At 68.4% G+C, this 54,798-nt stretch carries 55 protein-coding genes, 1 tRNA gene and 1 riboswitch (2 of these 57 running past the window's edge); of the genes, 27 read left to right on the top strand and 29 right to left on the bottom strand.

Annotated elements, in window-relative coordinates; translation table 11 throughout:
* From I0K15_RS07295 to I0K15_RS07270, 6 genes are all read left to right on the top strand, one after another.
* Positions 1-664 carry the 3' portion of a hypothetical protein gene (locus I0K15_RS07295; protein WP_196104756.1) on the top strand. It extends 101 nt beyond the left edge of the window, so 664 of the gene's 765 nt are visible here — the last part of the coding sequence; the start codon falls outside the window, past its left edge; its stop codon occupies positions 662-664.
* A complete protein-coding gene (locus I0K15_RS07290; protein WP_196104754.1) occupies positions 661-1,455 on the top strand; it encodes a crotonase/enoyl-CoA hydratase family protein in 795 nt (264 codons plus the stop codon). Before I0K15_RS07295 ends, I0K15_RS07290 begins: the two co-directional genes overlap by 4 nt.
* 99 nt (positions 1,456-1,554) lie before the next feature.
* Positions 1,555-2,439 (top strand): NAD(P)/FAD-dependent oxidoreductase, encoded by an 885-nt coding sequence (locus I0K15_RS07285; protein ID WP_196104753.1) that lies wholly within the window; start codon positions 1,555-1,557, stop codon positions 2,437-2,439.
* Positions 2,436-2,756, top strand: a complete 321-nt coding sequence (locus tag I0K15_RS07280) for a hypothetical protein (protein ID WP_230374328.1) — start codon at positions 2,436-2,438, stop codon at positions 2,754-2,756. Before I0K15_RS07285 ends, I0K15_RS07280 begins: the two co-directional genes overlap by 4 nt.
* Before the next feature lie 48 nt (positions 2,757-2,804).
* Positions 2,805-3,293 (top strand): hypothetical protein, encoded by a 489-nt coding sequence (locus tag I0K15_RS07275; RefSeq protein WP_196104752.1) that lies wholly within the window; start codon positions 2,805-2,807, stop codon positions 3,291-3,293.
* A gap of 62 nt (positions 3,294-3,355) precedes the next feature.
* Positions 3,356-3,432: transfer RNA gene (locus I0K15_RS07270), tRNA-Met, on the top strand.
* A 10-nt stretch (positions 3,433-3,442) separates the two neighbouring features.
* Here the strand turns inward: I0K15_RS07270 and I0K15_RS07265 are convergent.
* A complete protein-coding gene (locus I0K15_RS07265; protein WP_230374327.1) occupies positions 3,443-4,324 on the bottom strand; it encodes a helix-turn-helix domain-containing protein in 882 nt (293 codons plus the stop codon).
* A 33-nt stretch (positions 4,325-4,357) separates the two neighbouring features.
* Between I0K15_RS07265 and pobA the strand changes: the two genes are divergently transcribed.
* The 3 genes from pobA (at position 4,358) to I0K15_RS07250 (ending at position 6,261) form a co-directional block, all read left to right on the top strand.
* The gene (gene pobA / locus I0K15_RS07260; RefSeq protein WP_196104750.1) at positions 4,358-5,506 is read left to right on the top strand and encodes a 4-hydroxybenzoate 3-monooxygenase; all 1,149 of its coding nucleotides are present in this window, start codon (positions 4,358-4,360) and stop codon (positions 5,504-5,506) included.
* 64 nt (positions 5,507-5,570) lie between these two features.
* A complete protein-coding gene (locus I0K15_RS07255; RefSeq protein WP_196104748.1) occupies positions 5,571-5,909 on the top strand; it encodes an ElaB/YgaM/YqjD family protein in 339 nt (112 codons plus the stop codon).
* A 1-nt stretch (position 5,910) separates the two neighbouring features.
* Positions 5,911-6,261 (top strand): hypothetical protein, encoded by a 351-nt coding sequence (locus I0K15_RS07250; RefSeq protein ID WP_196104747.1) that lies wholly within the window; start codon positions 5,911-5,913, stop codon positions 6,259-6,261.
* On the opposite strand, the gene I0K15_RS07245 is transcribed toward I0K15_RS07250, so the two are convergent.
* Complete coding sequence (locus tag I0K15_RS07245; protein WP_196104745.1) at positions 6,258-7,364, bottom strand: AI-2E family transporter; 1,107 nt, start codon at positions 7,362-7,364, stop codon at positions 6,258-6,260. The genes I0K15_RS07250 and I0K15_RS07245 overlap by 4 nt on opposite strands.
* A gap of 65 nt (positions 7,365-7,429) precedes the next feature.
* Here I0K15_RS07245 and I0K15_RS07240 point away from each other — a divergent pair, with 65 nt between their 5' ends.
* Together I0K15_RS07240 and I0K15_RS07235 are read left to right on the top strand one after the other, a co-directional pair.
* Entirely contained in the window at positions 7,430-7,777 is a 348-nt protein-coding gene (locus I0K15_RS07240) for a hypothetical protein (protein ID WP_196104743.1), read from the top strand.
* 37 nt (positions 7,778-7,814) lie between these two features.
* Positions 7,815-8,369, top strand: a complete 555-nt coding sequence (locus I0K15_RS07235; RefSeq protein WP_196104742.1) for a copper chaperone PCu(A)C — start codon at positions 7,815-7,817, stop codon at positions 8,367-8,369.
* A gap of 73 nt (positions 8,370-8,442) precedes the next feature.
* On the opposite strand, the gene I0K15_RS07230 is transcribed toward I0K15_RS07235, so the two are convergent.
* From I0K15_RS07230 to gcvT, 4 genes are all read right to left on the bottom strand, one after another.
* Positions 8,443-8,913 carry a Dps family protein gene (locus tag I0K15_RS07230; protein ID WP_196104740.1) on the bottom strand — a complete coding sequence of 157 codons (471 nt, stop codon included), beginning with the start codon at positions 8,911-8,913 and terminating at the stop codon, positions 8,443-8,445.
* A 91-nt stretch (positions 8,914-9,004) separates the two neighbouring features.
* Entirely contained in the window at positions 9,005-11,842 is a 2,838-nt protein-coding gene (gene gcvP, locus I0K15_RS07225; RefSeq protein WP_230374326.1) for an aminomethyl-transferring glycine dehydrogenase, read from the bottom strand.
* A gap of 94 nt (positions 11,843-11,936) precedes the next feature.
* Positions 11,937-12,296, bottom strand: a complete 360-nt coding sequence (gcvH, locus tag I0K15_RS07220; RefSeq protein ID WP_196105398.1) for a glycine cleavage system protein GcvH — start codon at positions 12,294-12,296, stop codon at positions 11,937-11,939.
* A 9-nt stretch (positions 12,297-12,305) separates the two neighbouring features.
* A complete protein-coding gene (gene gcvT / locus I0K15_RS07215; RefSeq protein WP_196104736.1) occupies positions 12,306-13,391 on the bottom strand; it encodes a glycine cleavage system aminomethyltransferase GcvT in 1,086 nt (361 codons plus the stop codon).
* Positions 13,392-13,619: 228 nt separating this feature from the next.
* A riboswitch (glycine riboswitch) is annotated at positions 13,620-13,707 on the bottom strand.
* A gap of 76 nt (positions 13,708-13,783) precedes the next feature.
* On the opposite strand from gcvT, the gene I0K15_RS07210 reads away from it, so the two are divergent.
* The gene (locus I0K15_RS07210) at positions 13,784-15,007 is read left to right on the top strand and encodes a class I SAM-dependent RNA methyltransferase (protein ID WP_196104735.1); all 1,224 of its coding nucleotides are present in this window, start codon (positions 13,784-13,786) and stop codon (positions 15,005-15,007) included.
* On the opposite strand, the gene I0K15_RS07205 is transcribed toward I0K15_RS07210, so the two are convergent.
* The 3 genes from I0K15_RS07205 to I0K15_RS07195 are packed head-to-tail and all read right to left on the bottom strand — an operon-like array spanning position 14,997 to position 17,379.
* Positions 14,997-15,908, bottom strand: coding sequence for an aminotransferase class IV (locus I0K15_RS07205; protein ID WP_196104733.1), 912 nt, complete (start codon positions 15,906-15,908; stop codon positions 14,997-14,999). The genes I0K15_RS07210 and I0K15_RS07205 overlap by 11 nt on opposite strands.
* Positions 15,905-16,603, bottom strand: coding sequence for a haloacid dehalogenase type II (locus I0K15_RS07200; RefSeq protein ID WP_196104731.1), 699 nt, complete (start codon positions 16,601-16,603; stop codon positions 15,905-15,907). The genes I0K15_RS07205 and I0K15_RS07200 overlap by 4 nt, the downstream gene beginning before the upstream one ends.
* Positions 16,600-17,379, bottom strand: a complete 780-nt coding sequence (locus I0K15_RS07195) for a mechanosensitive ion channel family protein (protein ID WP_196104724.1) — start codon at positions 17,377-17,379, stop codon at positions 16,600-16,602. Before I0K15_RS07195 ends, I0K15_RS07200 begins: the two co-directional genes overlap by 4 nt.
* A 96-nt stretch (positions 17,380-17,475) precedes the next feature.
* On the opposite strand from I0K15_RS07195, the gene I0K15_RS07190 reads away from it, so the two are divergent.
* The 6 genes from I0K15_RS07190 to I0K15_RS07165 all read left to right on the top strand — a co-directional run bounded on the left by I0K15_RS07190 (position 17,476) and on the right by I0K15_RS07165 (position 24,648).
* Positions 17,476-19,104: a saccharopine dehydrogenase family protein gene (locus I0K15_RS07190; RefSeq protein WP_196104723.1), complete on the top strand. Its 1,629-nt coding sequence runs from the start codon at positions 17,476-17,478 to the stop codon at positions 19,102-19,104.
* Positions 19,105-19,114: 10 nt separating this feature from the next.
* Entirely contained in the window at positions 19,115-21,166 is a 2,052-nt protein-coding gene (gene recQ, locus I0K15_RS07185) for a DNA helicase RecQ (protein WP_196104721.1), read from the top strand.
* A gap of 107 nt (positions 21,167-21,273) precedes the next feature.
* Positions 21,274-21,681, top strand: coding sequence for a DUF4864 domain-containing protein (locus I0K15_RS07180; protein ID WP_196104719.1), 408 nt, complete (start codon positions 21,274-21,276; stop codon positions 21,679-21,681).
* A gap of 189 nt (positions 21,682-21,870) precedes the next feature.
* Complete coding sequence (locus I0K15_RS07175) at positions 21,871-22,497, top strand: hypothetical protein (RefSeq protein WP_196104718.1); 627 nt, start codon at positions 21,871-21,873, stop codon at positions 22,495-22,497.
* 30 nt (positions 22,498-22,527) lie between these two features.
* Positions 22,528-24,153 carry a right-handed parallel beta-helix repeat-containing protein gene (locus I0K15_RS07170; RefSeq protein ID WP_196104716.1) on the top strand — a complete coding sequence of 542 codons (1,626 nt, stop codon included), beginning with the start codon at positions 22,528-22,530 and terminating at the stop codon, positions 24,151-24,153.
* A gap of 24 nt (positions 24,154-24,177) precedes the next feature.
* A complete protein-coding gene (locus I0K15_RS07165) occupies positions 24,178-24,648 on the top strand; it encodes a DUF427 domain-containing protein (protein ID WP_196104715.1) in 471 nt (156 codons plus the stop codon).
* Positions 24,649-24,817: 169 nt separating this feature from the next.
* Here the strand turns inward: I0K15_RS07165 and I0K15_RS07160 are convergent, their stop codons facing one another.
* Genes I0K15_RS07160 through I0K15_RS07140 form a run of 5 tightly spaced genes read right to left on the bottom strand, consistent with a single transcriptional unit; the run spans position 24,818 to position 28,590 of the window.
* Positions 24,818-25,444: a CoA transferase subunit B gene (locus I0K15_RS07160; RefSeq protein ID WP_196104713.1), complete on the bottom strand. Its 627-nt coding sequence runs from the start codon at positions 25,442-25,444 to the stop codon at positions 24,818-24,820.
* A 3-nt stretch (positions 25,445-25,447) separates the two neighbouring features.
* A complete protein-coding gene (locus I0K15_RS07155; protein ID WP_196104711.1) occupies positions 25,448-26,155 on the bottom strand; it encodes a CoA transferase subunit A in 708 nt (235 codons plus the stop codon).
* Between the two features lie 55 nt (positions 26,156-26,210).
* Positions 26,211-26,885, bottom strand: a complete 675-nt coding sequence (locus I0K15_RS07150) for an alpha/beta fold hydrolase (RefSeq protein WP_196104709.1) — start codon at positions 26,883-26,885, stop codon at positions 26,211-26,213.
* Positions 26,882-27,505 (bottom strand): GNAT family N-acetyltransferase, encoded by a 624-nt coding sequence (locus I0K15_RS07145; protein ID WP_196104707.1) that lies wholly within the window; start codon positions 27,503-27,505, stop codon positions 26,882-26,884. The genes I0K15_RS07150 and I0K15_RS07145 overlap by 4 nt, the downstream gene beginning before the upstream one ends.
* On the bottom strand, positions 27,502-28,590 hold the full coding sequence (locus I0K15_RS07140; RefSeq protein ID WP_196104706.1) for a class II histone deacetylase: 1,089 nt from the start codon (positions 28,588-28,590) through the stop codon (positions 27,502-27,504). The genes I0K15_RS07145 and I0K15_RS07140 overlap by 4 nt, the downstream gene beginning before the upstream one ends.
* A 138-nt stretch (positions 28,591-28,728) precedes the next feature.
* Between I0K15_RS07140 and I0K15_RS07135 the strand changes: the two genes are divergently transcribed.
* Positions 28,729-29,250: a L,D-transpeptidase gene (locus tag I0K15_RS07135; protein ID WP_196104704.1), complete on the top strand. Its 522-nt coding sequence runs from the start codon at positions 28,729-28,731 to the stop codon at positions 29,248-29,250.
* 112 nt (positions 29,251-29,362) lie between these two features.
* Here the strand turns inward: I0K15_RS07135 and I0K15_RS07130 are convergent, their stop codons facing one another.
* The 9 genes from I0K15_RS07130 to I0K15_RS07090 form a co-directional block, all read right to left on the bottom strand.
* Positions 29,363-29,971 (bottom strand): ParA family protein, encoded by a 609-nt coding sequence (locus tag I0K15_RS07130; RefSeq protein ID WP_196104702.1) that lies wholly within the window; start codon positions 29,969-29,971, stop codon positions 29,363-29,365.
* 69 nt (positions 29,972-30,040) lie between these two features.
* On the bottom strand, positions 30,041-31,180 hold the full coding sequence (locus tag I0K15_RS07125) for an acetate/propionate family kinase (RefSeq protein ID WP_196104700.1): 1,140 nt from the start codon (positions 31,178-31,180) through the stop codon (positions 30,041-30,043).
* Positions 31,177-32,559: a bifunctional enoyl-CoA hydratase/phosphate acetyltransferase gene (locus I0K15_RS07120; protein WP_196104699.1), complete on the bottom strand. Its 1,383-nt coding sequence runs from the start codon at positions 32,557-32,559 to the stop codon at positions 31,177-31,179. Before I0K15_RS07120 ends, I0K15_RS07125 begins: the two co-directional genes overlap by 4 nt.
* Entirely contained in the window at positions 32,556-34,847 is a 2,292-nt protein-coding gene (locus I0K15_RS07115; protein ID WP_196104698.1) for a DUF3141 domain-containing protein, read from the bottom strand. The genes I0K15_RS07120 and I0K15_RS07115 overlap by 4 nt, the downstream gene beginning before the upstream one ends.
* A gap of 16 nt (positions 34,848-34,863) precedes the next feature.
* Positions 34,864-35,646 (bottom strand): enoyl-ACP reductase FabI, encoded by a 783-nt coding sequence (gene fabI, locus I0K15_RS07110; protein WP_230374325.1) that lies wholly within the window; start codon positions 35,644-35,646, stop codon positions 34,864-34,866.
* A 57-nt stretch (positions 35,647-35,703) separates the two neighbouring features.
* Positions 35,704-36,375: a response regulator transcription factor gene (locus I0K15_RS07105; protein ID WP_196104696.1), complete on the bottom strand. Its 672-nt coding sequence runs from the start codon at positions 36,373-36,375 to the stop codon at positions 35,704-35,706.
* A 184-nt stretch (positions 36,376-36,559) separates the two neighbouring features.
* Entirely contained in the window at positions 36,560-38,143 is a 1,584-nt protein-coding gene (locus tag I0K15_RS07100; RefSeq protein WP_196104695.1) for a sensor histidine kinase, read from the bottom strand.
* Between the two features lie 9 nt (positions 38,144-38,152).
* Positions 38,153-39,739 carry an ABC transporter ATP-binding protein gene (locus I0K15_RS07095; RefSeq protein WP_196104694.1) on the bottom strand — a complete coding sequence of 529 codons (1,587 nt, stop codon included), beginning with the start codon at positions 39,737-39,739 and terminating at the stop codon, positions 38,153-38,155.
* Positions 39,736-40,803: a DUF1611 domain-containing protein gene (locus I0K15_RS07090; RefSeq protein WP_196104693.1), complete on the bottom strand. Its 1,068-nt coding sequence runs from the start codon at positions 40,801-40,803 to the stop codon at positions 39,736-39,738. Before I0K15_RS07090 ends, I0K15_RS07095 begins: the two co-directional genes overlap by 4 nt.
* 251 nt (positions 40,804-41,054) lie before the next feature.
* On the opposite strand from I0K15_RS07090, the gene I0K15_RS07085 reads away from it, so the two are divergent.
* Positions 41,055-42,140, top strand: coding sequence for an agmatine deiminase family protein (locus tag I0K15_RS07085; protein ID WP_196104692.1), 1,086 nt, complete (start codon positions 41,055-41,057; stop codon positions 42,138-42,140).
* A gap of 73 nt (positions 42,141-42,213) precedes the next feature.
* The gene (locus I0K15_RS07080) at positions 42,214-43,677 is read left to right on the top strand and encodes a flavin-containing monooxygenase (protein WP_196104691.1); all 1,464 of its coding nucleotides are present in this window, start codon (positions 42,214-42,216) and stop codon (positions 43,675-43,677) included.
* Positions 43,678-43,913: 236 nt separating this feature from the next.
* Here the strand turns inward: I0K15_RS07080 and I0K15_RS07075 are convergent, their stop codons facing one another.
* Positions 43,914-45,497, bottom strand: coding sequence for a lysine--tRNA ligase (locus I0K15_RS07075; RefSeq protein ID WP_196104690.1), 1,584 nt, complete (start codon positions 45,495-45,497; stop codon positions 43,914-43,916).
* A 96-nt stretch (positions 45,498-45,593) separates the two neighbouring features.
* On the opposite strand from I0K15_RS07075, the gene I0K15_RS07070 reads away from it, so the two are divergent.
* On the top strand, positions 45,594-46,013 hold the full coding sequence (locus I0K15_RS07070; protein WP_196104689.1) for a tellurite resistance TerB family protein: 420 nt from the start codon (positions 45,594-45,596) through the stop codon (positions 46,011-46,013).
* A 9-nt stretch (positions 46,014-46,022) separates the two neighbouring features.
* On the opposite strand, the gene I0K15_RS07065 is transcribed toward I0K15_RS07070, so the two are convergent.
* Entirely contained in the window at positions 46,023-46,295 is a 273-nt protein-coding gene (locus I0K15_RS07065; protein WP_196104688.1) for a DUF4242 domain-containing protein, read from the bottom strand.
* Between the two features lie 103 nt (positions 46,296-46,398).
* Between I0K15_RS07065 and I0K15_RS07060 the strand changes: the two genes are divergently transcribed.
* Positions 46,399-46,800, top strand: a complete 402-nt coding sequence (locus tag I0K15_RS07060) for a (R)-mandelonitrile lyase (protein WP_196104687.1) — start codon at positions 46,399-46,401, stop codon at positions 46,798-46,800.
* A 200-nt stretch (positions 46,801-47,000) separates the two neighbouring features.
* Here the strand turns inward: I0K15_RS07060 and I0K15_RS07055 are convergent, their stop codons facing one another.
* A complete protein-coding gene (locus I0K15_RS07055) occupies positions 47,001-47,603 on the bottom strand; it encodes a nicotinate-nucleotide adenylyltransferase (RefSeq protein WP_196104686.1) in 603 nt (200 codons plus the stop codon).
* Positions 47,604-47,666: 63 nt separating this feature from the next.
* A complete protein-coding gene (locus I0K15_RS07050; RefSeq protein ID WP_196104685.1) occupies positions 47,667-48,512 on the bottom strand; it encodes an NAD(P)-dependent oxidoreductase in 846 nt (281 codons plus the stop codon).
* Between the two features lie 91 nt (positions 48,513-48,603).
* Here I0K15_RS07050 and I0K15_RS07045 point away from each other — a divergent pair, with 91 nt between their 5' ends.
* From I0K15_RS07045 to ettA, 3 genes are all read left to right on the top strand, one after another.
* Positions 48,604-49,506, top strand: coding sequence for a LysR family transcriptional regulator (locus I0K15_RS07045; RefSeq protein WP_196104684.1), 903 nt, complete (start codon positions 48,604-48,606; stop codon positions 49,504-49,506).
* A 192-nt stretch (positions 49,507-49,698) separates the two neighbouring features.
* Positions 49,699-50,517, top strand: coding sequence for a hypothetical protein (locus I0K15_RS07040; protein WP_196104683.1), 819 nt, complete (start codon positions 49,699-49,701; stop codon positions 50,515-50,517).
* 68 nt (positions 50,518-50,585) lie between these two features.
* On the top strand, positions 50,586-52,241 hold the full coding sequence (gene ettA, locus I0K15_RS07035) for an energy-dependent translational throttle protein EttA (protein WP_196104682.1): 1,656 nt from the start codon (positions 50,586-50,588) through the stop codon (positions 52,239-52,241).
* Between the two features lie 195 nt (positions 52,242-52,436).
* Here ettA and I0K15_RS07030 read toward each other — a convergent pair whose 3' ends face one another.
* The gene (locus I0K15_RS07030; protein WP_230374324.1) at positions 52,437-53,294 is read right to left on the bottom strand and encodes a hypothetical protein; all 858 of its coding nucleotides are present in this window, start codon (positions 53,292-53,294) and stop codon (positions 52,437-52,439) included.
* Between the two features lie 191 nt (positions 53,295-53,485).
* Positions 53,486-53,824, bottom strand: a complete 339-nt coding sequence (locus I0K15_RS07025; protein WP_196104680.1) for a BrnA antitoxin family protein — start codon at positions 53,822-53,824, stop codon at positions 53,486-53,488.
* Between the two features lie 207 nt (positions 53,825-54,031).
* Here I0K15_RS07025 and I0K15_RS07020 point away from each other — a divergent pair, with 207 nt between their 5' ends.
* Positions 54,032-54,798, top strand: the 5' portion of a protein-coding gene (locus tag I0K15_RS07020) for a glycosyltransferase (protein ID WP_196104679.1). It continues 52 nt past the right edge of the window; 767 of the gene's 819 nt are visible here — the first part of the coding sequence; its start codon is at positions 54,032-54,034; its stop codon lies beyond the right edge, outside the window.

Raw genomic sequence — 54,798 nt, 5'->3', positions numbered from 1 at the left:
GCTCGACGACCGGGACGCCGACGCGCTGCCGCGCCTCTCCACCCTCGCGGGGGAGGGCAACACCGCGGCGCAGCTCCTCCTCGGCACGGTCGAGCATATGGGCGAGCTCCAGACCGTCTTTACCCTCAACCGCAGCCGCGAGGAGCGCGACGCGGTCTACCGCAGCCCCGATGGGCGGAGCTGGCTGGCAGAGGTCGACCAGCCGCTCGCCGACCTGATGCGGCAGATGGACGATGTCGGCATGGCGCCGCAGACCGTGCTCGACCTCCACGCCCGCGGCGAGCATCGGCTGGCGCGCGAGGCGATCCGCCTCCTCGCCCGGCGGGAGCGGTTCAGCGCCGTGCGCACGGTGCTTCAGGACCTGCCCGAGCTCGCGCCGGTCGTGGCCGACGTACCCGGTGTCGAAGCCGCCCCGCCCGACCGCCCGCCGCTCATCGACGCCTATTGCGCGGCGAACTGCCCGGCCGCGCCGGATAATTGCGCAACGCTTGGTGCCGAGGTGATCGGCGACAGTGGCCTGCACATCCTCGGCTCCCCGCTCACCGCCCTGATCTCCGAAGACATGTGGCGCGCCAGCGAGAAGGGCCAGCAGAGCGTCCCGCGCCTCGCTGCCCTGCAGGACGGCCGCGTTCGTGCCCCGACCCTTTGCGAGGCCGCGCAATGAGCGATTATCAGACCATCCGCCTGACCACCGACGACCGCAGCGTCGCCACGCTGACGCTTGCTCGGGCCGAGAAGCACAACGCGATGTCGGCGGAGATGATCTCGGAACTCACCGAAGCCGCCGCCCATATCGCAAAGAACGAAGCCATCCGCGCCGTGATCCTGACCGGCGAGGGCAAGAGCTTCTGCGCCGGTGGCGATCTCGCCTGGATGCAGGCGCAGTTCGACGCGACGCGGGAGCAGCGGATGGCCGAGGCCCGGCGGCTCGCCGACATGCTCGGCGCGCTCAACACGCTGCCGAAGCCCCTGATCGGGCGCATCAACGGGCAGGCTTTCGGCGGCGGCGTCGGCATGATGTCGGTTTGCGATGTCGCCGTAGCCGCCGACACCGCCCGCTTCGGCCTGACGGAGACGCGGCTCGGTCTGATCCCGGCGACGATCTCACCTTATGTGCTCGCCCGCATGGGAGAGGGGCGCGCGCGTCGCGTCTTCATGTCCGCCCGGCTCTTCGACGCGGCGGAGGCGGTGGAGCTTGGCCTTGCCGCCCGTGCCGTCGCCCCGGACGCGCTCGACGCGGCGGTGGAGGCCGAGGTCGCGCCCTACCTCGCCGCCGCACCCGGCGCCGTCGCCGCCTCGAAGGCGCTCGCCCGCGCCCTCGGCCCCCGCATCGACGACGCGGTCATCGAGGATACGGTGCGCCGCCTCGCCGATACGTGGGAGAGCCCGGAGGCCCGGGAAGGCGTCTCCGCCTTCTTCGAGCGCCGACCCCCTGCATGGAATCGGCCCGGCTGAAAACCATTTCATTTCAAATAGTTTAATGAAAATTCGGCTGAACTTGTGGCCGAATTGGCTTATGTACTGCCCCAACAAGCCGTGAGCAGGGGTACATTCATGGACGTTGCGGTGATCGGGGCCGGCCTTGCCGGCCTGACCTGTGCGCGTGCGCTGGTGGATGCGGGTCTCGTGGTCGAGGTTTTCGACAAGGGACGCGGCCCCGGCGGGCGCATCGCGACCCGGCGCAGCGATTTCGGCGCCTATGATCACGGTGCTCCCGTGCTCCACGACCTGCCGGAGTGCATGGCGGCTAGCGCGGATCGCGTGCTTGCGCCATGGGAGGACGGCCATATCGGCGTGCCCTCCATGAGCCGCCTCCCGCGGCACCTGTCCACCGGTCTCACCGTCCATCAGGGTGAGAAGTTGGACGCGCTGACACCGGGCGAGGGTCGCTGGAGCCTCGCCTTCGACGGCGCGCGCGGCCTGATCCGGGCGCGCACAGTGCTCCTGTGCCTGCCAGCGCCCCAGGCGCAGGCCCTCCTGCCGGGCACCCTGCTGCCCGAGGTCGCGCAGGCGCGCATGAGCCCGCTCTGGACCCTGATGGCCGCCTTCGATCAGCGCGTCGAGGCGGCCGACCGGCTCGAATTCGACGCGGGCCACGTTGCCCTGCGCCAGTCCGCCCGGCCGGAGCGGGAGAACGCCGCCGATCTCTGGGTGATCCATGGCGGCGCGGAATGGTCCCGCGGCACCGTCGACCGCCCGCGGGAGGAGGTGCAGGGCGCGCTGCTCGACGCCTTCCTCGCCCTCACCGGCGCCGTTCTGCCGGTCGAGACCATGATCCACCGCTGGCTCTATGCCCGGACGCGCACGGCGGCGGGCCTGCCCTGCCTCTACGACGCGGACCATCGGATCGGTGCGGCGGGCGACTGGTGCCTCGGCCCCAACGCGGGCGACGCGGTGCGGAGCGGGGCTGCCCTGGCCGACGCGGTGCTCGCCTCGTGAACCCACTCGACGACCCGCGGGAAGAGGACGACGCGCTGCGCCGCCGATGGCGCGAACTGGTCGGCGAACGCCTGCCCCGCGCCGCCCGCACCCGCGACTGGCCGGTGCACGAGGATCACTGCTTCGCCCGCATCCTGCTCGACGCCACGATGGAGCGGCCCTGGCGCGAGGTCGTCGAGCCCCCCGCCTGGGCCAACACCCCGCCCGACCGGCTGGCGCATGCCATCGCCCTGGGCGAGGCGGTGCTGGAGGGGACGGCGGACCTTCACGCGCTCAACCGGCTGTCGCTGAAGCTCCGGGGCAAGCTGCGCAGTTGACCCGCCGCCGGGATTCGGCGGAGCCTTTCGGACGACCGGAGGTGTCCCATGCGTATCCCGATCCTCGTCCTCTCCCTCCTGCCGACCGCTGCGCTGGCGGAGGTCCACGTCTTCTTTCGGGAGGGCGCACCCCGCGACCGCATCGTGATCGAGAATGCCGGGGCGTGTCCGCTCGGCGCGCTCAGCTTCACGCTCGACTTCACCACCTCGCTCGGCGGCGTCCATTTCGACATGCCGCGGAACGCACGCGGGCCGGAGGACGCGCTGCGCGTCATCCGCGGTGCGGAATTCGTGGAGGAGATGCCGCAGCCGCTTCGCGGCGCCACCGATCTCAGCTTCTCGCTCAACAGCCTGCCGGCGGAGGAGGGCGTCGCCTTCAACTTCGACGTGGACGACCGGATGGAGGTCGGGGCGGGCGCGCTCTACACCATTCGCGGGCCGGAGATCGAGGGTGCCGCAATCTCCGCCGGCGGTGCCACGGCCCGCTTCGACGCGGCGGGCGAGGCGGTGCTGCCCCTGTCGGCCTGCCTGTCGTAGCGGCGCGGCGCATAGCGTCGCTTGACGCCCCCCGCGCGGGCCGATATGTGACCCGCCAGAGTGGCTGGGTAGCTCAGCTGGTTAGAGCGCACGACTCATAATCGTGAGGTCGGGAGTTCAAGTCTCCCCCCCGCCACCAACATTCCCCCTCAGCGTTTCGCGCCGTTCCCGGTGGACAGCGGCCCGTCATGGCCGATCCGCGTGCGGAACTGCGTCGGCGACATGCCCGTGGCGCGCGAGAACACCCGGCTGAAATAGGCCGGATCCTCGTAGCCGAGCGCGTAGGCGACCTGGCTGACGGGCAGGGCGGTATAGGCGAGCTCGCGCCGCGCCTCCCGCACGATCCGATCCTCGATCATCCGCGAGGCGGGGGCGCCGGTCGCCTCCCGCGCGAGGCGGGAGAGATGCGTGGCGGTGATGCCGAGCTGCTCGGCATAGGCGCGCAGGGGGAGGTGCTTGCGGTAATGCTCCTCGATCAGCAAGGCGAAGCGGCGGAGGGTCGGGTGGCCGGTCTCGTCCTCCTCATCCTCCGCCCCGCCGCGGGTGATGCCGATCAGCAGGGCGGCGGCGAGCGCCCGCAACCGCTCCGCCCGGCCCGGCGCGCGGCCCGCATGCTCCGCGGCGATCAGGTCGAACAGCGCGATGTCGTCTCCGGCCCCCTCCGCCACGAAGGGCCGGGCGAGGCCGCGGCCCATCACCAGCTCCGTCGGCAGGGTCAGCACCCAGCCCTCCGTCCCCGGATCGAAGTCGTAGCCGTGGATGACCTGCGGCGGCATGTTCACGAGACAAGGCGCGTCGAGGCGAAAGCGTGCCCCGTCCACCTCCGCCATCGCCCCATGCGCGGTCAGCCGCAGCACCTGGTGCATCCGCATGTGCCGGTGCGGCGAGATCAGCCAACCGTGCAAGGCCGCGCGCGCCGCGATCGTCTCGCAATGCAGCACGTCCGGCAGATCGCCGGGCTGCTCCTCTCCATACAGGCTGAACGCGGGCACCATGTTCGATTTGTGCAGGATCGCGCGCCCTGCGTCCATTCAAGCTTAAGGGACCGCGCCTATGCTTGTGTCATGAAAACACAGGTCCTCATCATCGGCGGCGGCCCCTCGGGTCTGATGCTGTCTCGCATCCTGTCCCAGGCGGGCATATCCTCGGTCATTCTGGAGCGGCAGTCGCGCGACCACGTGCTGTCCCGCATCCGCGCCGGCGTGCTGGAGCAGCAGGCCGTCGATCTGCTGGAGAGCACGGGCCTCGGCACCCGGATGCAGGCGGAGGGATTCGTTCATCACGGCATCGAGCTGGCGTGGGAGGGGCATCGCCACCGCGTCGATTTCGGCGACCGGCCCGTCATGGTCTACGGCCAGACCGAGGTGACGAAGGATCTCTACGACGGCTCCGACGCGGATGCGGTGACGATCCTGCACGAGGTCTCCAACATCGAGCTGGATCTCAACGGCCCCGGCGCGAGCTTCAGCCAGGGCGGACAGCGACATGAGATCACCTGCGAGCTAATCGCGGGCTGCGACGGCTATCACGGTGTCAGCCGCCGGGCGATTCCCGCGGACCGCATTAAGCTCTTCGAGCGGATCTATCCCTTCGGCTGGCTCGGCGTGCTGAGCGAGACGCCCCCGGTGGCCGAGGAGCTGATCTACGCCAATCACCCCCGCGGATTCGCTCTGGCCTCCATGCGCAACGCGATGCTCTCGCGCTATTACATCCAGGTGCCCGCCAGCGAGGATCCGGCTGACTGGTCCGACGACGCCTTCTGGGACGAACTGCGCCGCCGCCTGCCGGCCGAGGCCGCCGAATCGCTGGTAACGGGCCCGAGCATCGAGAAATCGGCAGCGCCCCTGCGCAGCTTCGTTGCCGAGCCTATGCAGTACGGGCCGCTCTACCTCTGCGGTGACGCGGCTCACATTGTGCCACCAACGGGGGCGAAGGGCCTCAACCTCGCCATGTCCGACGTCCAGTACCTCGCCGAGGGGATCATCGCCGCGCAATCGGGCGACCGCAGCGGGCTGGAGCATTACTCGACCCGCGCGCTCGCCCGCGTGTGGAAGGCCGTCCGCTTCTCCTGGTGGTTCACCACGACCATGCATCGCTTCCCCGACCAGTCGGATTTCGACCAGCGGATGCAGGAAAGCGAGCTTGCCGTGCTCAGCGAGAGTGCGGCCGCCCGGAAGGTCCTCGTCGAGAACTATTCGGGCCTGCCGCTCTGACGCGGAACCGCCTGTCAGTGCAAGGGGTTGGTGGGGTGTGATCCACCTCGAAGGAGACCCCGACATGGCGACCCAGAGTTCGACGAACGGCACCCCGATCAAGACCGGCAAGAGCGCCGAGGACCTCCAGCGCGAGGTCGAGACGCTGAAGGCCGACATCTCCCGCCTCAGCGACACGCTGCTGGAGCTCGGCAAGCAGCGCACCGACGAGACGATGGAGGATCTGCACGCCCGCGCGCAGCTCCTCAAGCTGCGGGGCGAGGAGGCCGCGCACCGCGCACAGGACGAGATCGGCCGCCTGACCGCCGATGCGGAGCGCACGGTGCGTGAACGTCCCCTGACCGCGCTCGCCGTCGCCGCGGGGCTCGGCTTGCTCTTCGGCCTGATGCAGGGCCGGAAATAGGATGCTGTCCACCGCTCTGACGGGTCTCACCGCCCAGGCGGCCTACCTGCGCAAGCGCATCGTCAGCGGCATCATCGCGGGCATCCTTTTCGTCGGCGCGCTGGGCTTCGGCGTCGCGGCGGGCCTGATCTGGCTGATCGGGCTCTACGGCGCGATCATCGCCTGCGCGATCGTGGCCGGGGCGCTGTTCGTGCTGGGCCTGATCGTCCTGCTGCTGGGGCGCCGCCGCAAGGTCCGCGTCACGCCACCGCCCGCGGCCGCCACTCCGGCCCTCGCCGGGTCGGCACTGACCGCGCAACTGATCGAGGCCTTCCTTGTCGGTGCCCAGATCGGGCGCGGGGCGAAGCGCTAGAACCGTTCAACGTGCTGCGGCGTCAGGTGCCGCAGCACGACCTTCCCGGCCAAGAGGATCGGCGTCGCGAGGAACGCGCCCGCCGCCCCCCAGAGCCACAGCCAGAAGCTCAGCGCGCAGAACACCAGAAGCGGGTTCAATACCAGCCGCCGCCCGACCAGCGAGGGCGTCAGGAACTGCCCCTCGAAGAGGTTCGCCGCCACATAGCTCATCGCCATCAGGAACGCGGTCAGCACCGGATCGAACGTGATCAGCCCCACCGAGAACAGGATCGCCGTCATCAGCGCCGGTCCCAGGTAGGGCACGAAGTTGAGCACTGCGGCCAGCCCGCCCCAGACCAGCGGATTGGGCATCCCGAAGGCCCAGCAGATCGCTGCCGTGACCAGCCCCAGCCCGCAATTGATCACCGCGATCGTCGCGAAGTAGTGGGAGATCCCCCGCTCGATATCGCGGAAGATCCGCGCGACCCGCCACCGCGCCCGCCGCGACAGGCAGAATGAGAGGACGTAGTCCCGAATCTCCGCCCGCGTCGCGATGAAGAAGTAGATCGTGACGTGGAAGATCAGGAACTGCCCGATCAGCATCGGTGCGAGCTTCAGCGCGGGCAGGACGGAGGTGAGCGGATCCGCCTGCTGGCGCAGTCCGACTTCGCCGCCGCCGGCCCCGCCGCCGATGGCTTCGCCTACCTGCTCGGCCGCGCGTTCGATTCCGGCCATCTGCGCCTCGAGCAGTGCGCCGAGCTCACGGAGGCGGTACCAGATGTCGGGCGAGCGGGCGATCCAGTCGCGGATCGGCAGGATGATCCCTGCCACGATCAGTGCCAGCGACACCGCGGTCAGCAGCGTCAGAAGCGCTGCCACTATGAACGGCTTCAGCCCCCGCCGCTCCAGGTTGGCAGCCAGCGGGCCTAGCACCAGCGACAGCACGATGCCCAGGCTCATCGGCGCCAGGATCACGAACGCCGCCTCCAACGCGATGAAGAGCACGATCAGCGCCATCAGCATCATCGCGATCTTCGCCCCCAGATCGACGGCGCGCGAACTCGTCGCGTCGATGGGTGGAAGCTGCGGAAACGCGCCCTGATGTTCCTGATCGTCGCGCAATGAGTGACCCCTCGGGCTCTGCGTTGCCATGCCAACGCCTTGAGTGCATATAGCATTGTATGGTCTTGCGCACATGCTCACGGATTGTTCTGGCCGCTCTGCTCACGCTAACGTTGGGCATCGCCGGGGCCGTTCAGGCGCAGGCCGCGACCTCCGATCACCGCCCGACCTACGTGGTCGCTCCCGACGGGACCCTCCACGCCCTGTGCCGTGCCAAGAGCGAAGGGGGCGAGGCAGCCCTCCACTGTGAAGCCTGTTTCGCCGTGGCGGCGGCCCTCAGCGTGCGCGGCGGCAGCGCGGCCGTCCCCCTGTCCCGCCCCCTTATCGGAGCGCTCCCCGTCGAGGGCACCCCGGTGCACGTGCGCCCCGACCTCATGCTGCCGCAGGGCAGGGGGCCACCCGTCCTGATCTGACACCGCAAGACCAACACGTCAGAACAGGATATCCCACATGAAACGCATCCTTTCCGCCGCGGCCCTCGCCGCGATGCTCGCTGCGCCTGCCTTTTCCCACGACTACGAGCTGGGCGAGCTGAAGCTGGACCATCCCTGGGCCCGCGCGACCACGACCGTCGCCCGCGCCTCCGGCGGCTTTCTGAGCATCACCAACGAGGGCGAGACCGACGACACGCTGATCGAGGCCCGCTCCGATGTCGCCGCGCGCATGGAGCTGCACCTGACCGAGAACGACGACGGCATCATGCGGATGCGCGAGGTCGAGGGCGGTATCCCCATCCCCGCCGGTGAGACGGTCGAGCTGCGCCCCGGCAGCTTCCACGTGATGTTCATGGGGCTCGAAAACCAGCTGGTGGAAGGGGAGAACTACCCGGTCACCCTCGTCTTCGAGAATGCGGGCGAGATCGTCGTCGACTTCGCGGCCGAGAACCGCGCCGGCGGCATGGATTATAGCGGCCATGGCGATCACGGGGGCCACGGCGATCATGGCAACCACGGCGATGCCGCTATGGAGCATGGCGACGGTGAGCACAGCGGCCACGACCACTGAGCCGCGCGTCATCCGCAAAAAAAGGGCCCGGCGCCACCACGCGCCGGGCCTTCTTTCGTGACGGGTCAGTCCGTCAGCCCAGATGCGCGCGCAGCATCCAGGCGAACTTCTCATGCGCCTGCGCCCGCCCGATGGCGAGGTCCTCGGTCAGGTCGTCGCCCTGCTTCGTCGCGGTTTCGGCGAGCGTCTTGAGGCTGCCGGAGATCATCTCCTGCGCCTCCGCCATGTCCTCGACCATCTTCTCCGCCGGGATCACGTTCTTCGCCTCTTCGATGTCGGAGCGCTCCAGCGCCTGCGCGAAGCTGCCTTCGGTGAAGTCGCCCAGCGCGCGGATCCGCTCGGCCATCTCGTCCTGAGCGGCGAAGTGATCGGTGTAGATCTCCTCGAACAGCGCATGCAGCGAGCCGAAGGCCATGCCGGTGACGTTCCAGTGGTAGAACTGCGCCTTCTTCGTCGCGACCGTCACGTCGGCCAGCGCGTTGTGCAGCCCCTCGACAACGGCGGTCTTGGCGTTCGCGCTCAGATCGTGTGCCGTGTCCTTCATTCGTCCAACTCCTTCCGGTGCAAGCTGGGCGCGCCAGGTCTCGGCGCGCCGTTCAATCACACAACGGAAGGTAGTACCGCGCGTTCCCGCGTCACTCGGCCGCTTCGAGGTATTCCTCCAGCGGCGGGCAGGAGCAGACGAGGTTCCGGTCGCCATAGGCGTTGTCGACCCGGTTCACCGGTGCCCAGTACTTGTCCACGCGGAAGGCCCCCGGCGGGAAGCAGGCCTGCTCGCGGCTGTAGGGTCGGTCCCAGTCGCCCACCAGGTCCTCCATCGTGTGCGGCGCGTGGGCGAGCGGGTTGTTCTCCCGGTCGAGCGTGCCGTCCTCGATCGCGCGCGCCTCCTCCCGGATGGAGAGCATCGCGGCGATGAAGCGGTCGAGCTCCGCCTTCGGCTCGCTCTCGGTCGGTTCGATCATCAGGGTGCCCGCCACCGGCCAGCTCATGGTCGGCGCGTGGAAACCATTGTCGATCAGGCGCTTGGCGACGTCGTCGACGGTGACGCCCGCACTCTCCTTCAACGGGCGCGTGTCGATGATGCACTCGTGCGCGACATGGCCCGAGGAGCCGCGATAGAGCACGTCGAACGCGCCCTCCAGCCGTTTGGCGATGTAGTTGGCCGACAGGATCGCCACCTTCGTCGCCTGCGTCAGCCCCGCGCCGCCCATCATCAGGCAGTAGGCCCAGGAGATCGGCAGCAGCGAGGGCGAGCCGAAGGTCGCCGCTGAGACCGCGCCCGAGCCGCCCTCGGACACGTGCCCCGGCAGGTGCTCGGCCAGATGCGCCTTTACCCCGATGGGCCCCATGCCCGGCCCGCCACCGCCGTGCGGAATGCAGAAGGTCTTGTGCAGGTTGAGGTGGCTTACATCCGCGCCGATCTCGCCCGGTTTCACCAGCCCCACCATCGCGTTGAGGTTCGCCCCGTCGAGATAGACCTGCCCGCCATGGGCATGGGTGATCTCGCAGACCTCGCGCACCGTCTCCTCGAACACGCCATGCGTCGACGGATAGGTGATCATGCAGGCGGCGAGCCGGTCGCCCGCCTCCTCCGCCTTCGCGCGGAAATCGTCGAGGTCGATATCGCCGCGCTCGGTACATTTCACCACCACGACCTTCAGTCCCACCATCTGGGCGGAGGCGGGGTTGGTGCCGTGCGCGTTCACCGGAATCAGGCAGATGTCCCGCTCCTCGCCCCGCGCCTTGTGATAGGCGCGGATCGTCAGCAGGCCTGCATACTCGCCCTGCGCGCCCGAATTCGGCTGCATCGAGATCGCGTCATAGCCCGTGATCGCGCAGAGCTTCGCATTCAGATCCTCGATCAGCTCCGCATAACCCGCGCGCTGATCGGCCGGGGCGAAGGGGTGGATGGCGGAAAATTCCGGCCAGCTCACCGGCATCATCTCCACCGTCGCGTTGAGCTTCATCGTGCAGGAGCCGAGCGGGATCATCGCGCGGTCGAGCGCGAGGTCCCGATCCGCGAGACGCCGCATGTAGCGGGTCATCTCCGCCTCCGCCCGGTTCTGGTGGAAGATCGGGTGGGTCAGGTACTCGCTCTGCCGGATCAGGGCCTCGGGCAGGCGGTAGGCATCGGTTTCGCCACCATCCACGCCGCCGAAGACGGCGATGAGCCGCGCGATCTCCTCCGGCCAGACGGCCTCGTCCAGCGCGATCCCGATCTTCGTTTCGCCGACGCGGCGCAGGTTCAGCCCAGCCTCGACGGCCGCGCGCATCACTGCCTCGCGCGGGGCGCCGACCTCCACCGTGATCGTGTCGAAGAAGGTGCCGGGCTCGACCGTGTAGCCCACGGCCTCCAGCGCGTCGGCCACGCGCACCGCCTTCTGGTGCACCCGCTGCGCGATGGCCCGCAGACCCGCCGGCCCGTGGAACACGGCATACATGCTCGCCATCACCGCCAGCAGCGCCTGCGCCGTGCAGACATTCGATGTCGCCTTCTCCCGCCGGATGTGCTGCTCCCGTGTTTGCAGCGCCAGCCGGTAGGCCCGGTTGCCCCGCGCATCGACGGAGACGCCGACGATACGCCCCGGCATGGACCGCTTGTAGGCATCGCGGCACGCCATGTAGGCGGCATGCGGCCCGCCCGCGCCAAGCGGCACGCCGAAGCGTTGCGTGTTGCCGATGGCGATATCCGCACCCATCTCGCCCGGCGATTTCAGCAGGCACAGCGCCAGCGGATCGGCGGCGACCACGGCGAGCGCCTTGGCGTCGTGCAGCTTCGCAATCACCTCCGAGAAGTCATGACAGTGCCCGTAAGTGCCTGGATACTGGAAGATCGCGCCGAACACGGCCTCCGGGTCCAGATCTGCGAACGGATCGCCCACGATCACGTCCCAGCCCAGCGGCTCGGCCCGCGTGCGGATCACGTCGATGGTCTGCGGGTGGCAGTGGTGATCGACGAAGAAGGCCGTCGCCTTCGACTTTCCCGCCCGCTGTGCGAGCGCCATCGCCTCGGCCGCCGCCGTCGCCTCGTCGAGCAGGGAGGCGTTCGCGATCTCCAGCCCCGTCAGGTCCGCGATCATCGTCTGGTAGTTCAGCAGGGCCTCCAGCCGCCCCTGGCTGATCTCCGGCTGGTAGGGGGTGTAGGCGGTGTACCAGGCCGGGTTCTCGAAGATGTTGCGCTGGATCACCGGCGGCGTGACCGTCCCGTGATAACCCTGCCCGATCAGTGAGGTGAGGACCGTGTTCTTGTCCGCCACCGCGCGCAGCCGCTTCAACGCCTCCTGCTCGCTGATCGGCGCCCAGTCGAGCTCCTCGCCCTGCCGCAGGTCCGCGGGCACCACATCGGCGATCAGCGCATCGAGGCTTTCGGCACCCAGCACGCCCAGCATCTCCTCCATCTCGGCCGGGGACGGCCCGATATGGCGGCGGTTGGCGAAGTCGTAAGGAGCATAATCCGTCGGCGTGTAGCGCATCACTCTCATCCTCTGCCGACCGTCCCGGACGCCGGTCCGGGGCCGTTCGGTCTCAAAAAGGTCCCGGGTCTGCCGCCCGGGACGGTCCCAACCCTCAGCCTACGAAGGCCTTGTAGGCGTCCTCGTCCATCAGCCCGTCGAGCTCCGACGGATCGTTCAGCGACATGCGGAAGAACCAGCCTTCCTCCATCGGATCCTCGTTCACCAGCGAGGGCGTCTCCACGATCTTGTCGTTCACGGCCGTGATCTCCCCGTCCAGCGGCGCCATGATGTCGGAGGCCGCCTTGACGCTCTCGATCACCACGATCTCGTCGTCCTTCTCCACCTTGGTGCCGGGCTCGGGCAGCTCCACGAATACGAGATCGCCGAGCTGGCTCTGCGCGTGCTCCGTGATGCCGACGATGACCTCGTCGCCGTCGACCTTCAGCCACTCGTGCTCTTCGGTGAATTTCAGCGCCATCTGTTACCTCTTGTAGCTCTGTTGAACGAAGGGCAGGGGCGCGACCGTCACCGGCTCGAAGCGCCCCCTGAGCGACGCAAATAGCCCGGTGCCCGCCTGTGAAAATTCGCTCGGCACATAGCCCATGGAGATCGGACCGCCGACCGTTGGGCCGAAGCCGCCGGAGGTGATCCTGCCGATCTCGGGTCCGTTCTCCTCGGCATGAAGCGGCGTGCCCGCGCGCAGCGGCGCCCGACCGGTGGGGCGCAGGCCGACGCGCTGACGCGCCGCCCCCGTCGCAAGTTGCGGTCCGATGACGTCCGCACCCGGATAGCCGCCCTCTTCCCGCCGCCGCTTCTGGATCGCCCAGGTCAGCCCCGCCTCCACCGGCGTGGTGCCCTCGTCGATGTCGTTGCCGTAAAGGCAGAGCCCCGCCTCCAGCCGCAGGCTGTCCCGCGCGCCGAGACCGACGGGCGCGACGCCCTCCTGCTCCAGCAGCGCCTCGGCCACGGCCTCCGCCTCGTCACGCGGCACCGAGATCTCGAACCCGTCCTCGCCGGTATAGCCGGAACGTGTGATGAAGCAGTCGCCCTCGATCAGCGGCATCACCCGCGCGTCCATGAAGCGCATGTCGCGCACATCTCCGTTCAGCGCCGCGAGCGCCTCCTCCGCCGCGGGTCCCTGCAGGGCGATCAGCGCCCGGTCGAGCACCTCGACCTTGGTCTCGGCCGCGATATGCGGGATGTCGTGATCGGCCCGCGCGGCGTTCACCACCAAGAAGATCCAGTCGCCCATATTGGCGAACATCAGATCGTCGAGGATCCCGCCCACCGCATTCGTCAGCAGCCCGTAACGCTGCCGCCCGGGCTTCAGCTCGGCCACGTTGACCGGCATCAGCCGCTCCAGCGCCTCCACCCGGTCCGCGCCGGTGAGCCGGAGCTGCCCCATGTGGCTCACGTCGAAGAGCCCGGCGGCGGCGCGCGTGTGCAGGTGCTCCTTCAGCACGCCGTCCGCGTACTGCACCGGCATCTCCCACCCGGCGAAGGGCACCATCTTGCCGCCGAGGCGCGCGTGAAGATCGGCCAGCGGCGTGCGCTTCAGCCCGCTCACTGCACACCCTCCTTCATCTGTCCAGAAATATCCCCGCCGGAGGCATCTGCGATCGCCACCGGGAGCCTCCGGCGGGGATATTTCGCGAAGAGAGAATGCAGAAGTCCGATCATGAGCAGCCCCGTCAGCATCAGGCCGCGCGCCCGTCGCGCGGCGATGCCCCCTCTGTCCGTTCGCCTGAGATCGTTATCCCGTCGGCGGGCGCGGCCTGCGCCTCTCTCCAGAGTCCTGATCCCGCCGGTCCGTGGGCCTGAGAGTTTCCGGGGCGGTTGCTCCTTCGGCAGCGGCGCGTGCCGCATTCTCCCGGACGGGACGGTGGAAACATACCCGAGCCGCGGCGTCCCGCAAGGATTTTTGCTGCACATGCGGCCCTGAGGCCGTACATCGCCGCCATGGATACGATCACGATCGAGCGGCTCGGCCATCTGGGCGACGGGGTTTCCACGGTGGACGGCGCGCCGGTGCACGCGCCCGGCGCCCTGCCCGGTGAGGTCGTGGCGGGCGAGATCGTGGAGGGGCGCATGGCCGCGCCGCGCATCGTCACGCCCATCTCCGATCGGGTGAAGGCGCCTTGCCCCCATTTCGGCCAGTGCGGCGGCTGCGTGATGCAGCATGCCTCCGACACGCTGGTCGCCGACTGGCGGCGGCAGGTGGTGGAGACGGCGCTGGCCGCGCAGGGCCTGCAGGCCCCGATCTCGCAGGTCGCGACCTCGCCGGAGCGCTCCCGCCGTCGCGCCACCTTCGCAGGCAAGCGCACCAGGAAGGGTGTTACCGTCGGCTTTCACGCCCGCGCCGCCCATCAGGTGGTCGAGGTGCCGGAGTGCCGCGTCGTCCATCCCGACCTCCTCGCGCTCCGGCCGCTCCTCGACGCGCTGACCCGCCTCGGCGCCTCCCGCAAGGGGATCCTGCGTCTATCGGTCACGCTGTCGGAGGCCGGGCCGGACGTGGCGGTGGACGAGGCGAAGCCGCTGGAGCCTGCGCAACTCGTCGAGCTCGCCGGCCTCATCCACACCCACAACATCGCCCGGCTCAGCTGGAACGGCGAGGTGATCGCCACGCCCGCCCCGCCGCGGCAGAGGATGGGCCGCGGCCACGTGATCCCGCCGCCCGGCGCCTTTCTGCAAGCGACTCCGGAAGGCGAGGCCGCCCTCGTCGCGGAGGTCCGCCGGATCGTCGGCAACGCTCCGCGCGTCGTCGACCTCTTCGCCGGATGCGGCACCTTCGCCCTGCCGCTTGCCGAGACGGCGGAGGTTCACGCGGTTGAAAGCGCCGCCGACATGCTCGCCGCCCTCGACCGCGCGTGGCGGGAGACGCCGGGCCTCAAGCGCGTCACCACAAAGGCGCGCGACCTCTTCCGCCGCCCGCTGCTGCCCTCGGAGCTCAAGGATTACGATGCCGCCGTGATCGATCCGCCACGCGCGGGCGCGCAGGCGCAGGTGGCCGAGATCGCGGCGAGCGGGCTTGCCTGCCTCGCCCATGTCTCCTGCAACCCCGTCACCTTCGCCCGCGATGCGAAGCTCTTGGTGGAGCACGGCTTCCGCCTCGGCCCCGTGACCATCGTCGATCAGTTCCGCTGGTCGAGCCATGTGGAGCTCGTCGCGGGCTTCACCCGCTAGGGCCGTAGTCCACCGGGCTGCGATGCGCCGCCCGCCCCATCCACGCGAAGTACCGGTCGCGCAGATCGCGCGCCACCGGCCCCGGCCGCCCGTTCGAGAACACCCGCTCGTCCACCCGCGCCACCGGGATCACCCCGCCGCCGGAGGAGGAGAGGAACACCTCGTCCGCCTCCAGGAACTCGGCGAGGGGCAGGGGGCGCACCTCCGTCTCCAACCCCGCCTCGGCAGCCATCTCCAGCACCGTGCGCCGCGTGATGCCGTGAAGCACGCCCGCATCCGGCGTCACGATCCGCCGCCCGAAAAGCGCGAAGGCGTTGAAGCCCGGCCCCTCCGTCACGTTGCCCGCATGGTCGAGCAGCAGCGTGGTCTCGTAGCCCCGCTCCTTCGCCTCGAAGAGGCCGGAGGTGAAGTCCCCCCAGTGGTAGTTCTTCACCGTCGGATCGACGCTGTCCTTCGGGATGCGGCGCACGGACTTGGCGATCCAGACGGCACAGCCCTGCTCCACCACCACCGGCTTCACGACATGCACGTAGGGCACGCACCAGGCGTAGAAGTGGTTGGCGCAGTCGCGCGGATCGCGCGAGCCCGGCACCGGGTTGCGGCCTCGGGCTGCGACCATCGCCACATAGGCGTCGCGCAGGCCGGAGGCGGCGACCATCTCGTGCAGCGCTGCTTCGATCGCCGCGCGGTCCATCCCGATCTCCATCCGCAGTGCGCTGAGCGAGGCGAGGAAGCGGGTCACGTAGTCGTCGAGCCGGAAGAACGCACCCTGCCAGACCGGCACCACGTCATAGGCGATGTCGGAATGGGTGACGCCCCAGTCCGTGACGGGGATCGCCGCGTCCGTCACCGGGATGATCCGCCCGTCCATCCAGGCGGCGCCCTGCTCCAGCCCGGTCATCCGGGCAACTGGGCCGCGAGGCCCGGCAGATCCTCGGCCACGATGTCCCAGTCCTGCGCCGGCTCCAGATCCCGCCCGCGCGCTGGCCCGTATTCCAGAGGCCGCGGGAAATAGCCGGTGCGCAGCCCCGCCGCCCGCGCTGCCGCGAGGTCGTCGTTGTGCGTCGCGACCATCATGACCTCCCCCGGCGCGAAGCCGAGAGCGGCGGCGGAGGCATGGTACACCTCCGCCATCGGCTTGTAGTTCCGCGCGATCTCCGCCCCCGTGATCGCGTCCCACTGCAGCCCGCCGAAGCGGGCCAGCCGCGCCATCAGCGCGATGGAGCCGTTGGAGCAGGGCGCGGCCAGCATCTTCGCCCGCACCGCCCGAAGCCCCTCAACGACATCCGGCCAGGGCGGCAGCCGGGTCCAGCCCTCGTTCAGCCCATCGCGCTCCATCACCGGCAGGTCGATCCCAGCGCCGATAAGCGCGCGGTCCAGGTTCTCCCGATGCAGGACCTCCAGCCGGACATAGCCACGCCCGCCGGAGCGCACGGCCTCCATCCCCGGCTGGTACTCGGCCCGCCAGCGGTCGGCGAAATCGAAGGGGTCGTGCGCGATGCCATGCCGCGCGAACACCGGGGCCGCGGCCTCCGCGATCCCGGTCCGCCAGTCGACCAGCGTGCCGAACACGTCGAAGATGCAGGCCCGGATCATCCGTTCACGATCGTGCGGGTGGGATAGGGGATGTCGATGCCCGCATCGTCCATCGCTTCCTTCAACGCCGCGGTCAGGTCGCATTTCACGTCGAAGTAGTCACCGCGCGCGACCCAGACCCGCACCGTGAACTCCACCGCGCTATCGCCGAGGGCCGTCACCTTCACGAAGACCGGCTTGTCGTCGTGCAGCCGTCCCTCCGCATCCAGCACGCCGCGGATCACGTTCTCCACCTCCTTGAGGTTCGCGCCGTAGCCGACGCCCAGCACGAGGTCCACGCGCCGCTCCTCATGGGCGGAGTAGTTGGTGATCGGCCCGTCCCAGACATCGCGGTTGGGCACGAAGACCTGCACGTTGTCGGGCGTCGTGAGCTCCGTGGTGAAGAGGCTGATCTCCGTCACCGTGCCGGACTTGCCGCCCGCCTCCACGTAGTCGCCTGTGTTGAAGGGGCGGAAGGCGAGCAGCATCAGCCCAGAGGCGAGGTTCGACAGCGTTCCCTGCAGCGCCAGCCCGATCGCGATGCCCGCCGCACCAAGGACCGCGATGAGGGAGGCCGTCTGGATCCCGAACCGCGCCAGGATGAAGATCGCTGCAAAGACCAGCACCGCGTACCGCGCCACGGTGGCGAGGAAGTTCATCAGCGTCTCGTCGAACCGGTCCGAGCGCCGCCCGAAGGACCGGATCTGCGCCTTCACGAAGCTTGCCAGCGCCAGCGCGATGACCGCGATCGCCCCCGCGACGATCACGTCGAATATCAGATCGAGCCACCAGGCCATGCCGCCTCTCCCCTTTGCGTCCCGCTGTCACAGATGAATAAGGCTGCCGCCGCACTAAGCAAACCCTTGTCTGATCCACGAAAAACCGGAGGGGCCATGGCCCGCATTCTCATCCTTGGCGGCTATGGCGTCTTCGGCGGGCGGCTCGCGCGGCTGCTGCTTCGGGACGGTCACGAGGTCATCGTCGCGGGCCGCTCGCGGACGAAGGCGGAGGCGTTCTGTGCCGAGCATGGCGGGGAGCCGCTGATGCTCGACCGCGCCGGCGATCTGTCCGCGCTGGGCGAGAGCGGCGCGGATCTCGTCGTCGATGCGACGGGACCCTTTCAGACCCTCGGGTCCGATCCCTACCGCGTCGCTTATGCTGCGATCGCCGCCGGGATGCACTGCTTCGACTTCTCCGACGATCCGGAGTTCACCGCCGGGATCACCGCGCTGGACGCCGAAGCGCGCGCCGCGGGCGTCACGGTCTTCTCCGGCGTCTCCACCATGCCCGCGATCACGGGTGCTGCGGCCACCGCGCTCGCCGACGGCCTCGACGTGACGCAGATCGAGAGCGCGCTGCTCCCCGGCAACCGCGCGCCGCGCGGCCGTGCCGTGATCGGCAGCATCCTCGCCCAGGCCGGTGAGCCCCTGCGCATCCGCCGCGGCGGCCGGTGGGAGGAAATTTCGGGCTTCGAGGATCGCCGCGTGGTCCCGCTGGAGCCCGGCCTCGAACGCCCGGGCAGCCTGATCGGCGCGCCGGATCTCGCCCTGTTTCCAAAGCATTTCGGGGCCGAGACCGTCCTCTTCCGTGCGGGCCTGGAGCTTGGCCTGATGCATCGTGGCCTCGGCGTAATTGCCTGGCTGCGCAAACGCCGCCTGCTGCCGCGCCTGACCCTGCTCACGGTGCCGATCCACTGGGCGGCGGTGCTCCTGAAGCCCTTCGGCACCGGGACCGGCGGGATGGCGGTGATCGTCACGGGCCGGAGTGAAGGCCGCACGCTCCGCCGCCAATGGTCGGTGATTGCGGAGGGCGGCGACGGCCCCTTCGTCCCCGCGATCCCCGCGCGCGTCCTTGCCGGTCGCCTCGACACGCTCGAACCCGGCGCCCGCGCCTGCGTCGACGAGATCCCGCTCGATGCGCTGGAGGCGGGGATGGAGGGCCTCCAGATCCGCTTCCCGCGTTTCGAGGAGGAGGTCGAACCGCTTTTCCCCCGACATGTCAGCGGCTTCCACGACCTGCCGCCCGAGGTTCGCGCCCTGCACAACTTCACCGACATGGCGATCTGGACCGGCACCGCCTCCATCGAGAACGGGAGAGGCGTGATCCCGGCCCTGATCCGCCGCCTCTTCGGTTTTCCCGCTGCGACGACCGACACCCCGGTCCGCGTCGTGATGGAGCGGCGTGGCGACACCGAGCGTTGGACCCGGACCTTCGGCAAGCGAAAATTCCGCTCGCACCTCCGCTGGAAGAACGGCGCGATGCACGAACGCTTCGGCCCCACCGAGTTCGCGCTCGACCTGACGGCGACAAAAGACGCGCTCGCCTTCCCAGTCGCCTCTGGCCGCGTCCTCGGCCTGCCCATCCCCCGGTTTCTGCTGCCGAAATCCGTGGCGACCGAGCGGGCCGGACCCGACGGCAAACCGGCCTTCGACGTGGCCCTCCATGCCCCGCTCGGCCTCGGCCTGATCGTCCGCTACAAAGGCACGCTTTCGCGTCTGGAACCCGACGATCCGAGCGGCTAGACCGGAGGCCATGTCCGATCTCCGCCCGCTCCTCGCCTCCGTCTTCGGCTTCTCCGACTTCCGTCCGGGCCAGGCGGAGATCGTGGAGGCGGTGGCCGGCGGTGAGGACGTGCTCGCCATCATGCCGACCGGCGGCGGCAAGTCGTTATGTTACCAACTTCCGGCTATATCCCGGAATGCTGTAACACTTGTCGTTAGCCCTCTGATCGCCCTGATGCGCGACCAGGTCCGCGCCCTGCGCGCCGCCGGGGTCAGCGCCGGCCACCTCACCTCCGCCAATACGGAGGAGGAGACCGAGGAGGTTTTCGACGCCATCGACCGGGGCGACCTGCGCCTCCTCTACATCGCGCCCGAACGCCTCGCCGCCGGGGGTACCGAGCGGCTGCTGCGCCGCGCCGGCGTCGGCATGATCGCGGTGGACGAGGCGCATTGCGTCAGCCAGTGGGGCCATGATTTCCGCCCCGATTACTTACGGATAGGTGCCCTGCGTGAGACGCTGGGCTGCCAGATCACCGCCTTCACCGCCACCGCCGATGCCGAAACGCGGGCCGAGATCGTGGAGCGCCTGTTCGGCGGGCGCGAGCCGCGGACCTTCCTCCAAGGCTTCGACCGCCCTAACCTCACCCTCGCCTTCCAGCCGAAGAACCAGCCGCGGCGCCAGCTCCTCGACTACGCGGTGGCGCGCAAGGGCCGCTCCGGCATCATCTACGCCGCATCGCGCAACAAGACCGAGGTGCTGGCCCAGGCCCTGCGCGAGGCCGGGGTGCCCGCGATCAGCTATCACGCCGGGATGGAGCCCGACGACCGTCGGGAGGCGGAGGCGCGGTTCCAGACCGAGGACGGCCTCGTCGTCGTTGCCACCATCGCGTTCGGCATGGGCGTCGACAAGCCGGACATCCGCTATGTCCTCCACGCCGATCTGCCGAAGTCCATCGAGAGCTACTACCAGGAGATCGGCCGCGCCGGCCGCGACGGCGACCCGGCGGAGACGCTGACCCTCTACGGCCCCGACGATATCCGCCTGCGCCGCGCCCAGATCGAGGAGGGACTGGCGAGCCCCGAGCGCAAGCAGGCCGACCATGCCCGCCTCAATACGCTGCTGGCCTTGGCCGAAGCGCCCGTTTGCCGCCGCCAGACCCTGCTCGCCTATTTCGGTGAGGTGCTGGCTGAGCCCTGCGGCAACTGCGATCTCTGCCTCGAAAAGCCAGAAACCTTCGACGCGACCGAAGCAGCGCGCAAGGCGCTGTCGACCGTCTTCCGGGCAGAGGAGTGGTTCGGCGCGGGCCACCTCATCGACATCCTCCTCGGCGAGGAGACGGAAAAGGTAACCGCTCGCGGGCATGAGCGCCTGTCCACGTTCGGGATCGGGCGCGAGTTCTCCCGCAAGCAGTGGCAGACGATCTTCCGCCAGCTCATGGCGCTCGACCTCGTCCGCCCCGATCCCGCGCGCCACAACGCGCTGCGCCTGACCGAGGCGGCGCGCCCGGTCCTGAAGGGCGAGCAGAGCCTCACCCTGCGCAAGGACAGCCTCACGCGCCGCGACGCGAAGCGTCCGAAGGTCGAGGCGATGGTGAGCGAAGCCGACGAGCCGCTGCTCTGGGCGCTGAAATCGAAGCGGCGGGAGCTGGCGGAGGCCGCGAAGGTGCCCGCCTACGTCATCTTTCCCGACCGCACGCTGGTCGCGATGGTCGAGGCGAAACCGCAGACCCTCGATGCCTTCGGCCGCCTGCCGGGCGTCGGCACCAAGAAGCTGGAGAAGTTCGGGCGCATCTTCCTCGAAGTGCTCACCGGCGCGCCGGAGCCCGAGGTTCATCCCGCGAAGATGCGTGCGGCGGCGCGAGGCTACGGCGATCTCGTGGACCGGCTGCACGCCGCCCAACTCGACCTCGCCTACGGGCCGGACGGGACCGCGAAACCGCTCTCCTGTTCGACGGCCACCCTGGCGCGGATTGCCGCAGTCCGGCCCGGTTCGGAGGATGAGCTCACGCGCGTTCAGGGCATGGATCCGGCGCGTACGGAACGGTTTGGTAACGTTTTTCTCCGAATCCTGTCGGAGGCATGACCTGCGGCGAACCTGCGTCACGTGCGCGCAATCCGGCGTGAGGGAAACTTTCATGCTTTGCGAGCCGTACTACTTTCAGAAAATGTCGGAAGTAGAGGAGAGAAGTGATGCGGAAGTTTGCAATAGCGACCGCGACGGTCGTGGGGCTGCTCTTCGGCAGTGCGGTCCAGGCGGATGAGGCGGCGGCGCGGGATGTCATCGTCGCCCAACTCGACGCCTTCCAGCGGGACGATTTCGAGGAGGCGTTCACCTATGCCTCGCCGAACATCCAGGAAATCTTCAGAACGCCCCAGCGATTCGCGGCCATGGTGCGCGGCGGCTATCCGATGGTGTGGCGGCCGTCCTCCGTCCGGTTCGGGCTGAGCGAGGCGCGCGAGGACAAGTTTTACCAGCAGGTGGTGCTGGGCGGTGCCAACGGCCGTTTGTTCCTTGCCGAATACGAGTTCGTGGAGACCGACGGCATCTGGCAGATCAACGGCGTGAGGCTGCTGCCCGACGCGGGCGTGGGGGCCTGAATTAACATCGCCTTAACTCTCGGGCGGTAGACCCGGAGACGGTGCGGCCGCCAGCGGCCCCGCCATTTCACAAGAGCATTTCGGATCCGGCCCCGGCGTGATCTGGATCGGAGCCCGCCGCGGGCTCCCGCTCTGACCCTTCCCGACTTCACATCCCGACGCGCCCGCCGGCGACAAGGGATTTGGTTCATGAACAAGGCTGTCACCGACGGCATCACGCTGATGCCGCCTGCATTCATCGAGGGCCTGGAAAACTGGTCGCGCGTGGACGGGCGGCCCGGCGACGCGAGCTATGACGGCGCCGCCGATGCGGCCCTCGTCACGGCGGATGCCGATTTCGGCGACTGCCTGGAGATCTTCAAGACCGAGAGCGTGCTGAAGCTGCGCTGGTTCGGCCTCACCGCCGTGCCGCCGGGCTGCTACCTGCGCGTCACCGCCCGTGTGAAGCTGGTCGGGGGCAACCGCCCCTCGGTCCGCATCGGCGCCTCGGCGGAGGATGCGACCGGCACGCCGGTCACCACCGTGCCAGCCTTCGGGCCCGAGGTGTTCCTGGAGAACTACGGCGTGCCCTACGAGGTCACGGCCATCGTCGGTGTCGGCAACCGTTCGGGCGTCGACATGGTCTGGGGCACGGCGGCGACGGCCGGGCATCTGGGCCTCGACCTCGTGGGCGACAACAACTGCTCCGTTCGGATCGAGGATATCCGGATCGAGGACGTCACCTCCGTTTTTCACCGCACGATGATGGACTGGGTCGACGTGCGCGACTACGGCGCCATCGGCGACGGCGTGACCGACGATGCTGATGCGTTCTAGGCGGCGGATGCGGCGAGCGCGGGCCGCGACGTGCTGGTGCCCGAGGGCGAATACCTGATCGGGCGCAGCATCACGCTCGACGCCCATATGCGCTTCACCGGCCGGATCTCCGACGCGTCGCCGGGGCGGATCGCGTTCACCGCGAACTACAACTACGACACCTACCTGCAGGCCTTCCAGGACGAGCAGGTGGCGCTCGAGCGGGCGCTGCAGGCGCTCTACGGCTTCACCGATCACACCGATCTGGACCTCTGCGGCCGCTCCATCGCGCTGTCGCGGCCCATCGATGTGCATGCGGAGGTCGGCGATCGCGACACGTTCGGCGTTCGCCGGGTGATCCACAACGGCCAGCTCTCCGCCTCCAGCTCCTCCGACTGGGACGTGGGCATGTCGAGCTCCACGGCGAGCTACGATGCCGCCGTCGATCAGCTCAAGCTCACCAATGTGACCAACATCGCCGCGGTCGAACGCGGCTCGCTGGTGCAGGGCACCGGTGTGGGGCGGGAGATCTACGTGCGCGAGGTCGACATCCCCAACGCCACGATCACGCTGAGCCAGCCGCTCTACGCGGCCCCGGCGAGCCAGACCTACACCTTCACCCGCTTCCGCTACATGCTCGACTTCTCGGGCTTCACCTCGATCCAGCGCCAGTGCCTGCGGCAGATCGAGTTCAACTGCGGCCGCCGCGCCTCGGCCCTCATGCTCGGCCGCGCCGGCATCGCCTGGCATATCGAGCACTGCTGGTTCGTCCGGCCCAAGGATCGCGGTATCACGTCCATCGGCGAGGGCTGCAACGGCATCTCGATCGAGAGCAACGAGTTCATCAGCCCCGAGACCGACCTGAATGTTGAGGACCGCACCGCGATCGCGGTCAACACCAACAAGAACGACATGAAGATCCGCAACAACCGCGTCGTGCAGTTCCTGCATTTCGCCGTGATCGCGGGCGGCGGGCACCTTCTGGTCGGCAACCACTGGTGGCAGGGCGACGGGGTCGTGGAGAACGCGGCTCGCTCCGCCGGCGTCATCTTCTGCAACCGCAACGTCAAGACCACGATGGTCGGCAACTACTGCGACAACGCCTTCATCGAGCTGACGGACGAGTACAATGCCAATTCCAGCTCGAACCGGGCCTATGGCGCGCTGACGATCACGGGCAACATCTTCACCGCGTCCAGCATCCCGAACTGGTTCACCTATATCCGCCTCGCCCCCATCGGCCCGGATCAGGAGATCGACGGGATCACCGTCACCGACAACTCCTTCAAGACCATCGGTGGCGACTTCATGGACCGGGTGGAGAGCGTGGACGACGACCGGGGCAGTTTCGATCACGCCCGTACGGTCAACGTCACCTTCACCGGCAACCTCTACGAGCAGATCGGGACGCGCACGGCGAGCCCGCTGCTGGTCACCGGCTTCAACCTCTTCCCATCGACGACGTGGAACATCCTGACCAGCGGGCGGCTGCCCTTCGGCGGGCGCGCGATGCGGGTTCAGTCCATCGCACCGGTGAGCACGCTGTCGGGCTGGGACGGGCGGATGCCGCAGGTGGCGCTCCAGCAGCAGACGGATGGCAGCGGCGTGAGCCTGACCTGGCAGGACAGCATCGCCGGCGAAATCCTGGTGACGGTGCGCAGCGACCTTCCCTCCTGATCCCGGCGCGCTACCTCGCGCGGCATGGAATTGCCGCGCGAGAACGTTCAGGACTACCCCCGCCCGCCGCGCCTCGAGTCGGCGGGCGTTACCGTCTCCTGCCGTCTCGGAGGGGAGATCGTGGCCGAGAGCCGCGATGCGCTGCGGGTGCTGGAGACGCACCACGCTCCCACCTACTACATCCCGCCGGAGGACATCCCTGCAAAGCTTGTGGAGGTGCCGGGCTCCAGCTGGTGCGAGTGGAAGGGCCGCGCCCGCTATTTCGACGTGGTCGCCGGCGGCCGTCGGGTCGAGCGCGCCGCCTGGGCCTACCCCAAACCGACGGAGCGGTTCGCCGCCCTGCGCGACCACATCGCCTTTTATCCGGGCCTGATGGACGCGTGCTTCGTCGGCGGGGTGCAGGTCACCCCGCAGCCCGGTGATTTCTACGGGGGCTGGGTGACGCCCAATCTCGACGGGATCGTGAAGGGGGATGCCGCGACGCGGCACTGGTAGGGGGTTTGGCAAGCGCCGGGGGCTTCGCGCCCCCGGACCCCCGCGGGATATTTGAACAAGCTGGAAGGAATGGGCCGTGCGGTTCGGGGGATGTCCGGTCGCAGGCCGGCCCAGCCCGACGCCAGGGCGCTCGCCAGTGTGTCCGAGGGGGCGGGAGCGCCCCTGCCGGTCAGGCGACGAGAGCGGCTTCGGTCTGGCCGCGGATCTCGTCCATGGTCACGCCGTCGGCGATCTCGACCACCTTCAAGCCGCCCTCGACCACGTCGAAGACGCCCAGATTGGTGATGATCCGGTCCACCACGCCCGTGCCCGTCAGGGGCAGGGTGCATTCCTTGAGGAGCTTGCTCTCTCCCTTCTTGTTGGCGTGGTCCATGATGACGATGACGCGACCCACGCCCGCGACGAGGTCCATGGCGCCGCCCATCCCCTTCACCAGCTTGCCGGGGATCATCCAGTTGGCGAGGTCGCCGTTCTCCGCCACTTCCATCGCGCCGAGGATCGCGCAGGCGATCTTGCCGCCGCGGATCATGCCGAAGCTCTGCGCGCTGTCGAAATAGGAGGTGCGGGCAAGCTCGGTGATCGTCTGCTTGCCGGCATTGATGAGGTCGGGATCCTCCTCGCCCTCGAAGGGGAAGGGGCCCATGCCGAGCATCCCGTTCTCCGACTGCAGGGTGATGTCCTTGTCGCCCACATAGTTCGCCACCAGCGTCGGGATGCCGATGCCGAGGTTCACGTACATGCCGTCTTCCAGTTCCTGCGCGGCGCGTTCGGCCATTTGGTTGCGGTCCCAGGGCATGGCTCAGGCCTCCTCTCGCTGACGGGTGGTGCGCTGCTCGATGCGTTTCTCGTGCTCGCCCTGGATCAGGCGGTGCACGTAGATGCCGGGCAGGTGGATGCTGTCGGGGTCGAGGGAGCCGCGGGGTACGATCTCCTCCACCTCGGCCACGCAGACCTTGCCGCAGGTCGCCGCGGGCGGATTGAAGTTGCGGGCGGTCTTGCGGAAGACGAGGTTGCCGGTGTCGTCGGCCTTCCACGCCTTCACGATCGCGACGTCCGCGACGATGCCGCGTTCGAGGATATAGGTCTCCCCGTCGAACTCCTTGTGCTCCTTGCCCTCGGCAACCTGCGTGCCGACGCCGGTCTTCGTGTAGAAGCCGGGGATGCCCGCGCCGCCCGCGCGCATCCGCTCGGCGAGCGTGCCCTGCGGGTTGAACTCCAGCTCCAGCTCGCCCGAGAGGTACTGACGCATGAATTCCGCGTTCTCGCCCACATAGGAGGAGATCATCTTCTTGATCTGGCGGGTTTCGAGCAGAATGCCGAGGCCGAAGCCGTCCACGCCCGCATTGTTGGAGGCGACCGTGATGTCCTTGGTGCCCGCGTCGCGCAGCGCCGAGATCAGCAGCTCGGGAATGCCGCAGAGGCCGAAGCCGCCCGCCGCGATGAACATCCCGTCGAAGAGGAGACCGTCGAGCGCCTCCGTCGCCGAGCCGTAGATCTTGTTCGCCATCGCCTGTCCTCCCGTGATGCTGCGCTGCGGAAGGTGGCGGCTCCGGGACGTGGCGTCAAGCGATCCGGGCGATGGCCGCGCTCACGATATCCGCCCGCTCCAGTGAGGCGAGGTGGCCGCAGCCCTCGATGACGGTGAGGGTGGCGTCGGGCATGGTGTCGGCGAGGGCGTGATGCAGCTTCGGTGGGCAGATCCGGTCCTCGGAGCCGACGACGATCTGCGTGGGGACGGGGCAGGCGGCCATGGCGGGCCTCAGGTCGGGTCTGGTGTCGAGGGCTGTGGACTGGCGGCGATAGATCGCCTCGGGCGTGTCCGCCATCATCGCGCGGACGGGGGCGCCGAGCCGCGCGGCGACCTCCGGATCATGGGCGAAGAAGGCGTTGGAGAACGTGTCGATGAAGGTGCCGAGGCCCTGCGCCCGAACCGCCGCCTGCTGTTCCGCGCGCCAGGCCTTCTCCTTGTTGCGGGCCGGGGTGGGGTCGGTGGCGATCAGGCAGGCGCCGGTGACGCGTTCGGGTGCCGTCGCCATCACCTGCATCGCGACCATGCCTCCCATGGAGAGCCCGGCGATGGCGAAGCGCTCCGGCGCACGCGCCAGCAGGCGGTCGGCCATGCCCGCGATGCTGTCGTCCTGCGTGACCTCGGCGACGGTCGCTTCCGGGAAGCGCTCGAGTTGGGGCGCGTAGAGCCGGGCGTCGCAGAGATGGCCGGGGACGAGGATCAGGGTCATGCGGCCTCTTCGGCCGTCATGGAATAGAGCACGAGCCGCCGCAGCGGATGCCCCTCCGGCACGCTCGGATGGTCGAAATCGCGCGCCGGATCGGGGCGCATTCCGATGGCGCGCATCACCGCCTGCGAGGGGAGGTTCTGGGTGGGGGTGAAGGCCACGATCTCCTTGAGGCCCATGGCAAAACCGCGGGAAAGCGCAACCCGCGCGGCCTCCGACGCGTAGCCTTGCCGCCAGTATGGGCGGGCGATCCGCCAGCCGACCTCTACGCAGGGGCCGCAGGGCAGCGCGATGGCGGGGCGGTTGAGGCCGACCATGCCGATGAAGGCGCCATCCGCCTTGCGCTCAACGGCGGCGAAGGAGAAGCCGTCCCGCTCCCACTTGCCGCGCAACGTGTCGATGAACGCGTCGCTTCCGGCCCGGTCGAGGGGGGAAGGGAAGTAGCGCATCACCTCCGGATCGGCGTTGAGCGCGGCGAAGGGTGCGCGGTCGGCGTCGCGCCATTGCCGCAGGATCAGCCGCTCGGTCTCGGCCCAGGGGTGCGCCCGCCCGTCGTCGGGGCCGGCCGGCCCCTCCTCCCGTTGGGTCGGGCCGCCGCCTGCGGCGTCGGGGGGCGTGGTCATAGGTCGTGATACTCCGCGATCTCGCCGATGAGCTCGCGATGCAGGGCCTGCACGCGGGCGTCGGGCTGGTGGGCGGCGATGCGGGGGCCGAGCGGATCCTGCGCGGTGATCGGGCTGCCCGCCATGGTGGCGAGCACGGCATGGCCGCAGAACGGCACGTGGACCTCCGAATAGCCGCCCTCGTGCGCCATCATCAGGCGACCGTCGCAGAGCTCCTCCGCCGCCGCCATCACGCTAGCGGTCATCGCGGCAAAGGTGTCGGAGCCCGCGAGCATCCGGGCCAGCGGATCGACACCGCTCGCATCATAGCCGCAGGCGACCACGATCACCTCCGGCGCGTGGCGGGTGAGGGCGGGGCGCACCACCCGCTCCATTGCGTGCAGGTAAGCGTCATGGCCCGCGCCCGGCGGCAACGGCACGTTGATATTGGCCTCGGCGTCCGTTTCTACCGTGCCGGTGTGCCAGGGATAGTTGCCCGCCTGGTGGAGCGAGATCGTCAGCACGTCCGCATCCTCGGCGAAGATCGCTTCCGTCCCGTTGCCGTGATGCACGTCCCAGTCCACCACCGCCACACGCCGCACCAGCCCCTTCGCCTGCGCCGCACGGATCGCGATGGCGAGGTTGGCCATGAGGCAGAAGCCCATCGGCCGATCCGGCAGGCAATGATGGCCCGGGGGGCGGCTCAGCGCATAGGCGTTGCGATGCGCGCCCCGCAGAACGCCCTCCAGAGCCGCCACGGCGAGCCCCGCCGACAGCGCCGCGATCTCGTAGCCGCCGGGGCCGAAGGGCGTCCGTTCGCCCAGCTCGCCGCCGCCGGCATCGCTCAACCGCTTGAATTCGCTGAAGTAGCTCTGCGGGTGCACGCGCAGTAGATCCTCCTCAGTCGCCTCGGGTGCGCCCTGCATGTCGAGCTCCGCCGCCAGCCCTGTGACCCGAAACAGGTTCACCAGCCGCCGCTTCGTCTCGGGACTTTCGGGCAGACCCCCGGCGGCGAGCGGCTGCACCAGCCCGCCCACCGGCGCTGTCAGCGCGTAGTTCCCGCCGGAGTGCCAGAAGCACCGCTCATCCCAGTAGAAGGCCGTCATGCGCGCACCGTGGGCGGCCAGTGACACAGCGTCAAGCCGGAACCCGGACCGCCCGCCCCTCGTTTACCCCGCATAAGGAGCGTCGGTGCCAAGGGACAGGGCAGACGGCGAGATCACGCCTCAGTTCGGAGCAAGCCCATGTCCCAGCCTTCCCTCAACCGCCGCCATTTCCTCGCTGCCCTCGGGGCCGCGACCATCGCCCTGCCGGCCCGCGCTGCGACGCCGCCGGACTGGAAGCCGTTCTTCCCAAACATCTCCCGCGGCGGGATCCACGTCTCGACCGCCGCGCGGGAGGTCACCTGGTGGTCGCCCGGCGGCCAGTTTGCACGGGTGATGCCGACCGCCGTGCCGCGCAGCGAGGACCTGACCCGCCGCGGCCGCACCGAGATCGTGCGAAAGCGCGCCCGCCCCGACTGGACGCCGACGCCGGACATGCTGCGCCGGAACCCGGACCTGAAGCCGACGCCGGGCGGGGCGCCGGACAACCCGCTGGGCTCCCACGCGCTCTATTTCGACTGGACGTACTACGCGATCCACGGGACCAACGATCCGTCGAGCGTGGGGACGGCGGCCTCCTCAGGCTGCTTCCGCCTGCGCGCGGACGACATCACCTTCCTGTTCTTCACGGTGCCGGTCGGCACGCCGGTGCTGGTGAGCTGACTGCGGCGCTCGGGCCGCGGTTTCGCGCTGCCGCGCGAGGATATTTGGCGGCAAGAAGAAGGATGGGGCTTTCTTCTTGCTTCAAGTATCCCCGCCGGAGGCGACGCATCCGTCACAGCCCGGCGAGCACCCCTTCGACCTCCTTGGCGAGGGCCGTGACCTCCGCCGCTGCCTTGGATCGGCGCTGGAGCTCGGAGGCAGCCTTGCCCTGCGCGAAGGCCTGCTGGAACACGACGCGGTTGCCGATATGGCTGGCGAGCAGGTCGGCCTTCAGAGCACCCTTCGCCACTTCCACCGCCGTGCCCGTCGGGGGCACGCGGGTGAGCAGCACGCGCAGCGGCGTCTTCTCCCGCGCGGCCATGTCGACAACCGGGTCGAGCGCCCAGATGTCCATGGCCGATGGCTGTGATGGTGCGATCACAAGGTCGCTGTCCCGGATCGTGGCGCGCAGCAGGATGTCGGCGTTCCCAGGGCAATCGACCAGCACCAGATCCGCCTCCCGCGCCGCCGAGCGGATGTCGGAGGAGGCCTTCCAGTCGGAGCTCTGCCGGCAGCCGATATCCTCCCGCATGCCCGCCCACCGCGCCAGGGAGCCCTGCGGATCGAGGTCCACCAGCTCCACACTTCGCCCTGCCGCGGCCCAGTGCTGGGCCAGTTGAGCGAGCGCCGTGGTCTTGCCCGCGCCGCCCTTCTGCTGGGCGAAGGTGATGATCTGAGCCATGAAATCCCGTCCTGCGCTGCACCAGCGCCCACGATAACGGGCGCGCGGCACAGGGGAAGGAAAAACGGATCAGGCCAGATGCGCGACCGCGGCCTCCGCGATCACCCGCTCCTCGTCGGTCGGGATCGCCATCACCGCGACGGGACCGGAGGAGATGCGGCGCGCATTCGCTCCGTTCGCCACGGGATCGAGCGTGATCCCCAGCCACTCCATCCCCTCGCAGACCCGCGCGCGGATGGTGCTCGAGTTCTCCCCGATGCCACCGCAGAACACCAGCGCGTCGAGCCCTCCCAGCACCGCCGTCAGCGCGCCCAGTTCCCGCCGGATCCGGAAGGTGTAGTAGTCGATGGCCTGCGCGGCCTCGGGCGCGTCGGACGCCTCCAGCGTGCGCATGTCGTGGCTGATGCCCGACAGCCCCTTCAGCCCGCTCTCCTTGTAGAGCAGCGTCGTGATCTCCGCCGCGCTCATGCCCCGCTCCATCAGGTAGAGCAGCACCCCGGGGTCCAGCTGCCCGCAGCGGGTGCCCATGGCGAGGCCGTCCAGCGCTGAAAACCCCATGGTCGAGGCGACGCTCCGCCCGCCCTTCACCGCGCACATCGATGCGCCGTTGCCCAGATGCGCGATGACCACGCGGCCCGCCGCGATTTCCGGCTCCTCCCGCCGCAGGACGCCGGTGATGTAGTCGTAGGAGAGGCCGTGAAAGCCGTAGCGCCGCACACCCTCCTCGTAGAACCGGCGGGGCAGGGCGAAGGTGTCGGCCGCCCAGTCGTGCCCCCGATGGAACGCGGTGTCGAAGCAGCCGATCTGCGGCGCGTCGGGAAAGGCGGTCAGCGCCGCCTCCACCGCGGCGAGGTTGTGCGGCTGGTGCAGCGGCGCGAGGGGGGAGAGGGCGGCGAGCTTCTCCCGCACCTCCGCCGTCAGCAGCACCGGGCCGGTATAGTCCTCGCCGCCATGCACGATGCGGTGGCCGACGGCGATGACCGAGCGCCCGGCGAGGACCGCGCTTGCCGTCTCCAGGATCGCGCGGATGGCGACCGTGTGGTCCGCCGCCCCGATCTCCCGCACCTCGTCACCGACCTTCAGCCGAGCCGATGGCCCGAGGTTTTCCACCTGGCCGACCATCAGCAGCGCCGGCGGTGCCTCCGTCGCGTAGACCGAGAATTTGAGCGAGGAGGAGCCCGCGTTCAGCGTCAGGATCGCGTCGCTCATCCCCGCGCCTGGGCCTCCGCGTAGAGCGCCGCGACGGCGCAGGAGGCCAGCCGCGCCTTGTCGTCATCCGCGCGGCTGTTGAGGATCACCGGAACCTGCGCGCCGAGCACGATGCCCCCGGCCTCCGCATGGGCGAGGAACGTGAGCTCCTTCGCGATGAGGTTCCCGGCCTCCAGGTTGGGCGCGATCAGGATATCGGCGCGGCCCGCGACCAGTGACTTGATCCCCTTGGTGCGCGCCGCCTCCATGTCGATCGCGTTGTCCATGGCGAGCGGCCCGTCCACCACCGCGCCGCGGATCTGGCCGCGCTCGGCCATCTTCGACAGGATCGCGGCATCTAGGGTGGAGGGGATGTGCGGGTTCACCGTCTCCACCGCCGAGAGGACACCCACCTTCGGATCCTCGATCCCGATGGCGCGGGCGAGGTCGACGGCGTTCTGCACGATGTCGACCTTGCATTCGAGGTCTGGCGCGATGTTGATCGCCGCGTCCGAGATCAACAGCAGGTGGTTGAGCCCCGGCACATCCATCACGAAGACATGGCTGAGCCGCCGCGTCCCGCGCAGGCCGCCGTCGCGCTTCACGATGTGGCGGAGCAGCAGGTCCGTATGCAGGTGCCCCTTCATCACCGCCCGCGCGCGCCCTTCGTGGACGAGGGCGACGGCCATGGCTGCGGCGGCGCCGTGGTCGGGCTCGTGCAGCATTTCGAGGCCCGTCAGATCCGCGCCGATCTCCTGTGCTGCGGCCGCGATTTTCTCCCGATCGCCGATCAGGATCGGGGTGATGAGCGTGTGCCGCGCGCCCAGCAGTGCCCCGTTCAGCGCGTCGGCCTTCTCGGGGGCCACGACCGCCGTGGGGATCGGGGGCAGGGGTTCCGCCCGCTCCAGGAGCGCGTCGAAATGGACGTGCCGGCGCACGGTGAGGCCCGGCACGTCGCCGGTGTCGAAGCTGACGGTGAGGGCAGGAGCGACGACCACCGCCTCGCCCTCGCAGATCGTGGTACCGTCGGCACGCGTCACCCACGTGTCGAAGCGGACCTCGCGCCCCTCGCCCTTGGCGGTCAGGCGGACGCAGGCGGTCAGTTCGTCGCCCGCATGGGCCTGCTCCAGGAACTTCAGGCTCTGTGCGCGGTAGAACGTGCCCGGCCCCGGCAGCCGGTTGCCCAGCACCGCCGAGATCAGAGAGGCGACCCACATCGCAGGGGCCACCGCCTCGGGCGTGCCGTCGCCGTCACCATCGGCCTCCGGCATGTGCAGCGGGTTCAGGTTGCCGGAGGCATGGGCGAAGACATAGAGGTCGTCGAGCACGCAGAGCCGCGTCAGCGACGCCTCCATCCCGACCTCCAGCGCGTCGAAGGTGGTGTTGGTGAGCTGGTTCATTGCGCGGCCTCCGTCATGGTCGCTGCCTCCTCCAACTCTGCCTCCAGCCGGGTGAGCAGGTCGAGGGTCGCCTGCTCCATCTCCGCCGGGTCGCCGACCACGTAGCGCACCATGTCGAGCGCGGCGCGCCGCATGCCGGGCGTGGGCAGCAGCACCGGCAGGGCGGCGCGGGCCGCATCGGGATCGGCGCGCACGATCAGGGTCTGCGTATGAATCATCTCGGTCCGCGTGGCCGGGTCCAGCGCGTCGAAGGGCGGCCGCGTCGTGAGAAGTTCTGAGGACCGCTGCAGCCGGTCGCGCCGCACATCCCGGCGGGTATCGGCGAGCAGGACGAGCATCCGTACCACCGCTTCGCCCAATCCGCCCTGGCCGGTGCGCTCCAGCGCCATCATCATCTCGGGCAGGGTGTCGAGCTCCGCCTCCGACTTGTGGATCCGCGCGTCGGCCCGCGGCGCGCCGTACCACTGCGCCAGCGGATGGGCGTAGAGGGCGAGGAACGTCGCCTCCGCCATCGCCGCCGAGCTGTCCCGCCACAGGTTCCAGCCCGCTTCCACCGCGTCGGCCCACAGCCGCTCGGCCATGACGAAGGGATTGTCCTCGCCCGCCGCCACCCTGTTCTCCCGCACGTGGGAGGCGAGGCCCGCCACCGTGCCCATCGCCGGATTGCGGGTGGCAAAGACCCGGCGTTGGGCGCGCAGCGGATGGAGCTGCCGGGCCAGAACCGCCGCCCGCGGCGTGACGGAGGCGCGCACCATCGGCCGGACCGTCGTGTCATAGGCCTCGGCGAGGTTCTCCGACAGCCGGGCGACGGCGGCGAAGGCCCGCTCCTCCCGCCGCCCGCCGGTTTCAGTCAGCAGATCCTCGAACTGCCGCCGGGCGAAGCTCACGGCGAAGGTCTTCTCGTGCCCCTCGCCCTGCTGATCCTCGATCCGCATCTCGTAGAGGCCCGGCGGCAGCGCCTCGATCGTCTTGAGGGTGGAGGCCATCTGCGTGTGCTCGCGCTTGGCCACGGAGGAGGAGACGAAGATCCCCAGATGCCCCACCTCGTCATGCACCATGTAGAGGATGCGCTGGCCGCGGATCTCGATCTCCCGCTCGTTGGCGTAGGTGTCGACGATCCAGTTCAGCGCCTGGCCAGGCGGGGTGATGTTGTCGCCGTGGCTGGCGAAGACGATGATCGGTGCGCGGATCGCCTTGGGGTCGATCGGGCGCCCCGTCTCCAGCCGCGCCTCGTTGCGGCCGAGGCGATTGCCGACGAAGAGGTTCTCGACGATCCACCGGATCTCCGCCTCGTTCATCAGGTAGAAGCCGCCCCACCACTTCTCGAACTCCAGGAACCGCGCCTCGCCGGTGTCGACGCCGCGGTAGAGGTCGTAATACTTGCGAAACCACGTGCGGCCGGGATTGAGGCTTTCGAAATTGAGCACCAGGTGCGCCCCGTCGAAGAGCCCGCCGCCGAGGTCCGAGGCGATGAGCGCGGGCAGCACGCCGCCCGCGATGCCGCCGGTATAGCGCATCGGATCCTGCCCCAGCTTGCCTGACCAGTAGGACATGGGCGCGCCGTTCAGCACGATCGGCCCGGTCAGGTCCGGGTTCATCGCGGCGAGGATCGCGGTCGCCCAGCCGCCCTGGCAGTTGCCCACGACGACCGGCTTCGGGCTGTCGGGATGGCGCGCGCGGACCTCGCGCAGAAAGGCCGCCTCCGCATGGGTCACATCCGCGATGGTCTGGTCGGGCTCGGGGATCGGGCGGAACGCCACGAAGTAGACGGGGTGGCCGTCGCGCAGCGCCACGCCCACCTGGCTGTCGGTCTTGAAGCCGCCGATGCCCGGGCCATGACCTGCGCGCGGATCGATGATCACGTAGGGCCGCTTCCACGCGAAGACCTCGATCCCTTCCGGCGGCTTGATCTCCAGCAGCATGTAGTTGCAGGGCCGCGGCAGGTCGCGGCCATCGACCACCACCTCGTAATCGTAGATCAGCACCGGCGGCGCGCCCGCATCCTCATGCGCGATGAAGATGTCGCCGCGCTTGCGCAGGGCGTCCATCGTCAGCAACGCGCGCTGCCAACTGTCGAGCATGTAGTTCGCGAGCTCCGTCGCGAACTCGGTGGGGGGCTGCGGGGCCGCCTCGGCCTTCAGCCGCTCCAGCGCCTCCCCGGTACGGGACCGCCGCGCCTGCGCGTCGTGCATGGCGCGGGCGGCGTGCCGCTCCATCGCCATCTTCATCAGCTCGGCCTGCAGCTTCAGGCTGTCGTCGTTGAACTCGCGTCCGCGCGGGGCACTCATGATCTTCACTCCGGTCTCAGCCGACGACGTGGTAGCCGCCGTCGATGGGGTGCACGGCACCGGTCACGTTCGCGGCCTCGCGACTGGCGAGGAACGCTGCATAGGCGCCGACATCGTCGATGGTGGCGAGCTGGTGCGTGGGCGTGCGCGCCGCCGTCTGCTCCATCAGCTCGTCGAAATGGCCGATCCCGCTCGCGGCCCGCGTCTTCATCGGACCGGGCGACAGGGCGTGGACGGAGATGCCCTTGGGCCCCAGCTCGGCGGCGGCATAGCGCGTCACGCTCTCCAGCGCGGCCTTCACCGGACCCATGATGTTGTAGTGGTCGACGACTTTTTCCGAGCCGTAGAAGCTCACCGTCATGCAAGTCCCGCCGTTCGGCATCAGCGGCTCCGCCCGCCGGATCATCCGCAGGAAGGAGTGGACGGAGGTGTCCATCGCGACAACGAACCCCTCGCGTGAGCAGTCGACGACCCGCCCGTGCAGGTCCTCCTTCGGACAGTACGCGATGGAATGCACCAGCACGTCGAGCGCGCCCCACTGCTCCGTGATCGCGGCAAAGACCGCATCCATCTGCGCGTCGTCGCTCGCATCCATCGGCAGGATCAGTTCGGCCCCCAGCGCCTCGGCCAGCGGGCGCACATGCGGCTCGGCCTTCGCGTTGAGATAGGTGATGGCAAGGTCCGCACCCTGCGCGCGCAGCGCCTTCGCGCAGCCATAGGCGATGGAGTGGTCGTTGGCGATGCCCACGACCAGCGCCCGCTTCCCGGTGAGAGAGAACATGGGGCTTTCGATGCTCATGGGTTCGTAGCATATGAGAACGCCGTGACAGTTTTTTGCGTTGCAGCAATTCGCGGTTCACTCGAAGCGGTAGCCGACGTTGCGCAAGGTCACGATCCGCCGGCCCTGCTCGCCCAGTTTCTTGCGCAGCCGCCCGACATAGACGTCCACGACGTTGGTCATCGGATCCTCGTTGATGCTCCAGACTGCGTTGAGGATCCGCTCGCGCGAGAGCACCCGCCCCGGATTGGACATGAAGAAGAGCAGCACCTCCCGCTCCTTGGCCGACAGCTCCAGCGGGGCCTCGTCCACCTTCATGATGTGCGAGCGGCGGTCGAAGGTGATGCGGCCGCAATCCACCACCTCCGTATCCACGCGCCCGTCGAAGGCGGTGGCCCGGCGGTGCAACGCCTCGATCCGCGCGATCAGCTCGTCGAAGTCGAAGGGCTTGGGCAGGTAGTCGTCGGCGCCGATCCTCAGCCCGCTCGTCCGCTCCTCCGCGCTGTCGAGGGCGCTGAGCATCAGGATCGGCGTGGGGTCCCGCCGCATCCTGAGCTTTCGGCAGACGTCCTGCCCGCTGATCCCCGGCAGCATGAGGTCGAGCACGATGACGTCGACCTTGCCCTGGGCGAGCATCTCCACCCCCGTCTCGCCGTCGGGGGCGTGCTGGACCGTCCAGCCCTCGGCGCTCAACCCGCGGCGGATGAAGTTCGCCACCCGCATCTCGTCTTCGATCAGAAGGACATTCATCGTCGCACCTCGCTGCTTTTGTTGAGGGGCAAACAGCATTTGGGGAGGCGGAGGGCCATCATCCACGCGGTGAAACGAAAAGGTCGCGACCAAGGTCCGAGAGCCCTCGTCATTTGGTTCAGCGCCGTTCTGCGCCGGGTTTATGCCGGATCGGCCTTTGGTTGATGGCGGGTTTATAGAAGGTTTATGCGCTGTCCGAGGCCGCTCCGGGCACCAGCCGGATGCCCGCCCGCGGAGTGGGGAAGCTCATCGCGACTCGCAGGCCGCCCTCCCGCCCGTCCTCCAGTTCGACGTCCCCGCCATGGGCCTTCACGATGGCGCGCACGATGGGAAGACCGAGGCCCGTGCCCTCTCCGGTCACGCCCGACGCGTTCGAGCCGCGATAGAACCGGTCGAAGGCCTGCGACTTCTCGATATCGGTCAGACCCGAGCCGTTATCCTCGACCGTGACGATGGCGCGGCCCCCCTCGTGGAAGGCACGCACCACGATGTCCGGCCCGCCATAGCGCGCGGCATTGTTGAAGAGGGCGAGCAGGCACTGGCGCATCCGCATCTCGTCCCCGCGGATGCGCAGGGAGGTCAGCCCGCTGTCGAGCCGCACAGCCCCCGGAAACAGCCCGCGCGCATCGTCAATCACGGCCATCAGGTCCACGTCGCGCAGGTCGAGCCGCAGCTCGTCCGCCTCCTGCCGGGCGACCAGCAGCATGTCGTCCACGATCCGGTTGGTGTGCTTGGCCGAGTCGCGGATGCGCGACAGCGCCTCCATGTAGGTCTCCGCCTCCTGCGGTCCGCCGCGCAGCGTCACCTCCGCCTCGCCCTGGATGATGGTCAGCGGCGTGCGCAGCTCGTGGCTGATATCGGCCATCAGCCGCCGCCGGTTCGCCTCCGAGATCTCGAACTGGCGCAGCAGCTTTTCCAGCTCCCGCGTGCGGCCAGCGACCTCGGTCTCCAGCCGCTCGTTCAGCTCCTTCTGGCTGAGCTGCCGCTGGCGCAGCTTGCGCGCCATGTTGGTGAGCAGCGCGCCGAGATTCTCGAACTCCCGCCCGCCGCGCACCTTGATGTCCTGGTCGAAGCGTTCCGCCTCGTAGGCCCGCACCCCCTCGCTCAATGCCAGGATCGGACGGCGCAGGTAGCGGTTGAAGGTCCAGATCGCGTAGCCGAGCGCGATGGCCGCCACCAAGCCCACGGCGACGGCGGCGATCTGGACCCGGTCCCGGAACGCGGCGGCCTCGACCAGCGTCTCGGCGACCTCTTCCTCCTCCTCGGCCAAGGCCTCGCTGATGAGCTGGGCGATCTGGATGTCGACCTCCCGGTCGAGGATGTCGACGAGCTGCGCGCGTAACCGCGCCTGGTCCGATCCCGCCTCTCCGCTCGAAATCCGGGTCAGCGCGACCGTCACCGTGTTCACCCTGCGCTCGATCTCGGCGAGCCGGGCGAGCTCCTCGATCTCCTCCTCGCCGACGAGCTCGATCTCCCGCCCGATCGTGTCGCGGATGAGCTGGATGTCACGCCCGATCGCGTCCTGGATCACCGCCTCCAGCGCGCCGTTGTCCCGGTCGCCGATGATCAGCGCGTCGCCGTGCTGCTTGAAGAGCTGGTAGATGTTGGACTGCAGCGAGAGGTGCGCGTGGTAGGACTGCTCGGCGAGCTCGATCCGCTCCTCCAGCATCCGCCCGCGTTCCGTGGTCCAGATCGCCATGGCGGCACTGCCGAGGGTCAGCGTCACGAACAGAAAGGCATAGGCGATCAGCAGGGTCGAGACACGCATGGGCGAACCTTAGAACGATGCCGCAGCCGAATCGGCGACCGCGGGAGAGGGTGTTGCTTCATTCAATTTTAGGTCGATCTCACGGTCGAAGACAAAGCCCTCCGCCGCCGGGCCGACGACCAGCACCGTCGCCTCCGTCCGCGCCCGAAGCCGGGTGAGCAGCGCCCCCCGCTCCGGATCCGCGTCGAAGCGCGCGCTGTCGATCACGACGACATCCGGCTCCGCCAGCATCGCTCGCGCGAGGTCGAGACGCAGGCTCTCGGCCACCGTCACGTCGCGCCCGGCTTCGGCCACCTTGCCCTTCAGCCCCCCGGTCCGCTTGAGGAGGGGGGCGAGGCCGAAGGCCCGCGCGACCTTCGCCGTCTCCTTCCGCCCCGGCCGCGGGGCAAGGCCCAGCGTCAGCGCCCGGTGCAGCGTGCCCTGCAAGACCACGGGCCGGTCGCCGATATGGGCGACGCGGGGCAGGGTGGTGCGCCCGTCATAGCGGATGTGCAGCGCCGGATCGGGGTCGAGTCCCGCGAACGCGGCGGCGAGGTGGGCCACCCCCGCCCGCCGCGCCATCCGCGCCGCGGTCCCCGCCACGATTTCCACGTCGAGGGGCCGCCCCTCCAGCATCCCGGTCGCGCGCAGCCGGACCGGATGGCCGCGATGCCGCGCACTGCGTCGGACGCTGGGTTTTGCCAGCAGGTTCAACGCTTTCTCCCGCGCGATCCGCCAGGCGCAATACTGGTCCCACGCGTCGGCAAGCTCGCGCAGCGGCAGGATCAGGATGGCGAGCACCGACAGCCCCGCCGCCGCGGTCCCCGGCGCGATCTGCTGCATGCCGGCCATCCAGAGCACCGCCGCGCCCGCCACCGCCGCGCCGCCCTGCGGGATCATGCGCAGCGCCTCCTGCTGCCAACGGCGGGAGACGGCGTTGCGCCGCAGCGTCGCGCCGTCCTCCTCCAACCGCTTCAGCTCAAAACCGGTGCGGCCCATCAGGTCGAGCTCCGGCGACACCGCGATCCGCTCCATCATCGCAATGGATATCCCCGCCCGCCGCGACCGCAGCCGCCGGTGCCGCGCCTGCAATCCGACGGCGGCGACCAGCATCACCACCAGCGACAGCGCCACGGGCGGGATGGCCGCGCCCGCGATCTGCGGCTCCAGCAGCCACAGAACTAGGCCCGCGCCGGGCAGCACCACGAGGGCCGAGGCCACGCGCGGCAGCCCGCGCCCGTACCACAGCCGCACCGCCGACAGATCGCCTACGAAGCGCAGGGACAGCGCGCCGAGCCTGCGCGCCTCCACATCCCGCCGCGACATGCCCGCGAGGTGATCGTAGAGCACCACCCGCATCTCGCGCGCGACGCTCTGGCCAAGCGCCTCCGACCGGATCCCCGCCAACAACGCAAAGCCCGCCGTGGCGAGCCCTGCGAGGATCAGCGTGGCGAGCGTTCCGTCGGTCGGCGGGCCGCCGCCATGCAGGGCCGTGAACGCATCGCGCGTGGCGAAGGCGCCGATGCCCATCGCCACGGCCTGCGCGATGCCGAGAACGGGAATGAGGACCGCGTCACCGACACGGTCCCCAGACCAGAGCCGCGGGAGCCGGCTCATGCCGCGCGCTGGCCCACGCGGTTTCGCATCAAGGGGGCGACGACCTGCTCGATCACCTCCGCCGACCACAGATCCTCACGCGCGAGAAGCGGCAGGCCCGTGACCTCCTCCGCCTCCGCCCGCGCGAGCGGGGAGCACGTGACCATGCCCGAGATGGCGAAGGGCGTGAGCCCGTGCCGCTCCAGCACCATGGTTCCGCCCAGCGCACTCAGCGCGTCCGGCGCCGCGAACAGGATCCCGTCGAGCCGCCGCCGGATGCGGGACCCGGCAAGGATCGCCCGCGTCTCCCGCTGGAAGACACCGTCGGCGATCTCCACCACCACGACCTGCGCCCCGCCCGCAGCGGCATGGCCGATCAGTGTCTCGAACCCCGCCTCGATCCGCTCCAGCGGCATGCGGAAGGTCGTGGCCATGCCCGCATCCGAGAAGTCCATCGCGGTCACGCCCGCATCCTCGAACGCGTTGAAGTCACCGAAGGCGCCCGTGCCCGTCGCCTTCACCCCCACCGTCGCATAGCCCGCCCGCTGCAACCCGTGAGCGAGGCTGGAGGCCGCGGTGGTCTTGCCCGAGTTCATCGAGGCGCCGAAGACGCCGATCACCGTCACATCCTCCGGCGCGCTCATCGGCTGCAGCGCGTAAGCCCCGATGTTGAGCCGCGCCCCCGCCTCGTCGATCAGCACGCCGAGGGGGCGCAGGGTGGTCGGCGCATCCATCCGGTCATGCGCCGCCTCCACGGTGCCGACGACACCGCCGCCCGCCGCGAGATGCGCCACCTCGCCGACGACGACCGCGCGCGCCATGAACTGATCCGGCGCATAACGATCGCCAAGGCACAGCACCACGAGATCGCCCGGATAGCTCGCCGCATTGCGCCGGTCGGCGAGCTGGATCTTCTTGTGCTGCCCGATCTCCACGATCTCGCAGAGGATCAGGTCACCCGGCTGCGCGTCGGTCAGATCGGCGCTCACACCCCGCACATCGCCGCGCGCCACCCGCCGGGTGGTAAAGGCCCACTTCGCCCGCTCCAGCCGCGTCATGTCGAAGAAGGTGGTGTTGATGGTCATGTCGCCCTCCAAGGCCCGTTCGTTTCCATGCCACCACCCTGCCAGCCTCCCTTGAAGCCCATAGCCGACGCGGGATTAAAACGGCGCGGGCAGGAACATGAACGCCGGATGAAAGGCGCGCATAGCCAGGTTGCGGAGCGGCAGATCACATCGCCGCTCCCTCTCACCATCCGGCGCCTTCGAACCCATATCGAGGACGGTTGTCAGGGCGCAATCGCCACGGTACGCGCTCAAAAGAAAGGAACATTCTGATGATGCGACGTCACGTTCTGGCAGCGCTCGCGGGCACCGCCGCGGCCTCCTTCACCTCACGCGCAACCGGCCAGCCGACCGGACGCTGGTATGTCCCGGCTGAAGACACACCGCACGAGCGTACCTTCCTTCAGTGGCCCGTGGACCGCACCGTCTACCCCGAGCGCTGGTTCCTCGACGAGGTCCAGCATACCATCGCCACGCTCGCCAATACCATCGCGGCGTTTGAGCCGGTGGTCCTGCTTGCCGCGGCCGAGCATCATGCGGCCATCGCCCCGCAGGTCACGGACGCGGTGACCCTCTGGGATATCCCCACTGACGACCTCTGGGCCCGCGACAGCGGTCCGCTCTTCGTGGTGGACGGCACCGGCGACCTCGCGATCCGGCATGTCAACTTCAACGGTTGGGGCGGCAAGCAGCGCCATCCCAACGACGGCGAGATCGCCTGCCGCGTGGCCGAGCGGATGGCGCTCCCGCTCCTCGACAACGGCCTCGTCGGGGAGCCCGGCGGGGTGGAGCAGGATGGTGCGGGCACCCTGATCGCCCATGAAAGCTCCTGGGTGAACCCCAACCGCAACCCGGGCAGCCTGGCCGAGGTCGAGGCGCTGCTCCTCGACGCCTATGGCGCGGATCGGATGATCTGGGCGCCCGGCCTCGCGGGGCAGGACATCACGGACTATCACATCGACGCGCTCGCCCGCTTCACCGCGCCGGGCGAAGTGCTGATCCAGATGCCGGCTGAGGACGATCCCTCCGATCCGTGGCTGCGAACCGCCCGCGAAACCCGCGACATCCTCGCTGCCGCGATCGATGTGGCGGGTCGCCCGCTCCGGCTGACGGAGATCCAGGACCCCGCACGCCCCCGGGTGCACGATGCGGAGTTCCTCGCCTCCTACGTCAACTACTATGTCTGCAACGGTGCGGTCATCATGGCGCGCTTCGGCGATGCGGAGGCCGACGCCGCCGCGCAGCAGGCCATCGCCGTACTCCACCCAGGGCGGGAGGTCGTCGCTCTCGATGCCGACGCGCTCGGCTGGATCGGTGGCGGCATCCACTGCGCCACACAGCAGCAGCCTGCGGTGTGATAAGCCGCGGCTGACGCAGCGTTCCCTCGCCCCTGGCAGTACAGCCCGATAAACTCCCGGCAAGGAGGATCCAATGCGCGACACGACCGACCCAGACAGCCTCGACGTCATCATCGTGGGCGCCGGCCTCTCCGGCATCGGCGCGGCCTGCCTGATGGCCGAGAAGCGCCCCGATGATCGCATCGCCTTGCTGGAGGCGCGCGAGGCGATGGGCGGCACGTGGGACTACTTCCGCTATCCCGGCATCCGCTCGGACAGCGACATGCATACGCTGGGCTACTCCTTCCGCCCCTGGCTGGGAGAGAAGGCGATCACCGACGGGCCGTCGATCAACGCCTATATCCGGGAAACGGCGGTGGCCTACGGCGTGGATGAGCGCATCCGCTATCAGCACCGCGTCACCGCCGCCGACTGGGACGGTGCCCGCTGGCAGCTCACGGTCGAGACGCCGGAGGGCACGCGGCAGCTCGCCACGCGCTTCCTGATGATCTGCACCGGCTACTACGACTATGCGGGCGGCCACGCCCCCGTCTTCGCCGGGCAGGAGGACTTCGCAGGCCCGATCATCCACCCCCAGCACTGGCCCGAGGATCTCGACTGGACCGGCAAGCGCGTCGCCGTCATCGGCTCGGGTGCGACCGCCGTCACGCTGATGCCGGAGCTGGCGAAGACAGCCGCGCACGTCACCCAGATCCAGCGCACGCCGACCTACGTGACCGACATGCCCGCCCGCGACGGCATGGCCCGCTTCTTTTCCCGCGTGCTGCCCGAACAGGCGGCGCACACCGTCACGCGGTGGAAGAACATCCTGATGGGCATGGGCTTCTTCCAGCTCTCCCAACGCTGGCCGTCCCTCGTCCGCGGCATGCTGTCGAAGAACGTGGTGAAGAAATCGGGGGCCGACCCCACCCATTTCGACCCGCCCTACAAGCCGTGGGACCAGCGGCTCTGCCTCGCACCCGACGGCGATTTCTTCGAGGTTCTGAAGGACGGCTCCGCCTCCATCACCACCGGCGCGGTGGAGCGGTTCGAGCCTGCAGGCGTGCGCCTCGTCTCCGGCGAGCTGGTGGAGGCCGATATCATCGTCACCGCCACCGGCCTGCGCATGAAGCTCGCGGGCGGCATGCGGGTCACCGTCGGCGGGCACGCGGTGCATCCCGGCAGCCATCTCAGCTACAAGGGCGCGATGCTGTCGGACGTACCGAACTTCGTGATGACCTTCGGCTACACCAACGCGAGCTGGACGCTGAAATGCGAGCTCGTCCTGCGCTGGGCCATCCGCCTGCTCGACCACATGGAAAAGACCGGCACCGACATCGCCACGCCTCGCCCGCCACAGGATGCGAGCGCCGAACCGGCCGTTCCGCTCACCTCCGGCTACATCCAGCGCGCGCTGGAGCACCTGCCGAAACAGGCGCAGACGCGGCCCTGGCGGGTCCACCAGAACTACCTTCTCGACCTGCGCGCCTTCCGCATGGATCCGATCCAGGACGGAACGATGGAGTTTAGCCACGCCACCGTGCCTGCCACGGCCTGACCGACGCGCCTGTTGCCCGCGATGGTCTGCCTCCGGCGGGGATACTTCGGGACAGATGAAGGACGCGGATGCTCCGGGACGCGGGCGCACACCTCAGGCACCGGCCCGGCCCCGGAGCGCCTTCACCTGTCGCGGTCATCGGCGTCCCCGCCTGTACCGCGCGCCCGTGAGAGCACGGCACTCCTTTCATCTGTCTTAAAATATCCCCGCCGGCAGGCGGAAAGGCGTCCTGAAGCTCAGGCGGCCGCTAGCTCGCCTGCGAGCGCCCGGTCGATCAGCGCCACGGTCTCCTCCACGCCGTAGAGCGCCACGAAGCCGCCGAAGCGGGGACCCTGCGAGGCGCCCAGAAGCACCTCGTAGATGGCGGAGAACCAGGCGCGCAGCGGCTCGAAGCCATGCGCCTTACCCACGGCGAAGACCTCGGATTGCAGCGCCTCGGCCTCCACCTCGCCGTCCCACGCCGCAAGCCGGTCACGCAGGTCGGCGAGCGCCGACCGCTCCACATCCGTTGGCGCGCGGTAGACCTTCTGCGGCTTCACGACGTCCTCGAAATAGCGCACTGCGCGGGCGGCCGCCGCATCGAGCTCCGGATGGGTCTCGGGCGCGGCATCCGGCGCGTACTTGCGGATAAAGCCCCAGAGCACGTCCTTGCTCTCCGCATTCGCCGCCGAGGCGAGGTTCAGCAGCATCGAATATGGCACCGCCATGAAGCTGCCGGGCACCGCTGCCCCGTGGATGTGGAACACCGGGTTGGCGAGCTGCGCCTTCTCGTCCTGATCGGGATAGGCGCGGAGCTGCTGATGGTACTCGTCCACCGCCTTCGGGATCACGTCGAAATGCAGCCGCTTCGCCGTCTTGGGCTTCTGGTACATAAAGTATTGCAGACTCTCGGGGGAGGCATAGGTCAGCCACTCCTCCATCGACAGCCCGTTGCCCTTCGACTTGGAGATCTTCTGTCCGTCCGCATCGAGGAACAGCTCGTAGGTCAGCGTCTCGGGCACCGGCTCGCCCAGCGCGCGGCAGATCTTGGAGGCCTGCGTCACGGAGTCGATCAGGTCCTTGCCCGACATCTCGTAATCGACGCCCAGCGCGGCCCAGCGCATCGCCCAGTCCGGCTTCCACTGCATCTTCACGTGGCCGCCGGTCACCGGGATCTCCACCCGCTCGCCATCTGGCTCCTCGTAGACGATCGTGCCCTTCGCGACGTTGCGCTCCAGCGTCGGGACCTGGAGCACGTGGCCCGTCTTGGGGCTCACCGGCAGGAAGGGGGAGTAGGTCGCGCGCCGTTCCTCGCCCAGCGTCGGCAGCATGATGTCGAGGATCTTGTCGAAGCGCTCCAGCGCGCGCAGCAGCATGTCGTCGAACCGCCCCGACAGGTAGTAGTCGGTGGACGACGCGAACTCGTATTCGAAGCCGTATTCGTCAAGGAACGCCTGCAGCCGCGCGTTGTTATGCGCGCCGAAGCTGTCATGCGTCCCGAACGGGTCGCGCACGCGGGTGAGCGGCAGGTTCAGGTCCTGCGCCAGCAGCTCGCCGTTCGGCACGTTGGTCGGGACCTTCCGCAAGCCATCCATGTCGTCGGAGAAACAGATCAGCTTTGTCGGGATATCGCTCAGCATCTCGAAGGCGCGGCGCACCATCGTGGTGCGCGCCACCTCGCCGAACGTACCGATATGCGGCAGGCCCGAGGGGCCGTAGCCCGTCTCGAAGAGCACATAGCCCTTCTCCGGCGCCGCCTTCGCGAACCGTTTCACCAGCTTCCGGGCCTCTTCGAAAGGCCAGGCTTTGGAGGCTTCGGCGGCGGCACGCAGGTCGGACATCGGTCACTTTTCCTTTGAGAAAGATGGGCGCACACCTATTGAGGGGCCCGGGGCAGGTCAATATCTGCCGGAAGGCCCGTAACGACAGGAGAGCCCATGTCCGCCCAGCTCAGCGCCCAGGATGCGCTCGTCGCCACCATGATCGCAACCTCCGCCGCCGATGGGCAGCTCTCCGACGCGGAGCTCGACTCGATCCGTCGCATGATCGCGGTGCTTCCGGTCTTCGACGGCTACGATCCGAAGCAGGTGGGCAGCGTGGCGCAGACCGTCTTCGACCTGTTCGAGGAGGAGGACGGGCTGGATGCGCTTGTGGGCCTCGTCAAGGACGCGCTGCCCGGCACGCTGAACGAGACGGCCTATGCGCTCGCCTGCGATGTCTCCGCGGCCGACGGCACCGTGCAGATGGAGGAGCTGCGGCTGCTCGAGATCCTGCGCCACGACCTCGAGGTCGACCGCCTCACCTCCTCGGCCATCGAGCGGGGCGCCCGCGCGCGGCACGCCCGCCTGCCGGCGTAACCACGTACCTCAGCCCGCCGTCGTCGGATCGATGATCCCCGTCACCTCGGTGATGCGGGTGGCGGGAAATCCGCTCAGGTCGGCATGGGCGCGAATGGCGTCCTCGTCCTGGGCGAGGTAGATGCAGAAGGTCTTGTCGCCCGTCACGTAGGAATGCTGCCATTGCACCTTGGGCGCCAGGGCCGCCAGCGCCTCGTTCGAGGTCTTGGCGGCCCCGCACAGCTCCTCCCCGGTCATGGAGCCGACCTGCGGTATGTCGCGCTCGATCATGTAGCGTTTCATCGCGTCCTCCCTGTTTTCCGTTATCCGGACGACCAGATTACACCCATGACGCGAGTCGGCGCGAATGGCGCCCCGCACGTCCATCGCAACCACGAGGTCCGCCATGTCGCTCATCATCCATCGCAACGGGGACCGGCCGAGCCGGATGGCCCCCGCCGAGTACTTCACCGGCACGGTGCTGATGACACCGATCGTGCAGGCGCCGGAACCGGCGAGCCTCAGGGCACTCTCGGTGACGTTTGCGCCCGGCGCGCGGACCAACTGGCATACCCATCCGCTGGGCCAGACCCTCCATGTGACGAGCGGGCAGGGGCTGATCGCGCTGCGCGACGGCGCGCCCGAGGTGATCCGCGCGGGCGACACCGTCTACATCCCGCCCGAGGTGGAGCACTGGCACGGCGCGGGTCCGGAGACGGCGATGACCCATATCGCGATGCAGGAGGAGCCGGAGGCCGAGACCACCTGGCTCGACCCCGTCAGCGACGCCGACTACGCCAAGTCGTAATCACAACCAGTCCCCTCCCCCCGCGGGGGGAGGGTTAGGGAGGGGGGACCTCCGCCAACCACTCCAAACCAACACCCGCTACCTCTCGTCCCCTCCTCAGAAGGGCGGAGGGCTCGGGAGGGGGCGAACCACCCGCTCCCGAGCCGAACGAGGGTCGGTGACGGGGCAACCACGCCGACAGAAACGAAAGAAGCGCGGTCTTACCGCGTCCAGACCCCCGCTTCACGCAAGGCCGTCGAGCTCTGCGCGACCATCGGCCCCGCGATCAGCGTCCAGCGGGGCGCCGGCCCATCGGGGAGCGCCCCGGCCTGCCGCGCCGGCAGCCGCGCCTCGCGATAGACCCGCGCCGCCGGGGACAGTCCCGCCCGCAACTGCTCCCCGGGCCGGGCGAGCACGCCGATCGGCACCGTCTGCATGATGTCGCGCCACGCATCCCACTTGTGAAAGCTCGCGAGGTTGTCCGCCCCCATCAGCCACACGAAGGTCACGCGCGGATAGGCCCGGCGCAGCTTCAGCAGGGTCTCCGCGGTGAAGCGCGTGCCCAGCCGCGCCTCCACATCCGTCACCTCGACGCGCGGATGCCGCATGATCTGCCGGCACGCCGCCATCCGCCGCTCCATCGCCGCCGGCGCGTCGGCCTTGAGCGGGTTGCCCGGGGAGACCATCCACCAGATCCGGTCGAGCCCAAAGCGGCGCAGCGCCTCCAGCGTGATGTGGACATGACCGCGATGGGGCGGATCGAACGACCCGCCCAGCAGCCCGACGATCTGCCCGTCGGCGGCCTGAGGATATCCGTGATGCACCGCGCGCGGGCCTCCCGGGCGATGCGCCCTGAGGACCGCTTGTCGCGGGCCGCCCGCCGCCTGTCAATCGGCCTCGACCGGCTCCAGCCCACCCGCATGCGCCCAGATCGCCGTGATGTTCCGGTCGCCCAGCCCCGCATCGCGCGCCTCCGCACAGGCCCGTCCTGCGGCTTGTGTCACCCCACCCGCCTGCACGTAGCCGAAATCCTTCGCCACCAGCGCGATCGGGAACATCGGGTCGAACGCCCGTTTCAGCATCCCCTGGGCGGAGGCCGCCGCGATCGGGCTCATCACCGGCGTGGCACTCAGCACCTCCACCACCCGCTCGGGCGCGAGGCCCCGGTCCCGCGCAAACGCCATCAGCTCCGCCACCGCGGCGAGCTGCACGCCGAAGAGCCCGTTGACCACCAGCTTCATCACGGCACCGCTGCCCACCGGCCCCATCCGGTGCACCGCGGCGCCCATCTGGAGGAGGAACGGCTCCACCCGCGCCACCTCACCCCCGGCGAGGAAGATGAGCTGCCCCGCCTCCGCCTGCGGCCGGGAGCCCGCGAGCGGCGCGTCGACAAGCCCACGGCCTGCCGCCGCGAACGCCTCCGCCAGCCGGGCCGCGTGCTCCGGCGACACCGTGGAGCATTCGACCCCCACCGCCCGGGGTCCGAGACCGCCCAGCGCGCCGTCGCCCCCCAACCACACCTCGGCCGAGGCCGCATCGTCGCGGACCATGGAGAAGACGACCTCCGCCCCGCGCGCCGCGTCACGCGGGCTGTCTGCCACCGTCGCGCCGCGCACCGCCGCCGCCCGGGCCCGCGTCCGGTTCCAAACCGCGACCTCGTGCCCGGCCTCCACCAGCCGCGCCGCCATCCGGGCGCCCATCGCGCCCATGCCGAGAAATCCGATCCGTGCCATGCCGCACCTCCTTTGCTGCCCCATGCCTACGCCCTGCGGCAGCCGCGAAAAACGCGCGACAGCGCCGGTCACTCGTGCGAAAAGCGCAGGAATGGATACGCGGCTCCTCACCCTCTTCGCCGATACGGCCCGGCTCGGCAGCTTTGCGGAGGCGGCGCGGCTGCACGATCTCGACCCCTCCCGCGTCTCCCGCTCCATCGCGCAGCTGGAGGAGCGGCTGGGCCTGCGCCTCTTCCAGCGCACCACGCGGCGGCTGACGCTGACCGAGGCAGGCGGGCTCTACCTCTCCCGCATCACACCGCTGCTCGAGGAGATCGACCGCGCCGCCGACGAGGCCCGCGCGGTGACCGCCGGGCCGCATGGCACGCTGCGCCTGACCGCCTCGGTCGCCTTCGCGCAGACCTGCCTGGTGCCGCTGCTGCCGGGGCTGCGCGCTGCCTATCCGGACCTCGCCATTGAGCTCATCGCTTCCGACGCCCGGCTCGACCTGGTGGAGAACCGCATCGACCTTGCCATTCGCCTCGGCGCGGTGCTGGAGGGCGACTGGATCACGACGAAGCTGATGCCCACCCGCTACCGCGTCGTCGCCACCCCCGGCACGCCGCGCTCCGCCGCACCCGGTGCGCTGGCGCAGATCCCGTGCCTGCTCTTCACCTTGCCGGAGTTCCGCAACACCTGGCGCTTTCGCGATGCGTCGGGTGCGGAGACCGAGGTTCCCGTCACCGGCCACATCACCATCTCCAACGCCCTCGCGCTCGCCGAGGCCGCGCGAGCGGGCCTTGGCCCCGCGCTCCTCGCCGACTGGCTGATCGCTGGGGACATCGCGGCCGGCCGCCTCATCGACCTCTTCCCCGATCACGAGGTTACGGCCACGTCCTTCGACACCGCCGCCCGGGCGCTATATCCCTCCCGCGCGTATGTCCCGGCCAAGACGCGCGCCGTGCTCGACCATTTGCGCGCACATCTCGGCCCCGCGGGCGCCCGCCGCATCTGACGGGCTGCTTCACCGGTGAGGCACGTGGCGACTGCTCGCTAAAGATGCGCCAATGCAACGCATGCACGTCTGTAGGTTGTGCAGAGCGGGCGAGCGTGGAAGTCGGCCGGTTCTCACGTTTACGCTGATTAAAACGCCATAACGCCATCGGTCGCCCTGCGGCCAAACCTGCCATCGAAAGACATCCGTTCCGTGCTGTTTCACATCAAGACGCTGTTCGTGGCGCCATTCGTAGGCCTCGCCGGTCTGCTCTTCGCCGCGCCCTACTTCCTGCTGACCGTGGGCCTCGCCCTCTGGCTGCCGACCGTGGACCTGCCCGAGGGCGCCGAGACCTTTCTGCGAGACCTCTTCAACGCACTGCCCAGCCGCCGAGGAGGCCCGCGGGAGCCGATCGAGGATCCGTCGCTCTTTATCGCCATGCTGGTCCCGATCTACTTCGGCATCCTCGCCGTGTTCCGCATCCATCGCGGTGTTGTGCGCGCGGCGGGTCACGGCGATACAGGGCGCGGCTGGATGGTTCTGGTGCCCGAGCGCCTGTGGCTGCTGCGCCTCCTCCTGCCGCTGACCGTGGTCGCACTGATCTGGATCGGGCTCCTTCTGGTTACGGGCTTTCACGCGCCGCTGCTGGATGAGCTGGCGCTGCCGCGCCTCGACGCGTTTGCCGAGGCGTATGGCGACCATCTCCTCCTCGTCTACGCCTCGCTCATGCTGATCTTCGCGCCGTTTGGGCTGTCGCTGGTCAAGCACGCCGCGACGCTCGATCTGCCCTTTGCCACCTTCGCGCGCGGCGCGCTGCATCTGCTGGTCTTCGGCGCGATCTTCCTCGGTCTCGCGCTGGGCCTGACGCTGGTGATCGCAGAAGTCGCGCTCTCCCAAACCGGCCCGACGCAGCGCCCGATCCCCGTCTGGATGGTCTTCGCCGTCTCGGCAGTCCTGAGCTGGGCCATGCTCACCGCCGCGTCCATCCGCCTCCTCGAACACCGCCTGCGTCGCGAGGATCCGCTGGACTGACGCGAGCCGCGTTGCACCGCCCGCACGGCCAAGCTAGATCAGGGCCGAACGTGATACGGGAGAAGACCATGGCCGCCTATCAATACGTCTACCACATGGACGGAGTGTCCAAGACCTATCCCGGCGGCAAGAAGACCTTCGAGAACATCCGCCTCTCCTTCCTGCCCGGCGTGAAGATCGGCGTGGTCGGCGTCAACGGCGCCGGCAAGTCCACCCTGATGCGCATCATGGCCGGCATCGACAAGGACTTCACCGGCGAGGCCTGGGCGGCCGAGGGCGCCCGCGTCGGCTACCTCCCGCAGGAGCCCCAACTCGACGAGAACCTCGACGTCCGCGGCAACGTGATGGAGGGGGTCGCGGCCAAGAAGGCGATCCTCGACCGCTACAACGAGCTTGCCATGAACTACTCCGAAGAGACCATGGACGAGATGACGGCCCTCCAGGATCAGATCGACGCGGCCAACCTCTGGGACCTCGACAGCCAGATCGACGTCGCGATGGAGGCGCTGCGCTGCCCCCCCGACGACGCCGACGTCACCAAGCTCTCGGGCGGCGAGCGGCGCCGTGTGGCGCTCTGCAAGCTCCTCCTCGAAGCGCCCGACATGCTGCTCCTCGACGAGCCCACCAACCACCTCGATGCGGAGACCATCGCCTGGCTCCAGCGTCACCTCATCGACTACAAGGGCACGATCCTGATCGTCACGCACGACCGCTACTTCCTCGACGACATCACCGGCTGGATCCTGGAGCTCGACCGCGGTCGCGGCATCCCCTACGAGGGCAACTACTCCTCCTGGCTGGAGCAGAAGGCCAAGCGGCTGGAGCAGGAGGCGCGGGAGGACAAGACCCGGCAGAAGACCCTGGAGCGCGAGCTCGAATGGATGCGCCAGGGCGCCAAGGCCCGCCAGGCGAAGCAGAAGGCCCGGATCGACCGCTACAACGAGCTGGCCAACCAATCCGAGCGGGAGAAGATCGGCCGCGCCCAGATCGTCATCCCCAACGGCCCCCGCCTCGGCCAGAAGGTCATCGAGGTCACGGACCTCAAGAAATCCTACGGCGACCGCACCCTGATCGACGGGCTCAACTTCTCCCTGCCGCCCGGCGGCATCGTCGGCGTGATCGGCCCGAACGGGGCGGGCAAGTCCACCCTCTTCCGCATGCTCACGGGGCAGGAGCAGCCCGACGAGGGCGCCATCGACTACGGCGACACGGTCAAGCTCAGCTACGTGGACCAGTCCCGCGACGCGCTCGACGCCACCAAGACCGTGTGGGAGGAGATCTCGGACGGGCTCGACATCATCAAGCTCGGCGATGCGGAGATGAACTCTCGCGCCTATGTCGGCGCCTTCAACTTCAAGGGCGGCGACCAGCAGAAGAAGGTCTCGCTGCTGTCGGGCGGGGAGCGCAACCGCGTCCACATGGCCAAGCTGTTGAAGGAGGCGGGCAACGTCCTCCTCCTCGACGAGCCGACCAACGATCTCGACGTCGAGACCCTGCGCGCGCTCGAGGATGCGCTGGTCGACTTCGCGGGCTGCGCCGTGGTCATCTCCCACGACCGCTTCTTCCTCGACCGCCTCTGCACCCACATCCTCGCCTTCGAGGGCGAAGCCCATGTAGAATGGTTCGAGGGCAATTTCGAGGACTACGAGGAAGACAAGAAACGCAGGCTGGGGCCGGATGCGGTAGAGCCGAAGCGGTTGAAGTACAAGAAGTTTGTGCGCTAGTTAAAATTAATCCCCTCTATTAATCTCCGAAAAAGTATCTAAATATTGCCCCCATGATGATAAATATCAAGGCTATGATTATAACTCCAGCAGTAAAGCCCGGTGTCGTTTGAGGGTCTATCCAAGATATTATGATCATGCCTACTACTAAGCCCGCTGCAATCCAGGGCCCAAGCTTCAATAAATGTTCCATATTTACTCCAGTATCATGAGTAATTTTGATCCAAACCTATCTAGCCAATTTCGAATCTTCATCCGTGTAATCTGAGTTGTTGAGTCTAGGTTCAATAGTTTTGGATCGGACATTATATCTGATCGCCACTGAAGGATAACTTCATCAATTTCTGACCGTTCTTCCACTGAAGACATATCTACAATAATTATAGGAGCATCGGGATTGGATAAGTTGCTGGCTGGGAGCCAGCCAACTAAATAAGGCCCTTGGCCAAGTCTTGAAATCGGAAGCTCTTTAGACCAAATGCGCGGTAGTATCTCTGATACAATATTATAATCATAATTTTCAATAGCATAGTTACAAACACTTTCTATATCACGTGGAGTATTTTCTTCGGTAATATTTTGATATAAATACTGCTCGATCGGCCATATTGTAACAAAGCGGTCACGCTGCCTCGTTCGTGATCGACTGTCTTCAATATTTAATCTAATAAAAGATCTACATATTTGTCGATCTCTAGCATTATTCAAATCAGGACTACGAGTAAACATTAATACACCATAGCCTCTGTAGCCTTGGTATTCGTTTCTGTTCAGATCTAGAACTCCAAAGTCTCTAGTGGGCTGAGGGCGTTCTGATGAGGCTAATACATTTAGGTAATCTACTGAGTTTCTGGCTGATGGTGCTATACACGCATCCTGAGCGCAATTTGCCAAAAGTTGATCTTGCACATTTGCTCGAAGAGAAGGGTGCGCTGCGTCAACCTGACGGCCATCGACCATGACAGGTGTGGTCAATAAGATCGAACCTGAACTTGAAGCATCAACAGATGTTACGGTCTCTCGTCCTCCGCAGCTCATGAGTGTCAATGCCAAGAGTGGCGGCAAGATTATACGCAATGCATCAATCCCCAACGATAATCATAGATTATAATATAGCCAAGATTTTTTTCTACGTCTAGTTAGAACTTGGCTTCAGATAGCAGGCTGGACTATTTGAGCTATGCAATAAGTGGTATCAGTGAAGCATGCTTAATTTGACGACGGTTGGGCTCGGCTACTCTGGTTCAAACCGGCCGCCCCAGCCAGTCCTGATCCAGCGGGCCCTCGATGACCTTGGCGAGGCGGGCCAGCATGTAGGCGCGCAGGATCGCGTTGATCCGGGATTGGTCGCCGGGGCCTATCGCCCGGTAGAACTTCACCATGTCCGTATCCAGCCGCAGCGTGACCCGCGTGCGATGCGGCGTGAGCGGCTCGTCCTCGATACTGCGCCAAGCGGACGGCAGGTGCTCCCACTCGTGCATCATCTTCTGCGTCTCGACATGCAGCCGGGCGAGTTCGGCGGCCAGCTCCGCCTCCCGCCGCAGCTCCGCCTTCGTCTTCTTCCGCTCGAATTCATCCGCCATGGGACCCTCGAAAAGCCCCATCCTGCCCGCAAAAGGTTAACGCGAGGCTGCGCACGCAGCGGTGCACGGATGTCATACGCAAATCATACGCCCTGTGCACACGCCCCTCCGGCCCTTCGCGGCCTGCGTTAACCGTGCCGCGCCGATTGTCTTCGGCGTCGCCCCGGCCTAAAGAGCTTCGGATTGCGGTGAGCGGAGACAGGCGGAATGGGCGAACGGATCGGCATCTTCATCCTCACGCGCTTTTCCGTCCTCCTCGACAGAAAAGCCCATTCGTGGAAGGCCTTACGCGGTCGCACCAACTGGAAACGCTACTTCGGCCCCAGCAATCCGACGCTGGAGGAGAAGCGCGACTACCTCTTCGATTCCAAGCGGATGGCGCACCGGTTCGAGATGTTCGAGACCATCCTGCGCCCCTCCCTCGCCCAGCAGACCGACCGCGACTTCCGCCACATCGCCCTCTCCTCCACCCTCCTCCCCGACGAACACCGCACCCGCCTCGACACGCTCGCGGCGGAGCAGGGGTTCGAGGTGGCATACGTGGGCACGGATATGCATGAGGAGCAGGCGTTCAGCTCCACAAACCTTGTGAATCCAGCGGATTACGACCGGCTGGTGACGATCCGGATCGATGACGACGATGCCCTGGCGAGCGACTATGTGGAGAGGGTTCGGAGCCTCTCGGCGCTCGACATGGACGACTACTCGCTGACCTTCTCGGGCGGGATCTTCCTCAGCCGCTTCGGCTCGAACTGGCGGATCCAGCGGCGGGTGAAGGCGCGCACCGCGTGCGGTCTGGTCCGCGTGGTCCGCGGCTCCGACACCTTCCGCACGGTCCACGCGCTCGGCCCCCACAAGCAGATCGAGCGGATCGTGCCGCAGATCAGCGTGCCGGGCGACGACATGTTCCTGATGACGAACCACGAAGACAACATGAGCTCCCGCCGCTCGCTGGCCCGCGCGGGCTCTCCCAT

The sequence above is a fragment of the Pontivivens ytuae genome (assembly GCF_015679265.1).
Taxonomy (GTDB): domain Bacteria; phylum Pseudomonadota; class Alphaproteobacteria; order Rhodobacterales; family Rhodobacteraceae; genus Pontivivens; species Pontivivens ytuae.
This window is presented reverse-complemented; position numbering and strand designations above follow the sequence as displayed.

Coding starts and splice junctions, on each gene's coding strand:
- I0K15_RS07290 (WP_196104754.1), top strand. CDS start 661: ATGAGCGATTATCAGACCATCCGCCTGACCACCGACGACCGCAGCGTC.
- I0K15_RS07285 (WP_196104753.1), top strand. CDS start 1,555: ATGGACGTTGCGGTGATCGGGGCCGGCCTTGCCGGCCTGACCTGTGCG.
- I0K15_RS07275 (WP_196104752.1), top strand. CDS start 2,805: ATGCGTATCCCGATCCTCGTCCTCTCCCTCCTGCCGACCGCTGCGCTG.
- I0K15_RS07265 (WP_230374327.1), bottom strand. CDS start 4,324: ATGGACGCAGGGCGCGCGATCCTGCACAAATCGAACATGGTGCCCGCG.
- pobA (WP_196104750.1), top strand. CDS start 4,358: ATGAAAACACAGGTCCTCATCATCGGCGGCGGCCCCTCGGGTCTGATG.
- I0K15_RS07255 (WP_196104748.1), top strand. CDS start 5,571: ATGGCGACCCAGAGTTCGACGAACGGCACCCCGATCAAGACCGGCAAG.
- I0K15_RS07250 (WP_196104747.1), top strand. CDS start 5,911: ATGCTGTCCACCGCTCTGACGGGTCTCACCGCCCAGGCGGCCTACCTG.
- I0K15_RS07235 (WP_196104742.1), top strand. CDS start 7,815: ATGAAACGCATCCTTTCCGCCGCGGCCCTCGCCGCGATGCTCGCTGCG.
- I0K15_RS07230 (WP_196104740.1), bottom strand. CDS start 8,913: ATGAAGGACACGGCACACGATCTGAGCGCGAACGCCAAGACCGCCGTT.
- gcvP (WP_230374326.1), bottom strand. CDS start 11,842: ATGCGCTACACGCCGACGGATTATGCTCCTTACGACTTCGCCAACCGC.
- I0K15_RS07210 (WP_196104735.1), top strand. CDS start 13,784: ATGGATACGATCACGATCGAGCGGCTCGGCCATCTGGGCGACGGGGTT.
- I0K15_RS07205 (WP_196104733.1), bottom strand. CDS start 15,908: ATGACCGGGCTGGAGCAGGGCGCCGCCTGGATGGACGGGCGGATCATC.
- I0K15_RS07200 (WP_196104731.1), bottom strand. CDS start 16,603: ATGATCCGGGCCTGCATCTTCGACGTGTTCGGCACGCTGGTCGACTGG.
- I0K15_RS07195 (WP_196104724.1), bottom strand. CDS start 17,379: ATGGCCTGGTGGCTCGATCTGATATTCGACGTGATCGTCGCGGGGGCG.
- I0K15_RS07190 (WP_196104723.1), top strand. CDS start 17,476: ATGGCCCGCATTCTCATCCTTGGCGGCTATGGCGTCTTCGGCGGGCGG.
- recQ (WP_196104721.1), top strand. CDS start 19,115: ATGTCCGATCTCCGCCCGCTCCTCGCCTCCGTCTTCGGCTTCTCCGAC.
- I0K15_RS07180 (WP_196104719.1), top strand. CDS start 21,274: ATGCGGAAGTTTGCAATAGCGACCGCGACGGTCGTGGGGCTGCTCTTC.
- I0K15_RS07175 (WP_196104718.1), top strand. CDS start 21,871: ATGAACAAGGCTGTCACCGACGGCATCACGCTGATGCCGCCTGCATTC.
- I0K15_RS07165 (WP_196104715.1), top strand. CDS start 24,178: ATGGAATTGCCGCGCGAGAACGTTCAGGACTACCCCCGCCCGCCGCGC.
- I0K15_RS07160 (WP_196104713.1), bottom strand. CDS start 25,444: ATGCCCTGGGACCGCAACCAAATGGCCGAACGCGCCGCGCAGGAACTG.
- I0K15_RS07155 (WP_196104711.1), bottom strand. CDS start 26,155: ATGGCGAACAAGATCTACGGCTCGGCGACGGAGGCGCTCGACGGTCTC.
- I0K15_RS07150 (WP_196104709.1), bottom strand. CDS start 26,885: ATGACCCTGATCCTCGTCCCCGGCCATCTCTGCGACGCCCGGCTCTAC.
- I0K15_RS07145 (WP_196104707.1), bottom strand. CDS start 27,505: ATGACCACGCCCCCCGACGCCGCAGGCGGCGGCCCGACCCAACGGGAG.
- I0K15_RS07140 (WP_196104706.1), bottom strand. CDS start 28,590: ATGACGGCCTTCTACTGGGATGAGCGGTGCTTCTGGCACTCCGGCGGG.
- I0K15_RS07135 (WP_196104704.1), top strand. CDS start 28,729: ATGTCCCAGCCTTCCCTCAACCGCCGCCATTTCCTCGCTGCCCTCGGG.
- I0K15_RS07130 (WP_196104702.1), bottom strand. CDS start 29,971: ATGGCTCAGATCATCACCTTCGCCCAGCAGAAGGGCGGCGCGGGCAAG.
- I0K15_RS07125 (WP_196104700.1), bottom strand. CDS start 31,180: ATGAGCGACGCGATCCTGACGCTGAACGCGGGCTCCTCCTCGCTCAAA.
- I0K15_RS07120 (WP_196104699.1), bottom strand. CDS start 32,559: ATGAACCAGCTCACCAACACCACCTTCGACGCGCTGGAGGTCGGGATG.
- I0K15_RS07115 (WP_196104698.1), bottom strand. CDS start 34,847: ATGAGTGCCCCGCGCGGACGCGAGTTCAACGACGACAGCCTGAAGCTG.
- fabI (WP_230374325.1), bottom strand. CDS start 35,646: ATGAGCATCGAAAGCCCCATGTTCTCTCTCACCGGGAAGCGGGCGCTG.
- I0K15_RS07105 (WP_196104696.1), bottom strand. CDS start 36,375: ATGAATGTCCTTCTGATCGAAGACGAGATGCGGGTGGCGAACTTCATC.
- I0K15_RS07100 (WP_196104695.1), bottom strand. CDS start 38,143: ATGCGTGTCTCGACCCTGCTGATCGCCTATGCCTTTCTGTTCGTGACG.
- I0K15_RS07095 (WP_196104694.1), bottom strand. CDS start 39,739: ATGAGCCGGCTCCCGCGGCTCTGGTCTGGGGACCGTGTCGGTGACGCG.
- I0K15_RS07090 (WP_196104693.1), bottom strand. CDS start 40,803: ATGACCATCAACACCACCTTCTTCGACATGACGCGGCTGGAGCGGGCG.
- I0K15_RS07085 (WP_196104692.1), top strand. CDS start 41,055: ATGATGCGACGTCACGTTCTGGCAGCGCTCGCGGGCACCGCCGCGGCC.
- I0K15_RS07080 (WP_196104691.1), top strand. CDS start 42,214: ATGCGCGACACGACCGACCCAGACAGCCTCGACGTCATCATCGTGGGC.
- I0K15_RS07075 (WP_196104690.1), bottom strand. CDS start 45,497: ATGTCCGACCTGCGTGCCGCCGCCGAAGCCTCCAAAGCCTGGCCTTTC.
- I0K15_RS07070 (WP_196104689.1), top strand. CDS start 45,594: ATGTCCGCCCAGCTCAGCGCCCAGGATGCGCTCGTCGCCACCATGATC.
- I0K15_RS07065 (WP_196104688.1), bottom strand. CDS start 46,295: ATGAAACGCTACATGATCGAGCGCGACATACCGCAGGTCGGCTCCATG.
- I0K15_RS07060 (WP_196104687.1), top strand. CDS start 46,399: ATGTCGCTCATCATCCATCGCAACGGGGACCGGCCGAGCCGGATGGCC.
- I0K15_RS07050 (WP_196104685.1), bottom strand. CDS start 48,512: ATGGCACGGATCGGATTTCTCGGCATGGGCGCGATGGGCGCCCGGATG.
- I0K15_RS07045 (WP_196104684.1), top strand. CDS start 48,604: ATGGATACGCGGCTCCTCACCCTCTTCGCCGATACGGCCCGGCTCGGC.
- ettA (WP_196104682.1), top strand. CDS start 50,586: ATGGCCGCCTATCAATACGTCTACCACATGGACGGAGTGTCCAAGACC.
- I0K15_RS07025 (WP_196104680.1), bottom strand. CDS start 53,824: ATGGCGGATGAATTCGAGCGGAAGAAGACGAAGGCGGAGCTGCGGCGG.